The sequence below is a fragment of the Nitrospira sp. T9 genome (assembly GCF_052156535.1).
Classification (GTDB): domain Bacteria; phylum Nitrospirota; class Nitrospiria; order Nitrospirales; family UBA8639; genus Nitrospira_E.
The window spans coordinates 57672-115342 of the sequence record NZ_JBQKUP010000029.1 but is presented as its reverse complement, the minus strand read 5'-3'; the positions used below and the strand labels follow the sequence as shown (position 1 = coordinate 115342).

General features: G+C 50.2%; 57 protein-coding genes, 1 tRNA gene and 1 pseudogene (1 of these 59 only partly in view). 14 read left to right on the top strand and 45 right to left on the bottom strand.

Going from position 1 to position 57671, the window contains the following annotated elements; all coding sequences use genetic code 11:
• Nucleotides 1-39: 39 nt before the first annotated feature.
• The 3 genes from tnpA to ACTRXD_RS05625 all read right to left on the bottom strand — a co-directional run bounded on the left by tnpA (nt 40) and on the right by ACTRXD_RS05625 (nt 3783).
• The gene (gene tnpA, locus ACTRXD_RS05635) at nt 40-483 is read right to left on the bottom strand and encodes an IS200/IS605 family transposase (RefSeq protein WP_442430862.1); all 444 of its coding nucleotides are present in this window, start codon (nt 481-483) and stop codon (nt 40-42) included.
• 96 nt (nt 484-579) lie between these two features.
• On the bottom strand, nt 580-2361 hold the full coding sequence (locus ACTRXD_RS05630) for a hypothetical protein (protein ID WP_442430861.1): 1782 nt from the start codon (nt 2359-2361) through the stop codon (nt 580-582).
• Between the two features lie 111 nt (nt 2362-2472).
• Entirely contained in the window at nt 2473-3783 is a 1311-nt protein-coding gene (locus ACTRXD_RS05625) for a glutamate-5-semialdehyde dehydrogenase (protein ID WP_442430860.1), read from the bottom strand.
• A 936-nt stretch (nt 3784-4719) separates the two neighbouring features.
• Between ACTRXD_RS05625 and ACTRXD_RS05620 the strand changes: the two genes are divergently transcribed.
• Complete coding sequence (locus tag ACTRXD_RS05620) at nt 4720-4866, top strand: hypothetical protein (protein WP_442430859.1); 147 nt, start codon at nt 4720-4722, stop codon at nt 4864-4866.
• 171 nt (nt 4867-5037) lie between these two features.
• Here ACTRXD_RS05620 and ACTRXD_RS05615 read toward each other — a convergent pair.
• Nucleotides 5038-6083, bottom strand: a pseudogene (locus tag ACTRXD_RS05615) (IS5 family transposase).
• A gap of 224 nt (nt 6084-6307) precedes the next feature.
• Between ACTRXD_RS05615 and ACTRXD_RS05610 the strand changes: the two are divergent.
• Both ACTRXD_RS05610 and ACTRXD_RS05605 read left to right on the top strand, forming a co-directional pair.
• Nucleotides 6308-6383, top strand: a tRNA-Phe gene (locus ACTRXD_RS05610).
• An 18-nt stretch (nt 6384-6401) separates the two neighbouring features.
• Nucleotides 6402-7445 (top strand): hypothetical protein, encoded by a 1044-nt coding sequence (locus tag ACTRXD_RS05605; protein WP_442430858.1) that lies wholly within the window; start codon nt 6402-6404, stop codon nt 7443-7445.
• A 233-nt stretch (nt 7446-7678) separates the two neighbouring features.
• Here the strand turns inward: ACTRXD_RS05605 and ACTRXD_RS05600 are convergent, their stop codons facing one another.
• The 3 genes from ACTRXD_RS05600 to proC form a co-directional block, all read right to left on the bottom strand.
• Nucleotides 7679-8413: a transglycosylase SLT domain-containing protein gene (locus ACTRXD_RS05600; protein ID WP_442430857.1), complete on the bottom strand. Its 735-nt coding sequence runs from the start codon at nt 8411-8413 to the stop codon at nt 7679-7681.
• A gap of 344 nt (nt 8414-8757) precedes the next feature.
• Entirely contained in the window at nt 8758-8943 is a 186-nt protein-coding gene (locus tag ACTRXD_RS05595) for a hypothetical protein (protein WP_442430856.1), read from the bottom strand.
• A gap of 64 nt (nt 8944-9007) precedes the next feature.
• Entirely contained in the window at nt 9008-9820 is an 813-nt protein-coding gene (proC, locus tag ACTRXD_RS05590; RefSeq protein ID WP_442431017.1) for a pyrroline-5-carboxylate reductase, read from the bottom strand.
• A gap of 350 nt (nt 9821-10170) precedes the next feature.
• On the opposite strand from proC, the gene ACTRXD_RS05585 reads away from it, so the two are divergent.
• From ACTRXD_RS05585 to ACTRXD_RS05570, 4 genes are all read left to right on the top strand, one after another.
• Nucleotides 10171-11280: a HEAT repeat domain-containing protein gene (locus ACTRXD_RS05585; RefSeq protein ID WP_442430855.1), complete on the top strand. Its 1110-nt coding sequence runs from the start codon at nt 10171-10173 to the stop codon at nt 11278-11280.
• Nucleotides 11281-11387: 107 nt separating this feature from the next.
• Complete coding sequence (locus ACTRXD_RS05580; RefSeq protein WP_442430854.1) at nt 11388-12482, top strand: HEAT repeat domain-containing protein; 1095 nt, start codon at nt 11388-11390, stop codon at nt 12480-12482.
• A 33-nt stretch (nt 12483-12515) separates the two neighbouring features.
• Complete coding sequence (locus tag ACTRXD_RS05575; RefSeq protein ID WP_442430853.1) at nt 12516-13619, top strand: HEAT repeat domain-containing protein; 1104 nt, start codon at nt 12516-12518, stop codon at nt 13617-13619.
• Nucleotides 13620-13779: 160 nt separating this feature from the next.
• On the top strand, nt 13780-14211 hold the full coding sequence (locus tag ACTRXD_RS05570; protein ID WP_442430852.1) for a hypothetical protein: 432 nt from the start codon (nt 13780-13782) through the stop codon (nt 14209-14211).
• A 285-nt stretch (nt 14212-14496) separates the two neighbouring features.
• Here the strand turns inward: ACTRXD_RS05570 and ACTRXD_RS05565 are convergent, their stop codons facing one another.
• The 4 genes from ACTRXD_RS05565 to ACTRXD_RS05550 form a co-directional block, all read right to left on the bottom strand.
• The gene (locus ACTRXD_RS05565) at nt 14497-15585 is read right to left on the bottom strand and encodes an LPP20 family lipoprotein (RefSeq protein ID WP_442430851.1); all 1089 of its coding nucleotides are present in this window, start codon (nt 15583-15585) and stop codon (nt 14497-14499) included.
• 6 nt (nt 15586-15591) lie between these two features.
• Nucleotides 15592-17034, bottom strand: a complete 1443-nt coding sequence (locus ACTRXD_RS05560) for a COG3014 family protein (protein ID WP_442430850.1) — start codon at nt 17032-17034, stop codon at nt 15592-15594.
• Between the two features lie 124 nt (nt 17035-17158).
• The gene (locus ACTRXD_RS05555) at nt 17159-17782 is read right to left on the bottom strand and encodes a penicillin-binding protein activator LpoB (RefSeq protein WP_442430849.1); all 624 of its coding nucleotides are present in this window, start codon (nt 17780-17782) and stop codon (nt 17159-17161) included.
• A gap of 59 nt (nt 17783-17841) precedes the next feature.
• Nucleotides 17842-18414, bottom strand: a complete 573-nt coding sequence (locus tag ACTRXD_RS05550) for a hypothetical protein (RefSeq protein ID WP_442430848.1) — start codon at nt 18412-18414, stop codon at nt 17842-17844.
• A gap of 183 nt (nt 18415-18597) precedes the next feature.
• Here ACTRXD_RS05550 and ACTRXD_RS05545 point away from each other — a divergent pair, with 183 nt between their 5' ends.
• A complete protein-coding gene (locus tag ACTRXD_RS05545) occupies nt 18598-18768 on the top strand; it encodes a hypothetical protein (protein ID WP_312641440.1) in 171 nt (56 codons plus the stop codon).
• A 100-nt stretch (nt 18769-18868) separates the two neighbouring features.
• Here the strand turns inward: ACTRXD_RS05545 and ACTRXD_RS05540 are convergent, their stop codons facing one another.
• Entirely contained in the window at nt 18869-19306 is a 438-nt protein-coding gene (locus ACTRXD_RS05540; RefSeq protein WP_442430847.1) for a DUF3015 family protein, read from the bottom strand.
• Between the two features lie 172 nt (nt 19307-19478).
• On the opposite strand from ACTRXD_RS05540, the gene ACTRXD_RS05535 reads away from it, so the two are divergent.
• From ACTRXD_RS05535 to acs, 3 genes are all read left to right on the top strand, one after another.
• On the top strand, nt 19479-21035 hold the full coding sequence (locus ACTRXD_RS05535) for a DUF4301 family protein (RefSeq protein WP_442430846.1): 1557 nt from the start codon (nt 19479-19481) through the stop codon (nt 21033-21035).
• 172 nt (nt 21036-21207) lie between these two features.
• A complete protein-coding gene (locus tag ACTRXD_RS05530; RefSeq protein ID WP_442430845.1) occupies nt 21208-21897 on the top strand; it encodes an inorganic pyrophosphatase in 690 nt (229 codons plus the stop codon).
• Between the two features lie 258 nt (nt 21898-22155).
• A complete protein-coding gene (gene acs / locus ACTRXD_RS05525; protein ID WP_442430844.1) occupies nt 22156-24042 on the top strand; it encodes an acetate--CoA ligase in 1887 nt (628 codons plus the stop codon).
• Between the two features lie 644 nt (nt 24043-24686).
• Here acs and ACTRXD_RS05520 read toward each other — a convergent pair.
• Nucleotides 24687-24881: a hypothetical protein gene (locus tag ACTRXD_RS05520; RefSeq protein ID WP_442430843.1), complete on the bottom strand. Its 195-nt coding sequence runs from the start codon at nt 24879-24881 to the stop codon at nt 24687-24689.
• 157 nt (nt 24882-25038) lie between these two features.
• On the opposite strand from ACTRXD_RS05520, the gene ACTRXD_RS05515 reads away from it, so the two are divergent.
• Nucleotides 25039-25473: an AMP-binding enzyme gene (locus ACTRXD_RS05515; RefSeq protein ID WP_442430842.1), complete on the top strand. Its 435-nt coding sequence runs from the start codon at nt 25039-25041 to the stop codon at nt 25471-25473.
• 50 nt (nt 25474-25523) lie between these two features.
• Here the strand turns inward: ACTRXD_RS05515 and ACTRXD_RS05510 are convergent, their stop codons facing one another.
• From ACTRXD_RS05510 to ACTRXD_RS05395, 24 genes are all read right to left on the bottom strand, one after another.
• Nucleotides 25524-25997 (bottom strand): hypothetical protein, encoded by a 474-nt coding sequence (locus ACTRXD_RS05510; RefSeq protein WP_442430841.1) that lies wholly within the window; start codon nt 25995-25997, stop codon nt 25524-25526.
• 110 nt (nt 25998-26107) lie between these two features.
• On the bottom strand, nt 26108-26230 hold the full coding sequence (locus ACTRXD_RS05505; RefSeq protein WP_442430840.1) for a hypothetical protein: 123 nt from the start codon (nt 26228-26230) through the stop codon (nt 26108-26110).
• Nucleotides 26230-27084, bottom strand: a complete 855-nt coding sequence (hypB, locus tag ACTRXD_RS05500) for a hydrogenase nickel incorporation protein HypB (protein ID WP_442430839.1) — start codon at nt 27082-27084, stop codon at nt 26230-26232. The genes ACTRXD_RS05505 and hypB overlap by 1 nt, the downstream gene beginning before the upstream one ends.
• A complete protein-coding gene (locus ACTRXD_RS05495; RefSeq protein ID WP_442430838.1) occupies nt 27084-27413 on the bottom strand; it encodes a hydrogenase maturation nickel metallochaperone HypA/HybF in 330 nt (109 codons plus the stop codon). Before ACTRXD_RS05495 ends, hypB begins: the two co-directional genes overlap by 1 nt.
• A complete protein-coding gene (locus tag ACTRXD_RS05490) occupies nt 27401-27967 on the bottom strand; it encodes a hypothetical protein (RefSeq protein WP_442430837.1) in 567 nt (188 codons plus the stop codon). Before ACTRXD_RS05490 ends, ACTRXD_RS05495 begins: the two co-directional genes overlap by 13 nt.
• A 12-nt stretch (nt 27968-27979) precedes the next feature.
• The gene (hypE, locus tag ACTRXD_RS05485) at nt 27980-29020 is read right to left on the bottom strand and encodes a hydrogenase expression/formation protein HypE (RefSeq protein WP_442431016.1); all 1041 of its coding nucleotides are present in this window, start codon (nt 29018-29020) and stop codon (nt 27980-27982) included.
• A gap of 91 nt (nt 29021-29111) precedes the next feature.
• Entirely contained in the window at nt 29112-30257 is a 1146-nt protein-coding gene (hypD, locus tag ACTRXD_RS05480) for a hydrogenase formation protein HypD (protein WP_442430836.1), read from the bottom strand.
• On the bottom strand, nt 30254-30946 hold the full coding sequence (locus ACTRXD_RS05475; RefSeq protein WP_442430835.1) for a D-sedoheptulose-7-phosphate isomerase: 693 nt from the start codon (nt 30944-30946) through the stop codon (nt 30254-30256). Before ACTRXD_RS05475 ends, hypD begins: the two co-directional genes overlap by 4 nt.
• Nucleotides 30947-30957: 11 nt before the next feature.
• Nucleotides 30958-31239: a HypC/HybG/HupF family hydrogenase formation chaperone gene (locus ACTRXD_RS05470; RefSeq protein WP_442430834.1), complete on the bottom strand. Its 282-nt coding sequence runs from the start codon at nt 31237-31239 to the stop codon at nt 30958-30960.
• The gene (gene hypF / locus ACTRXD_RS05465; RefSeq protein ID WP_442430833.1) at nt 31230-33656 is read right to left on the bottom strand and encodes a carbamoyltransferase HypF; all 2427 of its coding nucleotides are present in this window, start codon (nt 33654-33656) and stop codon (nt 31230-31232) included. Before hypF ends, ACTRXD_RS05470 begins: the two co-directional genes overlap by 10 nt.
• Nucleotides 33653-34864 (bottom strand): hypothetical protein, encoded by a 1212-nt coding sequence (locus ACTRXD_RS05460; protein WP_442430832.1) that lies wholly within the window; start codon nt 34862-34864, stop codon nt 33653-33655. The genes hypF and ACTRXD_RS05460 overlap by 4 nt, the downstream gene beginning before the upstream one ends.
• 13 nt (nt 34865-34877) lie before the next feature.
• Entirely contained in the window at nt 34878-35783 is a 906-nt protein-coding gene (locus ACTRXD_RS05455) for a NifU family protein (RefSeq protein WP_442430831.1), read from the bottom strand.
• Nucleotides 35784-35790: 7 nt separating this feature from the next.
• Entirely contained in the window at nt 35791-36015 is a 225-nt protein-coding gene (locus ACTRXD_RS05450) for a hypothetical protein (protein ID WP_442430830.1), read from the bottom strand.
• Between the two features lie 28 nt (nt 36016-36043).
• Nucleotides 36044-36277 (bottom strand): hypothetical protein, encoded by a 234-nt coding sequence (locus ACTRXD_RS05445; RefSeq protein ID WP_442430829.1) that lies wholly within the window; start codon nt 36275-36277, stop codon nt 36044-36046.
• Between the two features lie 28 nt (nt 36278-36305).
• The gene (locus ACTRXD_RS05440; protein ID WP_442430828.1) at nt 36306-37346 is read right to left on the bottom strand and encodes a hypothetical protein; all 1041 of its coding nucleotides are present in this window, start codon (nt 37344-37346) and stop codon (nt 36306-36308) included.
• 227 nt (nt 37347-37573) lie between these two features.
• Nucleotides 37574-37954 (bottom strand): hypothetical protein, encoded by a 381-nt coding sequence (locus ACTRXD_RS05435; protein WP_442430827.1) that lies wholly within the window; start codon nt 37952-37954, stop codon nt 37574-37576.
• Nucleotides 37935-38426, bottom strand: coding sequence for a hydrogenase maturation protease (locus tag ACTRXD_RS05430; RefSeq protein ID WP_442430826.1), 492 nt, complete (start codon nt 38424-38426; stop codon nt 37935-37937). Before ACTRXD_RS05430 ends, ACTRXD_RS05435 begins: the two co-directional genes overlap by 20 nt.
• 26 nt (nt 38427-38452) lie before the next feature.
• The gene (locus ACTRXD_RS05425) at nt 38453-38788 is read right to left on the bottom strand and encodes a hypothetical protein (protein WP_442430825.1); all 336 of its coding nucleotides are present in this window, start codon (nt 38786-38788) and stop codon (nt 38453-38455) included.
• 68 nt (nt 38789-38856) lie between these two features.
• Nucleotides 38857-39171, bottom strand: a complete 315-nt coding sequence (locus ACTRXD_RS05420) for a hypothetical protein (RefSeq protein ID WP_442430824.1) — start codon at nt 39169-39171, stop codon at nt 38857-38859.
• A gap of 116 nt (nt 39172-39287) precedes the next feature.
• Entirely contained in the window at nt 39288-40883 is a 1596-nt protein-coding gene (locus ACTRXD_RS05415; protein ID WP_442430823.1) for a nickel-dependent hydrogenase large subunit, read from the bottom strand.
• A gap of 44 nt (nt 40884-40927) precedes the next feature.
• Nucleotides 40928-41890 carry a hydrogenase gene (locus ACTRXD_RS05410; RefSeq protein ID WP_442430822.1) on the bottom strand — a complete coding sequence of 321 codons (963 nt, stop codon included), beginning with the start codon at nt 41888-41890 and terminating at the stop codon, nt 40928-40930.
• A 414-nt stretch (nt 41891-42304) separates the two neighbouring features.
• Nucleotides 42305-42574, bottom strand: a complete 270-nt coding sequence (locus ACTRXD_RS05405) for a hypothetical protein (RefSeq protein ID WP_442430821.1) — start codon at nt 42572-42574, stop codon at nt 42305-42307.
• A 4-nt stretch (nt 42575-42578) separates the two neighbouring features.
• Nucleotides 42579-44024 carry a sigma-54-dependent transcriptional regulator gene (locus ACTRXD_RS05400; protein ID WP_442430820.1) on the bottom strand — a complete coding sequence of 482 codons (1446 nt, stop codon included), beginning with the start codon at nt 44022-44024 and terminating at the stop codon, nt 42579-42581.
• Between the two features lie 1707 nt (nt 44025-45731).
• Nucleotides 45732-46070, bottom strand: a complete 339-nt coding sequence (locus ACTRXD_RS05395) for a hypothetical protein (RefSeq protein WP_442430819.1) — start codon at nt 46068-46070, stop codon at nt 45732-45734.
• Between the two features lie 512 nt (nt 46071-46582).
• Here ACTRXD_RS05395 and ACTRXD_RS05390 point away from each other — a divergent pair.
• Nucleotides 46583-47140, top strand: coding sequence for a lipocalin family protein (locus tag ACTRXD_RS05390; RefSeq protein WP_442430818.1), 558 nt, complete (start codon nt 46583-46585; stop codon nt 47138-47140).
• A gap of 181 nt (nt 47141-47321) precedes the next feature.
• On the opposite strand, the gene ACTRXD_RS05385 is transcribed toward ACTRXD_RS05390, so the two are convergent.
• The 3 genes from ACTRXD_RS05385 to ACTRXD_RS05375 form a co-directional block, all read right to left on the bottom strand.
• Nucleotides 47322-48338, bottom strand: coding sequence for a M48 family metalloprotease (locus ACTRXD_RS05385; RefSeq protein WP_442430817.1), 1017 nt, complete (start codon nt 48336-48338; stop codon nt 47322-47324).
• Nucleotides 48339-48342: 4 nt separating this feature from the next.
• Entirely contained in the window at nt 48343-48858 is a 516-nt protein-coding gene (locus tag ACTRXD_RS05380; protein ID WP_442430816.1) for an SH3 domain-containing protein, read from the bottom strand.
• Between the two features lie 81 nt (nt 48859-48939).
• A complete protein-coding gene (locus ACTRXD_RS05375) occupies nt 48940-50637 on the bottom strand; it encodes a CHASE2 domain-containing protein (RefSeq protein ID WP_442430815.1) in 1698 nt (565 codons plus the stop codon).
• A gap of 618 nt (nt 50638-51255) precedes the next feature.
• On the opposite strand from ACTRXD_RS05375, the gene ACTRXD_RS05370 reads away from it, so the two are divergent.
• On the top strand, nt 51256-52542 hold the full coding sequence (locus tag ACTRXD_RS05370) for a TrkH family potassium uptake protein (RefSeq protein ID WP_442430814.1): 1287 nt from the start codon (nt 51256-51258) through the stop codon (nt 52540-52542).
• A 193-nt stretch (nt 52543-52735) separates the two neighbouring features.
• Here the strand turns inward: ACTRXD_RS05370 and ACTRXD_RS05365 are convergent, their stop codons facing one another.
• From ACTRXD_RS05365 to ACTRXD_RS05345, 5 genes are all read right to left on the bottom strand, one after another.
• On the bottom strand, nt 52736-54406 hold the full coding sequence (locus ACTRXD_RS05365) for a SulP family inorganic anion transporter (protein WP_442430813.1): 1671 nt from the start codon (nt 54404-54406) through the stop codon (nt 52736-52738).
• A gap of 320 nt (nt 54407-54726) precedes the next feature.
• On the bottom strand, nt 54727-55398 hold the full coding sequence (locus ACTRXD_RS05360) for a LuxR C-terminal-related transcriptional regulator (RefSeq protein ID WP_442430812.1): 672 nt from the start codon (nt 55396-55398) through the stop codon (nt 54727-54729).
• On the bottom strand, nt 55395-57296 hold the full coding sequence (locus ACTRXD_RS05355) for a PAS domain S-box protein (RefSeq protein ID WP_442430811.1): 1902 nt from the start codon (nt 57294-57296) through the stop codon (nt 55395-55397). The genes ACTRXD_RS05360 and ACTRXD_RS05355 overlap by 4 nt, the downstream gene beginning before the upstream one ends.
• Before the next feature lie 60 nt (nt 57297-57356).
• Entirely contained in the window at nt 57357-57530 is a 174-nt protein-coding gene (locus ACTRXD_RS05350; protein ID WP_442430810.1) for a hypothetical protein, read from the bottom strand.
• Nucleotides 57531-57545: 15 nt separating this feature from the next.
• On the bottom strand, nt 57546-57671 hold the 3' portion of the coding sequence (locus tag ACTRXD_RS05345; protein ID WP_442430809.1) for a riboflavin synthase. It continues 531 nt past the right edge of the window; the window shows 126 of its 657 coding nt (coding positions 532-657); its start codon lies off the right edge, out of view; it ends in the stop codon at nt 57546-57548.

Below are 57671 nucleotides of genomic sequence, written 5' to 3'. Positions count from 1 at the left end.
GCAGGTTCAATAAAGAACCCCGCCGCAAGCAACGGGGTATTAGAAGAGTGCTAATTGATGATTTGTGTATAACTTCTGGTATGCCTCCCCTTGTTGCTTGACATACTTTCCTATCATCGTTTCATGGCCATGCTTCCCCACGGTGCTGGCGTAATACCCGTCAGTCCACAATTCTCCACCCCATAATTGCTCCTTCACCTGAGGGACACGACGGAAAATCTCTTTGGCAGACAGACTCTTGATGAGAGTCACCACCTTCGTCGCACTGTACCCCGACACCGCTTGGACCAGAAAATGGACATGATTCTTATCCGTGCCAATCTCCAGAAATTTCAACTGATAGCGTTGCTCGATCTCGAGACATACATCTTTCAATACTTTATCGACGGTCGCATCAAAGATCGCCCGACGATACTTGGCAGGAAAAACCAAGTGATACAGTAAGACCGTAACATTATGACTCTTATGAATGTACTCGCTCACGCGAGTAGTTTACGCCGCAAGCAGCGGGGAATATACCCGCAAGGGATTCAACGGGACCAACCAACATTTGCGATTTTACGGCAGGGCCCCTTGAAATTAATACCGAACAGGATTTTGAATAATCCAGACCGTCAATTCAGGATTTACCCATCCATTGGGAAGTATCGTTTGGTGAATCCGGAAGGGAGGCAAAGAATCGCCTGCGGCAGAATGGAGAATTTGAAGGCCTAGCTTCTGGAGATTCTCTTTCAGAACGGAAGGCCCGGCCACACAACCGACACTCCCCTCAGCAAGATAGGTCCGTAAAAATTTTACCCAACAGTCGAGCATATTGGAATTTGAATAATCTGAAAAGGGAATCCAGAGATAAATCCAATCATACCTTGTCGGCAATGTTTTCAACATGAGCCGCTCAAAGGGGAAAAATTGAAAATTTGAAAACCATGACAACCGGTCCATCCTAGAAAGCCTATTCCAAATAGATTGGGCATGTTTTTGAGCAAATTGTGGCCAGATGTACCAAATGGTATAAATTTGAGTTTCCTGGAACTGGAGGCATGAACCCAATCCCGCTTCGCAATGGGAAAGCAAGACGCGTTTGGCGTGAGATCGTAAGTGAAAGAGATCCTGGTTTTCTTCAAAAAGATCATCCCAAAAATCCAAAACGAAAGGTTGACTTTCCTTTTCCCCGATCATTTCAGATTTATCAGGATACAGTAAAACCGAAGAGAAGGCTTCCTGGGGAGTCAGCAGAGGGGGTTTTATGGGAAAACCGTCCCGCCAAGTGCAGGCGAGCGGTTTCCAGGAAACCGAATGGTTCGGTTTGGACAGCTGCCAGGATGGTCGAATGGTCAATTCCTTTTGCTCAGGGCCATCAAATAACCACAGGCCGTCCGCCGTAACTCCCGTTCCCCGATTGTCCGACACCGGTAGACCTGACTCGGGTATTCGGTTAAACGATAGGCCGGAAGGATCATCCCACCATGTGACTTTTTGAATCATCTGGTTTCTGACCGTCACGCAAACATGCTGTTCTTCATCCATATAGCGAACGGGGAAACCGGAAGCGGGAAGCCAGTGAACTTCATGCGATCGTTCAATATCCAAAAATACTTCCAGCGGGGATTGCCTGGTAGAAACGGAAGGGGTAAAAAACAGGCTGAAGAGCCGGAACGCCGCCTCGGAGGGATATGCCGGAATACCACGGTATTGCAGGGCACGGCCCCCATTACTATTTTGATCGTCGTAGAGACCTCGGATGAATTCAAAGGTCGCACTACCGGTTCCCGGCAAAAGGGATAAAAACAATTCTACCACTGGGAGATAGTCAATCCGACTCCACTCCATCCGACTCATACATGACATGAACCTGGCGTCTTCAAAAGATCCATTGGGTAACACATAAAAAGCGTCTTTAACCTGGTGAATCGTGGCGTGCCCGTTACCATGAAGGACGACATCCTCATCCCGATAGAAAAATCGGACCATTGCCAAGTCGGAATGCAAGGACCGGGCTGCCATCTGACGCAGGTCATCCTGGGTGATCTGTTCCCAGCCTGGCCGCCGAGATAAATCTAGGGAAATGGTATTGACCAACCCTTCTGGTTTAATCCCGACCCATTGACCCCAATCCAATCGAAGACGGGCAGAGACAAGGGATAGCGCCCCCGTTGGCTTTTGCTCCCACAAACATTCATGGAGAGGATTTCCCTCTGGATCTGCCAAAAGAATCCGTTGCCCATGCTTGCCATACAACACACAATGACCAGTGGGCTGTTCGAAGATCCGCCCACCCGCGGACTCCCATTCCTGTCTATAGACCTGATTGGCAGGAAAACGTAAGGCTTGGGGATGGTTCAATACGCATTGAATGTTCATGGTGAGGCATGGAAAAGCTTAGAAGGCAGATTGCCTCTGAAAACAAAAACCGGAGACGGGACTGGTGTGAGAAACAAATGGAGGGAACACTGCATCGAACCGATCGGGGCCTTACTCCCGGACTTGACCGGAACCGTATACAACATATTTCGAACAGGTTAAATCTTCTAACCCCATGGGACCACGAGCATGGATCCGGGTTGTGCTAATCCCAATTTCGGCACCCAACCCAAACTCGTAGCCGTCGTTCAAGCGGGTCGAGGCATTGACCATCACGGTACTGGAATCCACCTCTCGCAAAAATCGCAGAGCCCGATCATAGTCATTGGTCAAAATAGAGTCCGTATGACGGGAACCGTATTGGTGAATATGGTCCATGGCGCTCTCCATATCCTTCACCACTTTGATCGCCACAATGAGCGATAAAAATTCTTTACCGAAATCGTCTTCTTGGGCAGGTTTGGCCTGAGAAAGGATCTGGCAGGTTTTCAAACATCCCCGCATTTCCACTCCTGCCTCAATAAATTCTTCGGCTAAGGGCGGCAAGAATTTTTTGGCTACTTTCTCATGCACCAGAAGAGTTTCCATGCTGTTACAGGTCGAGCAACGCTGAGCTTTCGCGTTGAAACTGATTCGTTGGGCCATGGCCAGATCCACATCTGAATCCACATAAATATGGCATACGCCTTTGTCGTGCTTGATCACCGGGATGGTCGCGTGCTGAGTGACCGTGTCCATCAGCGCCTCGCCACCACGAGGAATGATGAGATCAACAAACCGGTGACTTTTGAGCAGAGCAAGAACGACCTCGCGGTCAGTCTTGCCGATAAAGGTAATTGCTCCTTCGGGAATTCCAGCCTTTTGGGCCGCCTCCCCAAGAATCGTCGCAAGAGCCAAATTGGAATGGTGTGCCTCGGACCCCCCTCGCAGCACACACACATTGCCGGATTTGAGACAGAGGGCTGCCGCATCAGCGGTCACATTGGGGCGGGATTCATAAATGATTCCGATCACCCCAATCGGCACACGCACTCGACCGACTCTCATTCCATTGGGTCGTTGCCAGAACCCCATCGATTCGCCAACTGGATCCCGTAACTGGGCAATCTCGCGAATGTGCGCCGCCATATCGGCAATTCTGGCTGGAGTTAAGCGAAGTCGATCAGCCATAGCCGTCCGTGAGGGATTCCCTTCGAATGCTGAAAGATCTTCTTCATTGGCCTTAAGGATCGCTTCTTCTCCAGCCTCCAGCCCATCAGCCATAGCCATTAACGCGGCATTCTTTTTCATGGCATTCAAAGCACTCAATGGGCGGGCAGCCTGTTTGGCTCGTTGAAGCAAGGGTTTCAGGTATTCCTCAGGGGAAAGCTCTTCCTCTTCTCCTGAAACTTCAAGTTCATCCTGAGATTTATTGGTTTGCATAGCCTTATGTTTTCCTGAGGTAAATATATTTCATGGACGGAATAGTGTTGAGAATACCTGGCAGTCACAAAAACCGTCAAGGAAGCGAGGATTGGACTGAGCGGACAATGACTTCCTGCTGTAAAAAATGCGCAGGACCCGATCGAGCATGTATCACATTAAGGAAGGGGTAACTCTGTTCAAAAAAGCACAGGAGTGGAGTTGATCCATAGGTTCCTCCTATCGCATACAGTGAGGCATACATCCTACATATAACCATCCGTCTTAAACGGTTTGTTTTGACTCGGTCATACGTGCAACTCATAACGCATCTCACCCCTTTTGAAACTAACTACCACGGTTGCCATCAAATTTTGTCTCACTCCTGGCGAGTAAAACTGGATCATTTTTTTTCGAATCGGTTCGCAAACCATTCATAAAGAGTCGAAACCTTCTGAATCCGAGCATTTAGGTATACGAAAAGGGTTTCTGAAAAACCTGCCTGGGGCGAAAGCACAATTAAGGATAGGAGCGCCTTCATAAACCCCCAAGCAAAAAGCGGTTCCGACCACTATAGCCTTCATTTTATGGTAGAATAGTTGGTGCATCGAAGAGATTGGGAGTTCCATTATGGAAAAAGAAAAAATACCTAAACTTTCGTTTCTAGCAATCACATTCGTTTTATTTACTTCATGGCTTACCCTCTTTCCAGTGGAAGATTTAACGGTTAAGGCAGCCCTGAATTCCGAAGAAGAATTGACCGCTAGTGACCAGGTTCCAGTGGACAATTCGACTAGCAAAAGGTCCATTAACTTGCGAAAGACGCAAGGTTGGGAGAAAAGGTTATTGGGGAAAACATTTTCTCAGAACCATTTCCAAAAGAAACAATCGCAAGAAAGCTCTCTGTTTCACCTGAAATCACCAGGGAAACTGCCAGGCATCGAATTCGGAATCGAAATGCATAGCATTCAGGCTTTTCAATCGGTCGTTCCTTCAGAGAATTTACCAAAAGCCCTGGACCTCAAGCGGGAACAACCTCTTCTTTTTCCTCCCTCAATCAATGCCCCGGATTACGATGGAGGATTTCTCCGGTTCACCTGGTAACAAAAATCGCGTCACACCTCACAAACATAAGGGCACCTCTAAAAACTCTTGGTTTTGTCCCAGCTCCTTGCTCTCGCTTGGAGTGCCAGTTTCCGAAAGTCCTGGCCATGAGGATGAGTGGAGTACTCAGCGGGTCCTTGAGGGATTCACTTTGCCTGATTCTCCTTCATCTTAAGCCACCTGAGTCTTTCGGGGAACAGTGAGGAGGAGAAACCGGTGGAAATTATAGGTGAGATTCTTCATCCCAATCTTGAGCCGAGCCCGCACGAGCCCAACCGTTCGAATCCATTTGCCACTCATCGCGGTGACCTGATGGCCGAAGACATGCTCGACACGCGCGCGAATGCGTGAGCGGCACCGGTTGTGGGACTTCTGTTGCGCGGTCAGGGGTTTGTGGCGATACCCTTTCCGGTGAATCGTGGAGCGCAGCCCGGTGGCTTTGAGGTGGGCGTCGATCTCGGTGGATCGGTAGGCCGAGTCGGCCCAGACATCCCGTCCGGCCTCCGGGGGCATCAGCACCTCTTCCAAAACCTGACTGTCATGCACTGCTGCATCGGTGACGGTATACTGCCGAATCAGCTTATGCGTCTTATCCACGTTCACATGGTTCTTGTAGCCATAATGATTCTCACCATGCTTCACGGTCCAACGGGCTTCTGTGTCTTTCTGCCGTCGTTTGGCGGGTTGACCGTCCCACTCCGGCGGACACTCCCCGGCTTGGATCGTCGCGTTTTCGTCGCGCGAGTTCCGTTGCTTGGGCACCGGGACCAGTGACGCATCAATCAGTTGGCCTCCACGGGGTTGTAAGCCCTGCTCGGCCAGATAGGCTGCAAATTGTGCAAAGAGGCTCTCCACGACCTGGGCTTGGGCGAGGGTTTCGCGAAACAACCAGATGGTCTTGGCATCGGGGATACGTTGATCCAAATCGAGGCCCAAGAACCGCATGAAGGACAGGCGATCGCGAATCTGATATTCGGTTTGCTCATCAGACAAATTATAAAGGGCTTGCAGGACGAGGATTTTGAACATCAGCACGGCATCAAAGGGGGGTCGACTGCCTTGCTTGCGCTTGGAGCCGCGGAGAACTTTTTCCAAGGCCGGCCGAAACTCCACCAAGGCACATGGGAGGCAAGCGATTCTAAGGGATCCCCGTGATGACTCAGGGCGTCGTAGCGGGTGGCGAGATCAAAAAAACTGAGTTGGCTGGGTGGCGACATGAGCAATCCTCCGTGGGTTGGAAGTATCGCAAATGATGCTCAGATTGTCAGGGGTTTTTAGAGATGCCCATAAGACTTTGAGCCCTCGCCACCGAGGGCGTAATGTTTAAAAAACTTTTCCAATTCCAAATCCTCAAAACAGGAAAAAGTTTATATAATTAATTGGAAAATGAAGAAGCCTTTATGTTATAAAATTAGGTCGAAGTCAATGGTTCTAGGAGTGTGCCGAGGTAGCTCAGTTGGTAGAGCACAGCCCTGAAAAGGCTGGTGTCCGCAGTTCGATTCTGCGCCTCGGCACCACGAAAACAAAAACTTCACATGTCCTTCTTCCCCACCAGCATGAAGCATTTGAACCTTCTGACAATCAGGCCTCTTCGCACTGTTGTTGAATTGATATTGATTCTTGTCGTCTTTTTTGTATTACTAGGTGGTCCTCAATCTATTTTTGCCACTGAAGGTGATGGTGTAGAATTGGCTCAAGTCTCTTCTCAACCATCCCCTCCCCCAAAAACCAGAACCGTTGTTGCGGACCTCCTAATGGTCGATGGCGGGTTTTATGTGGTGCGCGGGGAACGTGGAGAAATTCGTATCGAAGTCACTCCGGAAACTCAACTGGCGGAGTCATTCACCTTTGGCGATCGTATCAAAGCAGTGCTTTTACCAGACGACAAGGCCATTACCATCACAAGAGCACAACCAGGGGAACCGATAGGGACAACAAGCAAATCTCCCGTCACCCCGGCTCCTCCATCCACTCCATCTCCAGGTGCTAAATCGAAACCATCAACTCCCCCGACAAAAGTATCGCCGAATGTGCGGATTATCGTTGCTGACATCTTAATGGTTGATAGAAATTTTTATATCATCAGAAGCGACTATGGAGAAATTCGAATTGAAGTCACACCCCAGACCAAGTTATCCGAATCCTTCAAGTTTGGGGATCGGATCAAAGCACGGGTCAATCCACAAGATAAAGCATTATCAATTGTTCGCGCGAGTCCAGATGATTCTCCTGGGATTCGCTTGGAGGAAGGCCCTTTGGCCTCGACTCCGACAGCGCCTCCGGTTGGAATTGCCCCCGAAACAGAACCCACACCTCCTAAAAATGACCCAGCAACGACTGCTCCAAAGGTGGCCCCAAAAGTTCGTACGATTGTGGCCGAGATCCTAATGATTGATGGAAATCTTTATGTTGTCAGGGGGGATCGAGGAGAAATTCGTATCGAGGTTACTGCTGAAACAGACCTCTCTGAATCCTTCGAATTTGGGGATAGGATTAAGGCCAAAATTTTGCCAAATGATACCGCACTATCCATTGAACGTGCCCGGCCAGATGAACCACTTGGGGCCCAGACGCCCTAGAGCCCAGATTTTCTTTTCCCCGAATAATCCACCGTTTCATTTTTCAAGATCTCGAAATCTAGGGTTTTTTGTTCTTACAAAACCGATTACGCCGAATGGCTTCACTTATGAATCTCTGGATGGGCGAACCAACTGGGGAAAAGTGAATTGAAAAAAACTAAAACGAGGGGAAGAGACCAATGAAGAAGGCCACAGGAGTAAGGCCAAATATCAAACGTTGAATATAAAAAAAGTTAAATATCCACTTGCGAGCTTTTTGCCTCTCGTTTCACAACCTGTTGAAGGATGTTCCGATAGGCTCGAATCCGCTTGACATATCTTACAGGCTCCCATCCACGGGCATAACGATGAGGCAGGTCCTGATAATATTCCTTGTGAGCTAAGAGGGGAAGAATGCTTTTAATGTCTTCCCACTGATTGGAGTTTTTACCTAAACGCTCAGCAAGCAATCGAGCATCGTTAATATGTCCCATACCGACATTGTAGGCCGCAAGAGCAATAAACATGCGATCCGGCATGCGAATGTGGTCAGGAACCCGCTTTTGTAAATAGGACAGATAGCGAGCCCCACCGGCAATGCTTTTTGACGGGTCAAGCCGGTTTTTGATTCCCAGATCCGAGGCCGTGGAACGTGTGAGCATCATAATTCCTCGAACCCCTGTGGGGCTGACGGCCTTGTTATTCCATTGCGACTCCTGATAGGCCATGGCGGCCAACAACATCCATGAAATACCTGATTTTTTTTCAGCTTCCTGAAATTCTTCACGGTAAGAAGGCAGCCTAGTCTCAATATGTCGCAAAAAGGTCTTTACCTCATACGCGGGCAGGTTTGTTCCTAATTGCGCAGTCCGCTCCTGATGGGAGAGGTAATTTCGATCGTGATGGGGAAGCTCCCAAAGGACCAACAGTACTCCCAATAAGGCCATGACCAGACCGATTTGTTTACCGACCTTTTTAATTGTTCTCATGACCATCATCATTCCTTCCGCATCTATAACGAATCGTCATACTAAACAATTGTACTGGGTGTATTTATGGAAGAAGATTCACGTCGGATTACGGGATAAGATTATGGTGGCATAAAGAGGGGAATTAGGCAAGGAGAATTTCCCCGATATCCCTTATAGAAAAAACAATACCTTCCGGTTTTCTGTTGTCGAATCAATATCTTAAATATTGACGACATTATCATTTAAATAAGAAATTTGATCATGTAACGAATAGGATCATACCCTTTCTTCACCAATCTTTCTTTTCGGATAATCCAATCAGAATATTTAGAGACTCCTAATCCCATCGAACGGCCTCTACCTTATGACTTGTTAAAGACACTAGCGTCACAAGAAAAATACTTAATTTGCTTCAAGGGGATGATGGTGACTTCTTGGGGAGTATCGACTTCAAGAATTTCCATATCATCGCTGATAGTATGGCGAATAGCGTCCTTGAATTCTAATTCTTTATTATCAACAAAGGTAACCTTGACCCAATACTGCACCGTATACTCTCCTTTCAATAAAACATTATGAAATGTATGCGGAAAATGTCAGCTGCCCAGATCATTATTGACCCAACTCACAGGACCGAGCCGTAGCAGCTTTGACGGCTTTCATTAAGGTCGCCCGTAACTTCCCTGTTTCTAGTTTTTGAAGACCCGCAATCGTTGTCCCACCCGGTGACGTCACCCGATCTTTAAGTACGGCAGGATGTTCGCCACTTTCAATCACCATCCTGGCCGCCCCTAATACCGTTTGTGCCGCAAGGACACTGGCTACTGTTCGTGGAAGACCGACCAGGACCCCACCGTCTGTGAGTGCTTCAATCACCAGATAGATATACGCAGGTCCACTTCCGCTCAAGCCCGTCACGGCATCCATTAAGGATTCCTCCACCATGACGACTTTGCCAACCGATTCAAAGATTGATTGAGCCAGATGAAGGTGGTCCTGGGAGATCCCTGAACTTCCGGCCAATGCCGTGACACCTTCCTGGATGACCGCAGGAGTATTGGGCATCGCACGAATAAGGGAAATGTTTCTCCCGACATGCTGTTGAATGCGTGCCAAAGGATACCCCGCTGCGACGGAAATCAATAAGTGCTCCTGAGAAATCTGCTCTTTGATCTCTGCGAGCACGGTATCCATAACCTGAGGCTTCACACAAAGAACAATGATATCGGCTGCTTTCACTTCATCAGCATTATCAGATCCCACATGAACTTGAAAGGTCTTCTGAAAATGCTCTAGGCGGATTGAGGAAATATCGGTAACAGAAATATTGGCGGGAGACGCAAGGTGGGCTTTCAAAATTCCGGTCACCAACGCATCAGCCATGTTGCCGGCCCCTAAAAATACAAACTTTGGTGACTGCCCCATCCACCGAGTATAGCCGGAGACTGAAGGGGGTTCAACTTCACTCCAGGGAATATTGAACACAATCTCTCAACAATATTTCACACAATTCAATGCCATTAGGAACTGCTTCTAAAAAAATATTCCATTGAACAACAACCCTTTTCAAATACGGTCCCCTGCTTGAGGGAAAGCATTAGTCGCATGCCCGGGCTACCCGGTTGATAGTTTTCCGGACCGCATTGAGTTGCCCCCCCCTTTGTGTGAAGAGTATATTAGAAAACCCTAAAAATTCGTTTAGAACCGTTTGTTCCGTTGCCTTTGCTTACGTTGCAGTCCACAATGATTAAAAAATCAGAAGCAAGGAGGAAGGTATGAAAGCCTGGCCTGTTTTCTTCATTTTCGTGATATTGGGTATCGGAGGCATGGCAGCCGAAGCCCGCCAAATTCCTCTCACGCCAGGGCAAAAAGCTCAATTAGAAACGGCCCAGACGGTATTGGTGGAAGTCCTTGCCTTAACGGAAAAAGGGACGTATGACCCTAGTCCACTGGTGGCCACGGTCAAGGCGCGCTTGGAAGACATTGGGTATACGGTCACCACGGACCGCTCCCAGCCGCACGATGTATCAGTGAAAGTTAAATGTGAAGAAGCTAAAACGTCGACCCGCACCTCTCCCTCCGGCGGAGATGTGGACCTGGCTGATGCACCCAACCGCCTCTGGAAGGGGCCGGCCTGTCTGTTGACGTATTTCCTCCAACAGAACAATTTTCAATGGAAAAAAGAAGTGCGCACGACCTTTCCTGATGCCAGGCAGGCGGCCCAGCAGGCCCAGGTTGACGATGCCGGAGCCTATGCCATGGACCAGCTCAACCAACGGCTCGCGGAATATGACTTCCCCGTCCTGCTCTCGGCCGAATGGGGTCAAATCGACCGCCTGCTCAAACTGTTGGATAACCCCAAGACGCCCAAACTCCGGAAGGTGAAAATTCTTTCCGTCCTCAGCGATGTGCATGCGGAAGACGCCCTCCCCCAACTGACTAAACTTCTCGAGTCCACCGACTTGCAGCAAGAAACCATCAATGCGCTTTCAGGCGCAGGAGCCGATTCCATACCGGTCCTCATCGATTTATTCCAAACCAGTCCTCAATCCAACATGCGGGCGGAAGCGGCAAAAGCCTTAGGGGATATTGCAGCCAGGACGGGAGATCCCCGCACGATTCCCCCATTGGTGGAATATGTTTCCGAAGTCTTACCCCAATTGAAAACCTCTGAAGATATTGATTTTCCTCTGCTCACTGAAGTGGTCTGGGCGATTGGGAAATTACGATGGGCCCACTCTATGAAGCCAATTTCAGAACTACAGGATAAAGTGTGGCTGATTCATGACAATTCAGAAGAAATGGCTGAGTTGCGAGAGGCCACTAATTGGACCTATAAAGCAATAGAATTGCAAGATGCTGCCATGTTGCCGTCGTATTGTTAATATACGGTACGATTGAAGAAATTCCGTTCAACTTCCTGTTAACCAAGTCATACCCCCATGGGACTCATGAGGGGGTTGGACTTGGCGATAATGTAAGGAGGTTACTCATGACACGCTGGTCTATTTTTTTCATTTTCGCAATATTGTGTGTCGTAACCATTGAATCCGAGGCCCGCCGAATTCACCTCACACCAGAGCAAAAAACGCAATTAGAGAAAGCCCAGACCGTGTTGGTGGAGGTCCTCGCCCTAACAGAAAAAGGGACCTATGATCCCAGTCCACTGGTTGCCACAGTCAAGGCACGCTTGGAAGACATAGGGTATACGGTCACCACGGACCGCTCCCAGCCGCACGATGTGGCAGTGAAAGTTAAATGTGAAGAAGCTAAAACCTCGACCGGCACCTCCCCCACCGGAGGAGACGTAGATCTGGCTGATGCCCCTGACCGACTCTGGAAAGGGCCGGCCTGTCTCTTGACGTATTTCCTCCAAAACAATGATTTGCAATGGAAAAAAGAGGTACGCACGACATTTGCCGATGCCAGGCAAGCTGCTCAAAAGGCTCAGGCTGAGGATGCCGGAGCCTATGCCATGGACCAGCTCAACCAACGGCTCGCGGAATATGACTTCCCGGTTTTGCTCTCGGCCGAATGGGGTCAAATCGATCGTCTGCTCAAACTGTTGGATAACCCCAAGACGCCCAAACTCCGGAAGGTGAAAATTCTTTCCGTCCTTAGCGATGTGCATGCCGAGGAGGCACTGCCGCAACTGACCAAACTTCTCGAGTCCACCGACTTGCAGCAAGAAACCATCAATGCGCTTTCAGGGGCTGGAGGACATTCCATACCCTTGCTCATCGACCTATTCCAAACCAGCAGGCAGTCAAGCATACGAGCCGAAGCGGCAAAAGCCTTGGGGGATATTGCGGCCAAGACGGGGGACCCCCGTCCGATTCCCCCTTTGGTGCGATACGTGTCTGCGCTATTACCGCAATTGAAAACCTCGGAAAATATTGATTTTCCTGTACTCACTGAAGTGGTCTGGGCAATTGGCAAGCAGCGATGGGAGGGGTCACTTAAACCCATGAGAGAGCTTCAGCAGAAGATTTGGGTGATTTTTGACAATTCGAAGGAAATGGCCGATTTACGGGAGGCTACGAGTTGGACCTATAAACAAATAGACTTGGATGGTCATCTCAGTTAAAACCTCACAATATTGGATATCGGGAGATCAGGCATGAGGACATGGGCGGCATTTGGATTCATCTCCATAGTATTGCTCGTTGGGTTATTTGGTTCAGAGAGTTTTGCCCGACGGACGTATCTCAACCAAGAACAAAAGGCGCAACTCGAGGCCATTCAAACAATTATGATTCACGTCTTGGCGTTGACAGAACGGGGCAAAGTCGATGGAACAGTCATTGAAAATGTGGTGAGACAACGTTTAGAAGAATTGGGCTATACCGTGGTAACCAATCGCGATGCTCCATTCGATGTAAGGGTAAACGTCAAATGCGAAGAAGTAAAAAAATGGTCGGGAACCACTCGCGGGGGCGGTGATGCGGACCATTCCGGCGCCCCATCCCGTCTCTGGAAAGGCCCGGCCTGCCTCTTTTCCTATCAATTGGATGGACGAGACTTAGGGTGGTACAAAGAAGCCCGCACCAGTTTTGAAGATCCGGGCGAAGCCGCTAAGGTCGCTCACGCTCCACAATCCGGTCTTTATGCGATTCAACAATTAGCCGAACGGATTCAAGAATTTGATTTTCCCGTTATGCTCGCTACGGAATGGGGGCATGATGCCCGCTTGTTCAAGTTACTCAATAACCCCCAGACGCCCAATAAACGCAAGCTAAGAATTTTATCCCTGCTGCCTCAAGTGGAATCACACGATACCCTGCCTTTACTAAAAGAACTCATTCAAGATCCTGAACTAGCAGAAGAGGCCATCGTCGCGCTTTCCAGCACGGGGAGCGAAGGCATTCCCCTCTTAACGGATATTTTTCAAACCCAGAAAGACTCGAAGATTCGAGCGGCCGCAGCTAAAGGATTAGGGGAAATTGGTGCCCATACCGGAGACCCTTCAGTCACCCCACCAATGCTTGATTATGTGGTTGAAAATCTACCTCACCTGAAATCCTCTTCGGACATCGATTTCCCGGTTCTGACAGAGGTCGTGTGGAGTTTGGGCAAACTGCGTAATGAAAAGTCTATCGCCCCGATTAATGAGCTACAAAGCAAAATCTGGGTGATTTTTGACAATTCGAAGGAAATGGCCGAACTGCGGGAGGCCACGAGCTGGACCTATAAACAAATCGATATGGATTGGCAGGTTCAGTAGGCAAAGCTATTTTGAATCTCAACCAATGTCCCATCAGCCAGATTCATCTTGACGGCCATCAGCTGACGTCATGAGATTGGTTCCCACCCAGCTTACCTGCATTGGTCTTTTCTTTATGGTACTACTTATGGTTGCTTATGCGGAAAGAGGCTCCACACAAATGGTCGGAGAGCTCGGAGAAATGGACCGCCTGGAGCAACATGCCGAAGACGCGATTGCGAATGGAGACCCCGAGGGCGCCGCACTTTCCATTGGGAAGGCCGCTCTCATGGCAAAAATTCTCGCTCAAAAGGAAGAGCACCAACAGACTGGCTCTCTGTATCAAGCAGCAGAAACCCTATTTAGAGGCCAAGAACAGGGCTATCGTGCCTTCGCACTTTTTGAACGAGCGGGAGGACAGCCTCCGGCCTCCAGGGGTGTATGCCAATACCTCGCAGATGCTGATGAAAAGGTGAAACAATCACAGAAGGACCTGAGGGCCTTGCCCGATTTCACCAATGAATCGTTGAGGGACCGCCGGCACCGGCACATCGAAAAGACCCAAGAATGGGAAAGACTTCTCCAGGGGCTGGAGCAAGACTTGTCATGTTAGCCTGTTCTTAATTTGTCTGACCCGCCAGATCTATCTCCGTCGTCACAAAGAAAAAAGAGACGTCTTAAAAAGACCAAGAATACCGTGTGTTAGTGGGAGGGTTGAATAATAAAGATTTTCAAGGGCAAATTTGCCCAGGATTAGATTACTCATCAAAGGCTCCAGGTCGGTTCAAAAAAGTCCGTCCAGCAAGGCCGCAGCCGTTTTTACGCACGGAGCGTACGCGTAGTACGTGAGTACGGAAAAATGGCGAGAACGCCGCTGGCGGCTTTTTTCAACAGACCCTTAGTGAGAACAGGCGTTAGGAACTCTCTGACTCAGTGACGGATCCGGTTCGACACTAAACACGGACCGAGTGAGCAGACGGGCGATTTCTTTGGAGATGACCTCCTGCATGACTTTGCTGGCACGAATCCGTGCTTCCTTTTCGGTTACATGCCCTTCCCGTCCCGTCTCCGAAATCACCCCGATAAGTCGATGAGAAGGATTTTCATAGATATCGATATCGCCACACCATCGCACATATTTGAACAAGGGATCCGGTAAATTTACTGTCCAAAATTGTCCTTGCCCAACAATAGCCAGGTCCGCAACCTCAGAGGACTTTGAATCGGCGGGACGGCCTAATAAGCCTTCCTGCTTGAGCCCCTCCAAAATCGCACGTTCAATATCCTCATGGTATTCTCCTTCAATCGCCACCGAGATAACCAAGTTTTGGGCGACAAAATCCATAAATTCACGTTGGATCTGTGGGATACGATAGGACGGGGGCAGACTGTCTCCACTGGTGCGGATCACCCGAAGATCTGTATTGAGGGTATCCCGATCAGCTAATAAAATCATGGCTTCTTTGTAGCCTCGGATGCGTTGAATTTTCTGAGGATGTGTTCGGCCTTGATGAATCATGTTCTTGATCTTCGTATCCCATTCCTGTAATCGTTCCAGAATAGCTTTCTCAGCCTGTTGCCGGTCGAGGCCCGCCAAAGCCCAAAAATGTCTGGTAGACGGCTGATACCAGAGATCTAATATCTGCACATTTTCCAGTGCTTTGCTGGTCGTCACCTGTGTCCGTTGGTCCAGTTGTAACTCCCGTCGTGTTTGGCTCCCCACCCCGGACTCTTGAATGGAATACGTTTCATGGTCCATCGATTGGGTGTTTACCTGCGCAGTAAACACTCTGGCAATCGCGGCATACGCCCTTTTTTCAGCTTGGTCCCGGGATTCGGCTTCTCCAATGCCGGTGAGATATCGTTCAGCAGGGTATGATTGGTGAGGCGACATGATCCATTCGGGTGGGGTCTTCCCTCCAAACCAGGCACAGCCTCCGGCTAGGATGCTTACTCCACTCCATATCACTATTCTCAGGATATTCATGATTGCTTATTGGAAACTCTGGTGAATGACAAGCGTTGTTTCGCCTTTCATAAGTTGAAGCCGATGATGTTGAGACTCTCCAGCCTTCCGTCCCTGGTAATCCATGGACTGGATAGCCACGGAATAGTCACCCGGTTCAACCCAGAGTCGTGTCAACTGAAGCTCACCCGGAAGAGTTCGCCACGACCGAATATCGGCTTCTTCTGTGGCCAGGGCAAAAATTCTAGCAATCGCGCCCACCAACAGGCCGACCCAATCCTGATTGTTTCGGCCCACGGCCGCTCTGGCCCCAATGGCGATGCCTTCAGCCGCCGCCATTTTCATGGCGGATCGAGCTACTGCCCGGAGCACGAGTTCATTATAATCATCGTCCAGATTTTTTTCGGCTACGGCGGCAATATCATACACCCGCTCCGATTGGGTTTTAAAACTGGCAGTCTGATTTGTGCCTTCGATCACCTCATGGGCTAACGAGGTTTTTTTCTCCGTAAACCGGGGCAAGGCAATTCGCGCGATTTGTCCGTGAATGCCATACAGCAGAGACTCGCCGCCTCTGGTGTCCCGAGTACTCCGGCCAAACCAGGGCTTGGTAAGGGCCACCAGGTACAATGCATCTAAACTCACGGGAACATCAATAATGACATCTTCTTTCTTAGGTCCCTGGCCGTGGTAACTGATCACAATGAGTTGGGCCTGAGGGGATAGGCCATCAGAGACTGAAGAAATACTGACTTCCGGATATTTTTCACGGTACTGTCGGACTTCATCAGACAACCCCAATCGTTCTGCCGTTCGAATCAGATCAGCTTTCAGGATATCCGGAAAAACAACACGGGACCACGCCAGACTGTCCTCATAGACTTGTTCAGCCTTTCGATATCCGACATAGGCATTATTGAGATCACCGGTAATGTCATAGAGCAGCCCCACCAAATACCGAGCAAACGGATCTTCTTGGTAGGTCTCTTTTCCCTCTTGTTTATCATGAAGTACATTGAGACGGTGATCAATCCTTCGTCCCTCTACCAACGCCTCATTCCACTGTTGGAGGGCCGCATAGTTCAGCGCCTTCACCACGTTAATCATGACATGTTCATAAGGAGCCCCTTCAAAGGGCCGTTGAGCCTCATTCACGAGCAGGGCTGAGGCCTCGTCTCGAAGGTGCCTCGTATACAGGTCTTCAACAAGAGTATACGCCTCCTCCAGAACCTTATTACTTTCAACGTATTGTTCGGCCAAATGGAGCACCATGCCCTGATCCAGTAAATAGAGCAAGCGATTGTTGTCTCCATAGTCTGCCTTTGCCGATTGAATAATCGTCACAGCCTGGTCTGAGTTCCCTGCCAACAGACTATGCTCTACCTTGGCATAGTGGGACATAGGGCCACTACACCCGACAAACAAGGTGGCTCCGAGGGCAAGTAGGAGGATTCTCGGTTCAACTCTCATGGAGAAGAGGGCACGTTGGCCAAGGTGGGCTGGTGAAAAACAAGGCTCCTGACGATTAAAGCCAAGGAGAGAGAAGGACCGAACAACCGACCGCACGTCACGGAAGGGATTTGATGACCCTGCGTTAAAAGAGGAGACGTTTACGCTCGACGACTTTTTTGATTTTTTTCTGTCCGTACCAGGATTTCACATTCGTCTCAACATTGATGAGATCTAAATCAACCTGATAATAAATTCCTTTGACCCCATCAGATTCATCCACGATCGTACTAATCGTGCCCTTCATCATAAAATCCGCCCCCAATTCCTGGCCAGGGCGTTTCTGAGTATCTTCCCTGGCATGAACCGCTTGCTCTTGTCGCTCCTGACGAATTTCATCGCGATCCCGTTGACTTGCCACAAATAGCACTCTTTGAGAATTGGTCATTTCCCGTTCCAAGTCCGTCACAAAGGTGCCCACATCGATATGTTCATGGCTTTTATTGAGGATCGTCCCAACAATCACCGTCGGGACTCGATTGTGTTGATTCGTAAAGTTTTCCAACCAAGGCCTGCTCACCATTTCCTTCATCATGGCTTCGGCCACTAACTTTGAGTCCGTGTCATTCCACCGACCACTAAAATCGGTCACGACTCCGGGGTCTACTCTGGTCACCTTTTTTTCTTTTCCGCATCCGCCCAATAAGAGTAGGCAGAGACAGGGGACAACAACCGCGCAAGATTTGATCAGTCGAGTAATGGGGAGCAAGATGATTCCTTTGTGATGATGAACCAAGAAGGCAAAAGGCCGCCAATTAAAAACATGGGTCAAAGCCCGCCCGGGCGCTTGGCTTCTTCCTGCTCCAATTTTTTAAAGGCCTTTTCAGCGTTTTTGCGGACAAAGTCCCGAACCTCTTCGTCCAGTTCCTGCGCTTGTTGCAGCGCTTCCTTCATTTCCGCAAAGGACAGCTTGGTCAACACATAATAGGTGGAGGTCTCTTCGTCCTTGTAACGGTCAATGGGACGAACTCCATTTAAGGTCACAGCCGAAAAGGTCTTGACCGCCCGTTCTACGTTTTGCTCTTCCGTTGATTTGGTGAAATTCCCCGCAGAGGTTGAAGCGGCATAGTCCTGCATCAGATAGGCCGAATAGGTGCGAAAAGTTTTTGCCAACTCGGCGCGTGCCCGATTTTCAGCAGTTTCCCAAGCAAGCGGTTCATTTTTCACTCCGACGACCGCTCCAACACCATAAATGGACTTGGAGTCATCGGCATTCATCACACCCGATCCTTCCTCGACCCACTTAGGAGGACCTCCACATGCCACAAGCATGAAAGCGAGAAGAGCACACCCTCCGATGCGGAGAACCATTCGACGCATATCATGGCCTTGTTCAATCATTAGGGTACCCTAACCTTTTTAAGAAAATTTTTATTAGAGTTTCCTGTCAGACGGGCTAAGAAAATGCTAGCATTGGACCTACAACCTGTCAAGAAAATTGAACTTTTCACTAACTCACCCTGCCTCACACCGAATTTCATTCATCATCATTCGAGACATGCAGGAAACCAAGGAGGATGTATTGTGGCTGATGTAACAATTGAGGACGGCATTATCCGGGTGAAAGAACTCGACATTCAGGATGGAAAAGCCGCCAAGGCTTTGGCTGAATATCCGGAAGCCAAATGGGCGGAAATTACCAGGCGTGCGGTAAAGATTGGCCTGGGCTTTTTAAAAGGAGGGGCAGAGCCTTGACCATGTCCTCCAAACTTTTAATAGCCTAAGTGCTTTTTAGATAATGATGAATGTCTCAAATGGGAAACACCACGTGACCGGGACATTAACCCAAGCCGGGTTATAGATTTGAGGACGCAGAATCAATTCCGGCCTGCTGGGCATGACCGATAAATCTGTTTAATTGATCATCTCCAAGCAAAATGGGTATCTCAACCAGGACAGGATACTCGTTCTGAAGTAATGCCTGAAAGTGAGCCTGGTGAAGAGATGGGACACCTAGAATCGTCCCGAAGGCCTGGACATATTCCCCGTGCCCTTGGGCGATTTCTTGAAGGAGGACGTCATGGTTGGTCACCACAAAGGCTCTGGCATGTTCGCCATGTTTGACAAGCCCATCTTCCGTCCACCAGGATTTGCCGGAGGTGGAGGACAAAAAATTGGTGGTGGTATCCGAAGTGGTATCGAGTGTGGCCTTGAAAGTACAACCGGAAGAAATTCCCAACAAAAAGACTCCTAATACCGCGAGCCCTTGAAACGTTTTAAGGCTTTGTATCATGATAGTTCTCCTTGCCTGAGTTCATAAACATGACAGAGATGTCATAACGCTTTACAATTGGATTTTTGTCGGATCGAGTGCATCAAAACTTTGACATTTTTCATCATGAAATACAACTTCTATCTGATGTGATCTCCGATCAATCTCGGTTAAACTGGAATACACAAACGCCATGCTGACGCCTGAGGATCATCTTGAGTTAATACGCCGCGGGATTTCCACGTTTCAGGTGGAATCACAACTTCAGCGACTGCGTCATGGAGTCCCTCCGATCACCATCATTCGTCCATGCCGGTTGAACGATGGGATTGTCCAACTCCGTCCAGAACACTTCTCCAAGTACCAACAACAGTTTGAAGCGGCCCGTCAGGCGGACCGAGTCAGTAAATTTATTCCTGCATCCGGAGCCGCCACTCGTATGTTCAATGACCTCCTCAAATTTTTGTCCCAGGAGGCCTCACCCGAATCCTCTTCAAATCAGGCCCCATCTCTTCCCCACGCTGTCGATCAGGCCTGGACGCGCTTACAGGATTTCCCGTTTATTCCTGATTTAGAACAGTATCTCCATGGGCAGGGACAACTCCCTCCAACGGATCAGCATACACATGATATCAATACGATTCTTCAAGCGGTCCTCAAGACGCCCGGACTTGGCTATGCCGAATTGCCCAAGGCCCTCCTCTCCTTCCATCGCTACCAAGAGGGACCCCGCACCGCACTCGAGGAACATATTCACGAAGCCATCAGATATCATCCCAATCAACTCAATTCAATAAAGATTCATTTGACCGTTTCTCCTCAATTTGAACAAGCCATTAAAACCCATTTGCATACCATCCAACAGACTTTGGGAAGACAGGGGTGGAAACTTGATTGCACGGTCTCCTTCCAAAAACCATCGACCGACACCGTCGCGCTAGACTCTGCCAACCAGCCATTTCGTGGCGAAGATGGCACTCTGGTTTTTCGACCGGGAGGGCATGGGGCGCTATTGGAAAATTTAAATGACTACCAGGGAGACATCATTTTCATTTCCAATATCGACAACGTCGTCCCTGATCATTTGAAAGATCCGATTGTCGCATGGAGAAAGGCATTGGGAGGCTACCTGATGGAGCTTCAACAACATGCGTTTCACCATATAGCACAACTCAGCTCGCTCCCCGCAGATGCGAAAAATGTCCATCAGGCGGAAACCTGTATCCTGCAAGAACTCCTTCTTCCACTTCCCCAATCGTATCGAGAATTGGCGCTTCCCGATCAAGCCACATTATTAAAGCAGTATCTAGATCGGCCCATCCGTGTCTGTGGGGTTGTCCCCAATACCGGCGATCCGGGCGGAGGACCATTTTGGGTTGCGCACCCCGAGGACGCCCCGTCCAGGCAAATCGTCGAGCAATCCCAAGTCAATCCCGATTCTGAAGCTCAACAAAAGCTCTTTACCTCTGGAACTCATTTCAATCCGGTTGATCTGGTCTGCGGAGTCCGTGATTTTCAAGGTAATCCCTTTAACCTCCTGGAGTACGTCGATCCCGGAACCGGCTTCATCGGCATGAAATCCTACCAGGGTCGTCCCCTCAAAGCCTTGGAATGGCCAGGCCTGTGGAATGGAGGAATGGCACATTGGATTACCATTTTCGTGGAAATTCCCCGCGCCAACTTTAATCCCGTCAAAACCTTCCTTGATTGGCTTCACCCCGCCCATCAACCTCAGACAAGACAGTCGTAACTCTGCTCCCGGTTTGGTACTCATCTGTTTCGTTTTTCTTCGTTCCTGTTCAATAATTACCAGCATCCCAGGCACGCGTGGCCGGTTAAGATGAAGAAGATTCAGACCGAAACCTACTGGAGGTCATTGCGCCTTAACCGGGCTCACTCATCCCACACCTGGAAAAATTTTTATGAACGAACAAGAATTTTTCTCACTTTGGCAAAATTTTGGATTTCCCTGTAAATCCCATCCGTGGCACGGTGTCGAAATAGGAGAAGAGGCACCACTCACCGTCACGGTCTATGTGGAAATAGTGCCCACGGACACGGTTAAATATGAATTGGATAAAAAGTCCGGCCATTTACGAGTGGACCGGCCCCAGCGCTATTCCAATGTGTGCCCCACGCTGTATGGATTAATACCTCAAACTTACTGCGGGCAATCTGTCGCAGCATTCAGTGCCGAATGTACCCATCGGCCTGGCCTCGTCGGTGACCTGGATCCATTAGACATTTGTGTTTTGACTGAGAAAAGCATTATCCATGGAGATGTTTTGCTCCAAGCCATTCCGATTGGTGGCTTACGTATGATCGATGGGGATGAAGCCGATGATAAAATTGTGGCCGTCCTTAAGGGTGATGCGCTCCATGAACAATGGACCGATATCAAGGCCTGTCCCGTCCACTTTGTGGAACGTCTCATGCATTACTTCCTGACTTACAAAGATGCTCCCGGCTCCCAAAAAAAGAATTGCGAAATTACACATGTGTATGGCCGCGAGGAAGCCCATGAGGTCATTCGCCGCAGTCAACAGGATTACGCCGCGAAATATGGACGCCTCCAAGCCCAACTTGCCAAACCCCGCCATGCACTAAATTAAAAACACAGCCCCTCTGAACTTCTCTCATCCATCTCAATGCCATTTTAAATAAAAGTCCCAAGGGCTTGCGGTCAGCGACGGGTCTTTCGTTCATAGCCTCCAAACCCTTTTCAATGCTCACCTCTTTTTCACAGTCTTTAATCCCTGCCCTCTTGAAGCAACGAGCCAAGGACAGCATAATGGGCTTAACAGCCTTCTCGCTGAGAAAACATGTTCTTGGTGGTGTCCCAAATGCGTAACTAAGGAGGAACAAACCTGATGAGTGAAAATATTGAAACACTGCAACGATCAACCCGGGTCATTCCTCCCTCACCCGACGTCACCGCCAACGCCCATATTCAAGATTATGAAAGCGCTTACAAACAGTCCATTGCGAATCCTGAAAAATTCTGGGACGGCATTGCCAAGGAACTCCACTGGTTTTCTCCCTGGAATAAGGTCTTGGACTGGAACTATCCCTGGGCCAAATGGTTCGTGGGAGGTACCTGCAACATTGCTTACAACTGTCTCGATCGCCATGTCCAAACCTGGCGAAAAAACAAAGTGGCCGTCATCTGGGTCGGAGAAGAAGGCCAGGAACGAATCCTGACTTATGGCGAGTTATACCGGCAGGTCAACAAGTGCGCCAATGCCCTCAAAAGCCTGGGCCTCAACCAGGGCGACCGGGTGACCATCTATCTCCCGAAAATCCCCGAGCAAATTGTGGCCATGTTGGCCTGTGCTCGCATCGGAGTGATCCATACGGTGGTGTATTCCGGTTTTAGTGCCACAGCGTTAGCGGCACGCATAGAGGCATGCCAAGCGCGGGTGGTCATCACCGCGGATGTGGGGTATGACCGCAGTCGGAAAATCCCCCTCAAGCCGGTCGTCGATGAAGCCGTTGCCAAATGCCAGACCGTGGAAAAAGTCATCGTGGTCCAACGGGAACAATCATCCTCCCCTCTTCAGGCCCCGAAGGAATTGGATTGGGAAGCCTGGCTCAAAGACCAATCTCCAAAGTGTGAAGCCGAACAGCTTGATTCCGAAACTCCGCTCTACATCCTCTATACTTCAGGAACCACGGGAAAACCTAAAGGTGTCGTTCATGTTCATGGCGGCTATATGGTGGGCACCTACATCACAACCAAATATGTCTTCGACCTTAAAGACGAAGATGTCTATTTTTGTGTGGCGGATCCGGGGTGGGTCACCGGTCATAGTTATATCGTCTATGGACCACTCTTAAACGGAGCCACGATTTTAACGGCAGAAGGCAAACCCGACTATCCCAATCCAGGGCGCTGGTGGGATCTCATTGAACGCTATGGCGTCTCGATTTTTTATACCACTCCGACGGCCATTCGGCTGCTCATGAAATTTGGAGAAGACTGGCCGAAAAAATACGATCTCTCCTCCCTCAAGGTTTTAGGATCGGTGGGTGAACCGATCAATCCAGAAGCCTGGGAATGGTTTCATCGGGTGACCGGTGGCACCAAACCCATCATGGATACCTGGTGGCAGACGGAAACCGGCATGATCATGGTCACACCCCTCCCCTGCGTCCCGCTCAAACCAGGCTCTGCCACCCGTGGTTTTTTAGGCATCGAAGCGGATGTCATGGACCGGGAAGGCAAGACGGTGGAGCATGGCGGCGGTTTTGCCGTCATTAAAAAACCCTGGCCATCGATGATGCGCACCATCTATAACGAGCCGGATCGCTATCTCCTGTATTGGAATACCATCCCCGGTGTATACACCGCCGGCGATGTCTGCCATAAAGATGAAGACGGCTACTTATGGTTTATGGGCCGGGCGGATGATGTCGTAAAAGTGGCCGGCAACCGGATTGGTACCGCAGAAGTCGAAAGTGCTCTCGTCAGCCATGAGGCGGTGGTGGAAGCCGCCGTTATCGGCAAACCACATCCGACCGCCGGAGAACAAATCAAAGCCTTTGTCATTCTTAAACAAGGGCAGCAGGAAACGCCCGATCTCATTAAAAGTTTGCAGGATCATGTCTTAGGGGAATTAGGCAAGATCGCCGTCCCCCGGGAAATTGAAATTGTCCCGTCGCTTCCCAAAACCCGTTCAGGCAAAATCATGCGGCGGGTATTGAAGGCCAAGGAGCTGGGACAGGACCCAGGAGACATTTCAACTCTTGAAGAATAGGAAAAAATGTATAGAGAAAAAGAAGTCCGCTTGATGGGATAAAATCAGGAATGCTATTGACCTAAACGCTCTTTAAGCTGACGAACATCAAGTTTATCTTTTTCCCGCCCGGTGGCTTCTTTATTTTGGATAAGGTACCCTTTAGATAAAAAGGGAATCATGAGGCCTTCCAAATCGACCTGTCCTTGTCTTTATAGGCTTCAACAAAGTCAACTCCGTCAATACTGGGAGTGTTGAATAATAAGGATGTTCAAGGGCAAATTTGCCCAGGATTAGATTACTCATTAAAGGCTTCGGGTCGGTTCAAAAAAGTCCGTCCAGCAAGGCCGCAGCCGTTTTTACGCGCGGAGCGTACGCGTAGTACGTGAGCACGGAAAAATGGCGAGAACGCCGCTGGCGGCTTTTTTCAACAGACCCATACTGGTGAGAAAGTCTATCAGCTAGGGGCGACTCCAATCTGAAAAACAATACCAGGTTCCATAAAGGTTTGAGGAGTCAAGGGGGAAATGGTTGCCCCGAATGCTATCAAAGAATCGTAAATTCGCTTTGAATTCTCTTTTGAACATTCAACCCAGATATCGACGTCTCCCGTCGCTCGGGGATATCTATGAACCCCAAAAGCATAAGCCCCAACCACCAGGAATTTATCCCTGTTGACGAGTAAGAGAGACAACATTTCTTTGTAGTCTTCGTTGAGCATGCTCAGGATCCAACAGGCTCCAAATTTCCGACGTCAAATCCCAGATCATAAGAAATCGTTCCGCGGGCAATGCCTGAACGAAATCATCATCAGGATCGGATAACTGTTTTAGCACCACATGCCGCCGATTCATTTTCATTAGAAAAATTATACCCGATAGCAAAAATTAACCATAGAGAAACCCGAAAAGATTTAGGATTTTCAAAAATGGTTCTCTCTTGTGTTGAATTACCGTCCCCGCTGTATACACCACCGGCGACGTCTGCCTTAAAGATGAAGACCGCTACTTATGGTGTATGGGCCGGGCGGATGATGTCGTGAAAGTCGCCGGCAACCGGGTCGGTACCGCAGAAGTCGAAAGTGCCCTAGTCAGCCATGAGGCGGTGGTGGAAACCGCCGTTATCGGCAAACCGCATCCGACCGCCGGAGAACAAATCAAAGCCTTTGTCATCCTGAAGCAAAGGCAGCAGGAAACGCCCGATCTCATTAAAAGTTTGCCGGATCATGTCTTAGCGGAATTAAGCAAGATCGCCGTCCTCCGGGAAATTGAAATTGTCCCGTCGCTTCCAAAAACCCGTTCAGGAAAAATCATGCGCCGCGTCCTAAAGGCCAAAGAGTTCGGCCAGGATCCCGGAGACATCTCAACACTCGAGGAGTATATTTTGATTGCGGATTGCGGATTCTTAGTTCAATTCATTTTACCTGAGCCCGCTGAAACTCAAGAATATTGAAACTACGGTCAAGAGAGAACAATGTCCGATTTTTTGGAAGGAACGAAAGGTTAACTCAAGAGGCTGGAGCCTGTCGTGTAAATCAGCATGAGCCCAAGGACAATCGTGATCGCGCCGATGGAGACCTGCAGACCGTTGTGAAGCCAACGTATTGAACGGGATGAATAGCGGAGGGGAATGGCGATGACCATCGAGAGGGTGGCCCTTCCCAGCATTGCTCCAAGACCGAATGTCGCAATGTAGATAATCCCTTGCAGCGTAGAAACGATTTGTTGGAATGTCAGCAGGATGAGCGCAGCGGATCCCGCCATCCCGTGCATCAAGCCAACGAAAATGGCCCGGTAAAGAAATGTGGTTGAATGTGAATGATGATGGTCCATCGTTTGGTGATTGATTTCTCCCCGATGGGAATGCGCATGCGCATGAGGAGGTTGATGAGGGTGTTTGTGAACATGAACATGAATACGACCTTGTATAATTTTCCGTAACACATCGCTTCCCATTCCTACCAGCATGACCCCCACGGCCAATTCCAGCCAGTTGGCGAGTCGTTCCGGAACCGCAGCTTCCAGAAGGATACCATCGAGCCAAACAACAGAAGCGTGATCGTGATCCCCAGCCCCCAGCTCAATTCCTACTTGAGCGTATTGGCTTCCGAATGGTTTTTGGTCGCGAATGTGGCGACCGCCGCCGCGTGGTCAGCCTCGATCGCATACCTTATTCCCACCAGAAACTCGAGCCCCAATAAACTGACCATTAGCGAACACCCTGCCGATTTGAAGCATTGATCTGTGCAGTCACCCAGTCATACCAGTGTTGAAGGCCTTCGCCAGTCGTGGCCGAAACCTGAAACACCTGAAGATTGGGATTCACCCTATGAGCAAATTCCAGGCACTTTGTAACATCAAACGTAAGATGAGGCAGAAGATCGATTTTATTCAGGATCAAGACGCTGGCATGTTGAAACATGTGCGGATACTTTAACGGCTTGTCTTCCCCTTCCGTGACAGAAAGAACCACGACTTTCGCCTGTTCCCCTAAATCAAATAACGCAGGACAGACCAGATTGCCGACATTTTCAATCAACACCAATGAATTGGATGGAGGCTGGAGTGTTTCCAAACCTCGTGCCAACATGTCGGCTTCTAAATGGCACCCGGCTCCGGTATTAATTTGTACGACCGGGCCCCCCGCTTTTCGTATGCGCTCGGCATCAAATACGGTTTCCTGATCCCCCTCGATCACCGAAATGGGTATGTCATCTTTCAAATCATGAATCGTGCGTTCGAGTAGCGTCGTTTTACCTGAGCCCGGCGAACTCACGAGATTGAGGGCCACAATATTTCTGCCGAGAAACCATCCACGATTTCGTTCAGCCAGGCGATCATTTTTCGCTAAAATGGCTTGTTCCAGGTGAACAGTGGTTTCGTGTTCATGCCGATGGTCATGGTGAGTTTCAAGTTCATGCTCGTGATGGTGGTGCCCATGATCATGGGTATCATGGGAATGAGAGTGATCGGCATGCGAATGGACGGTTTTATCGGCATGCCCGGTTTGCAAGTTCGTCACTCTCGGATTGGCTGTATCAGAGCACCCGCAAGTTATACACATCAGGCTGTCACCATGTGTTTCACAAGCAGTTCCTCTCCCGTGAGCCGCGTGATGTCGACGGAACCACACGGACATCGGCCGTAGAGTTGCTCGAGTTCAAAATGCGTTCCACAGGATCGGCATTCAGCTGTTCCCGGAATCTCAAGGATCTCCAAGTCAGCGCCTTCCACCACGGTTCCTTGACTGACAATGTCGAAACAAAACCGGATCGCTTCCGGCAATACCGCCGTGAGTTTACCGATGGCGATCGTCACACGCTTCACCGGCTCTCCACCGGCCTTTTCTGTGACAATGGACACAATATTTCGAGTGATCCCTAATTCGTGCATGCGAACCGCTCCAGAACAATGGATCCCCAGCCTGCGGTGACGTCAAAAAGAGCCGTTAAGGGTTCATTCCACAGCCGCTCGGTGAGATCGGCTTTCAGTTTTTCGAGATTGAGAGAGTCAAAAGGTGTTTCCCGGTCCGATCCTATCCGCCCCAGGAGTTCGAAAAATTGTGCAGGTACAAATCCCTTTTTGAGTTCCACGTCTACCGTTCGATCATGATGGGTTACCCACCAACGGATTTGCATGTGCTGATTGCATACAGCAGGCTGGTGGGAATCGAGTAGTTGAAACCGCCTTTGACTCACACACCGTGTCACAAACTCGATGGCATCCCGGACACCAGGACCCGGATGGGCGCTGACGACGAATAAACCCTTTCGATCCCATAACCGCTCATGAGACAGAGCCCATCCCGCCGCCTGCATGGCGCGATACCCGACGCTGGCTCCCCACACCGCGTTGTCCCGATGAAAGGCAAGAAGTCCCCCATAGGTCAACCGTTGGAGTTGCCCGTCTTCCAGGATTTCCAGTATTTCAGAATTCAATAATTTCATGACTATTCCAAACTAGCAGATTCGTGGCAATTGATCCCCCACCAGCGTATCCACGATTCGTGTTCCTCCGAAGGTGGTGGCAAGCATCACCGTTCCTGCCGGCGAGGCTTTAACTCTCCCGATGATGGCGCTGTCTTTGCCTAGGGGATGGTCCCGCATGGCCTCAACAAGTTCATGAGCGTTCTCAGAAGGGACCACCGCCACAATTTTTCCCTCATTGGCCAGGTACAGGGGGTCGAGTCCGAGAATTTCACAGGCCCCTCGAACGGATTCCCGAATAGGCACATGGGGTTCATTAATCTGAATCGACACGTTCGAGGCCGAGGCGAATTCATTGAGGACGGTGGCCAATCCGCCGCGCGTGGCATCCCGCAAACAATGGATCTGGGAACAGACATCCAGCATATGGGAAATCAGATCGTGGACTGGTTGAGTGTCGCTCTGAACATCGGCTTCCAGGGCCAATTCGTTTCGAGCCAGAAGAATGGCCACGCCGTGGTCACCGATAAAACCGTTCGTAATGATGGAATCCCCCGCCTGAGCCTTAGTTGCCGCAATGGCAACCCCTTCTCGAATCACACCGATACCCGCCGTGTTAATAAAGAGCTTATCTGCGGAACCTTTTTCAACAACCTTGGTATCTCCTGTGACTATAGAGACCCCTGCCCGATCAGCAGCCTGTTTCATGGCCGAGGCAATGAGGGCGAGGGTTTCCAAGGGGAAACCCTCTTCAATCACCAGCCCGCATGACAAAAATAGCGGGCGTGCCCCGCTGACCGCCAGGTCATTGACCGTCCCATTCACGGCCAACTCGCCAATGTTGCCTCCCGGAAAAAACAACGGATCCACCACATAGCTATCCGTCGTAAATGCCAGCCGGTCACCATGTTGGAGCAATTGCCCCAACGGAATCGTGGCCTGATCTTCTAATGTGTCAAGGATGGGATTATTAAAGGTTGGGACCAACAGATTCTGGATGAGATCTCGCATGGCTTTGCCGCCACTTCCATGAGCCAGGGTAATCCGTTGATCGTTAGTGGTTGAGTTCAGCATAGGCTTGGCCCTGACGAAAGCCGGTTGAGAGGAAGTAAGCGATTCAGGATTTAACATATTCACCCGATTCTTTACATTTTCTTATTATGACTTACACCGAGCTTCTGGCAGGATACAGATCTTCTTCAGGAATCCAGCCGTAGTTGTAGTAGGCCGCACAGGCGCCTTCCGTCGAAACCATCAACGCTCCCAAGGGATTTTGAGGGGTGCAGGCCGTGCCAAATACCTTACATTGACTCGGCTTAATCACCCCCTTCAACACTTCTCCGCATTGGCAGGACGTGGGATCGGCAATTTTCAGATTGGGAAGAGGAAATTTTCGTTCAGCGTCGAACGCAGAAAATTCCTCACGGACTCGGACCCCGGAGTGATCGATGGATCCCAACCCCCGCCATTCAAAAAATTCCCGGAGTTCAAATACGGTTTGAATGGCCTGTAACGCTTGCGTGTTCCCATCAGGAGGAACAATCCGGGTATATTGATTTTCGACTTCACAGCGTCCCTCCGCCAATTGTTTCAGAACCATCCACACGGACTGCAAAATGTCCAGTGGTTCAAAACCGGCGATAGTGATGGGCTTTCGATAATACCGGGCAATGAAGGAGTAAGGCTCGGTTCCGATCACCATGCTCACATGGCCCGGGCCTAAAAACCCGTCAAGCTGAAGATCAGGAGAATCCAGGATGGCCTTGATCGTGGGAATGATCGTGATGTGATTACAGAAAATCGAGAAATTGTTGATCCCTTCTTGCTTTGCCTGGAGAAGGGTCAACGCCGTGCTTGGCATGGTGGTCTCAAAACCAAGCCCGAAAAACACCACTTCTTTGTCAGGTTTCATTCGCGCGAGATTCAAGGCGTCCAATGGTGAATAGACCATGCGCACATCGGCTCCCTCGGCTTTGGCCTGGAGAAGATTTTTCTTGGAGCCGGTCACCCGCATGGCATCCCCGAAGGTGGTCATCATCACCCCGTCTCGCTCAGCCAGGGCGATACAATCATCCACGCGACCACGGGGAAGGACACAAACCGGACAGCCAGGGCCATGAATAAATTCCACTTCTTTCGGAAGCATTTTATTGAGGCCATAGCGAAAAATCGTGTGAGTATGCCCACCGCAGACCTCCATGATCCAGATGGGCCGATCGCGGCAGACGGGTATCCGTTTCACCAGTCCCTCAATTTCCTGGAGAAGGATCCGGGCCTTTTGGGGATCCCGAAATTCATCGACAAATTTCATGGGGTGTCCTTTTTCGTGGCCGACGCGCCGCGATGATCAGCAAGAAGGGTGTGCACGAGATCCCAAAGAATGTGATAGATCAGAACATGGCACTCTTGAATCCGGTGAATACTCTCAGTCGGCACAATCAGACAATGATCAAGAGAAGAAGATGTGGCCATGGCCCCGCCGGCTCCCCCCGTCAGGCCAATGGTGGTCAATCCCATCTCCTTGGCCTTCACAAAAGTCCGCATAATATTTTCGGAGTGACCGCTGGTTGACACTCCGATCACTCCGTCCCCGGCCTTTCCCTGAGCGATCAACTGGCGCACAAAAATGTGATCAAACCCCACATCATTTCCCACAGCGGTCATCATGGCCTGATCTGCCGCAAAATTGACGGCGGGAAGCGCAGGGCGTCCGGTGGTGACTGGATGCAAAAATTCCACGGCAATATGGGCCGCATCACAGCTCGATCCGCCATTGCCCATGGTAAACAGTCGCCCGTCTCGTTGATAAATATCCGCGACGGCCATGGCAGCGGCCACGACTTTTTCTCCCTGTGCGTCGAAAAAGGTTTGGATGACCTGCCGGCTGTCTTGTGATTTCATCCGCACCGATTCGAGCAATCCGAGTTTGACTTGTGCCGAATCTTTCGAAGACGGCTGCAGAAAGGGATAGAGGGAGGCTAATGGTTTGTGATTAGACACGCGGCCATCCTTTAGGAGGTATTCGACTGACGCATCGCCTGGATTTCTGTTTGCACTTCTCCCATTTCAGTCAGCAACTCTATGGTCCGCTTAGCTTCCTTTTCGTCAATCCGACTCATGGCAAATCCCACGTGAATCAGCACCCAATCCCCGACACATGACACAGGGGAATGCTCCTCATCGACAATGCAGGCGATATTCACTTCCCGTCGAACACCACCCACGTTTACGATCGCGAGCTTATGTTCCACATTGCTGATTTCAACGATTTGGCCGGGTATGCCTAAACACATCTGGATTCACCTCCACGGCTCGATGCCAGACAACGAGCTGCGGCAATCGTCGCCTGCCCCAACGCGAGGCCCCCATCATTCATCGGAACCTGTGTGTGAGACAGGACCATAAAACCTTCTGTCTCCAATGTCGTTTTCACCAGTTCAAACAACACCTGATTCTGAAACACGCCCCCGGACAGGACCACGGTCTGCAGCCGTCTTGGTCCATCAGAAGATTGCACACATTGGTTGACCATACGGCAAATCACGTGAGCCAACCCTTTATGAAACCGTGCCGCCATAACGGGAACCGGCGTCTTGAGAACGAGGTCCCCCAACAACGCTTGCCACATTCCGAGCGGTTCCACATAGGGTAGCCCGGAATGATTCAATCGCGGAATGGAAAACGGGTACGCCAGGGCCTCATCTTCATGCAACAGGGTCTCCTCGTCAACCAGGGCTTCCATCTCCATCGGTGCTTGTCCCTCATGAAGGACCCGCTCGGGACATATGCCCATTGCGGCGGCGGCGGCATCAAACAAGCGACCGCAGGAACTGGCAAGCGGGCTGTTAATTCGATTGTGCAGCATGCGGTCCAACATCGTGCGGGGTTTTTTCTCAAGAAGTTCGTACACCGGCAATCCGGAATAGTTCATTGCAAATTCCGGCCAACCCATCTCGGCCATGAGATGCGCATAGGTGTTACGCCATGGTTCCTTAATCGCTTGAGTTCCTCCGAGCATGGGAACGGGCTTAAAGGTGCCCACCCGTGTAAAGCCGGCATAATCCGCCAGCAAAAACTCTCCACCCCAAATCGTTTGATCGTCTCCATACCCCAATCCATCTAAAATAACCCCGAGGACCGGTTCCGTCGTGACAGGCACACCGTTTTCCGCCAGACATGCGGCGAGATGCGCATGGTGATGTTGAATTTCAACAATCGGAAGGTGCCCGGCGTTGGCTTTGGCCCGTCCAAGCTTGCTCGACAGGTATTCCGGGTGCAGATCAACGGCGATAATTTCAGGGCTCTGCTCAAACAGCAGTTGGTATTGTGTGATGGCCCGTTGATAATCCGCATAGGCCAAAGAGTCTTCCAAATCCCCAATATGATGGGAGAGCAACGCTTGTCCACCTTGCAGGAAACAGAAGGTATTTTTGAGTTCACCGCCCATAGCAAGAATAGCAGGACTGTGCTCGAAGCCCGAGGGAAGCCATATGGGTATGGGCGCAAACCCTCGACTCCGTCGCAGCACTCGTGGAACCTGATCCATGATTTTGACCACCGAATCGTCAACACGTTGGGCAATCCCCCGATCATGCAGGACCACAAACTCGGCAATGTTGTTCAAATGTACTTTGGCCTGGTCATTGTCAATCCACTGGGGTTCGCCGGCATGATTCCCGCTGGTTAACACCATCGGGTGAGCCATGCGATGGAGGATCAGGTGGTGCAGCGGTGAGTTGGGTAACATACACCCATATGTCGACATGCCGGGAGCGACACTTGGCGCCAGGGCCCTCTCCGGATGGCGCTTAAGGATGACAATGGGGGCCGCCTGGCTTTGTAAGAGTTCGGCTTCCCTCTCCCCTACCACACAATACCGGCGAATCACTTCCAGGTCGCGCGCCATTAATGCGAGAGGTTTTCCCTCCCTGTGTTTCAAGGCACGAAGCCGGCTGACCGCGTCCTCCCGGGTGGCATCGCAGGCAAGTTGAAAACCGCCTAATCCTTTGATGGCCAGAATGTGCCCTTTCTGAAGGAGACTGCAGACCGCATCTGCCTCATCCAGCATCGTATAGGAATGCACCGTCAAGGGTTTTCCATCCATACGTTCAATCCACACCTTCGGTCCGCATGCGTGGCACGCGATCGGCTGGGCATGAAACCGCCGGTCCTGGGGATCGTGATATTCCTTCAGACAGGCCTCGCACAGAGGAAAATCCTTCAGTGTGGTGGAAGGCCGGTCATAGGGAATCCCTTCCTGAATCGTCAGGCGGGGTCCGCAATGCGTGCAGTTGGTAAAGGGATAGCGGTACCGGCGGGCAAAGGGATCAAAGATCTCTTTTACGCACTCCGTACAAGGGGCCGCATCCGGAACAATGCCCGTCTCCACAAGACTGTGTTCGCTATCGGCGATGACAAATGTGGTTTCGGGAACGTCATCCAAGGAAATGGAGCAGGTGAAAACGTCGGCAATCTTTGCAAGGGGTGGAGGATGCTGCGTCAGATCAGCCATGAATTTCCGGACATGCTCCTTCTCCCCGGCCACGCGAATCTGAAGCCCTTTTCCATTATTCGACACCTGGCCCCGGATATCATAGCGTTGGGCCAGGTTCCAGACCATCGGACGAAAGCCGACACCCTGGACCAGCCCTGACACCTGGATTTTGAAGGCCAGTCCGTGGGAGTGGCTCACCGTCGCGGTTTCCATCATGAAAGCAACGCTCCGTTCATGGCCCACAACTGAACCCGATTGTTGCCTGAGTCCGACACCACTACCCATTTCCCCGATGCATGCACCTGATACGGCCAGCACAGGCTCCCTCTCACGGGAAATCGCCACTGGTTGTCGCCTTTCGCGTGGTACGTGGGTTGGCCAGCTAACGCCCGGGCTTTGGCTCCTGTCTGCAAACCGGATGCATGCCAGCCCAGTATCCGGCAATTGGCAGTATCTGCCGTGATTAACCAGGAGTGCATGGCCGTGATCCCGTAAGGCATGTTCAGTGTTTCTGCCCGTGGCCAGTACAAACTGGCATTATGATCGACTAAAGCCGGCGACTGTTGGCCAAGGATCCACCGGCATGGTTCTCCATGTTCGGTCGGAAGTCCTTCCCAAATCATGATCCGGTTGTTTCCGGCATCGGTGACACACAGGTGGCCATGCCAGATGGCCATGGCATGAGGCCATCGCATACTCATGGCGTCCGGTTCCCTGCCCGCGTTTTCATCACGACAATCAAACCGCTGTTGTCCCAGGACGAGGTCCGCGGCTTGCCCATTCCGTATGGGAGGAGTCTGCCATAAGAGCACACGACGGTTGCCGGTATCCGCCACACATAAAGTATCCCCTTTTGCGTACACCCCATAAGGCCAATTCAGAGTGCAGGCAGAGGGGACGGTTCGCCCTTGATTACAGGATGTGGAATAAACATCTTCCTGTCCCAGGACGATATCGGCCGGGACATGGCTGCCCCGGGGAACCCGATGCCACAGTAACACCCGATGATTCCACGCATCGGCCACGGCTAACCCGTCACGGAATCGAGTCATGCCCGTCGGAACGTTGAAAGTCCCGGCGTTGGCGAACCCTTTGGCATTCCGCCCTTCCGACAAAAAGTCGGGCTGCCCGATCACCCAATCAGCAGGGGTATCATCCTGAGTGGGAACCCGCTCCCAACCCAACAAACGGTGGTGTCCGGTATCCGCAACCCACAAGGGGCCTTCCTGAGAAATCACACAGGCTCCCCGTGGACCGAAGAGCGTGGACGCGGAGGGCTGAATGGGCAAAGGGAATCCAACGGAATCGCGACATTCGCCAAGAACCACGGAAGGTTCCTCTCCTTGAAACAAGGCTGTCGGAACAGACGACTCCTCCGATGGTTGGAGGGCTGGAACAGGAACGATGCGAAGGGCCGTTTTCATTTCGATGGATCGTTTACTTGGAAATGTGTATCTCAACGTTGGAGCCGGTGACTCGAATGTCATGGGAGAGTAACTGCACCTCGGGAGCCGTGACGCATTCGCCGGTGGCCAAGGCATACTGAAAGCCATGGTAAGGGCAGGTGAGAATCCCATCCTGGACTTCCCCCATTTCCAAAGACATGCCCATATGCGCGCAGGCGTTTTCGAAACAGGAAATTCGTGAGCCTTGGCGACTAAAGAGCAAAGAATGTCCGTCAAGCTCTTTCACCAGGATCCCTCCGTCGGGGATCTCCTCCAGTTGGAGAGCGACCTCCCAGTTCGAATCCCGGGATTTGGCAAAGGGACTGACCATATGCAGGGGAACACCATTACCGGTCTGCGCCTGAGCCAGCCCTTTGACCTTGTGGATGGTGCGAATTTCCGGGCACTGTTCTCTGATGGCTTTTTCCACACCTTCAGTCAACGTCAAATTGGAAGAGGGGCAACCGTCGCAGGCTCCAAGAAGACGGATTTCTACGGTGTCGGGCAGCTGGAGACGGACGAGTTCCACATTCCCGCCGTGTGACTGAAGAAGAGGACGAACGCTACCCAGAGCGGCTTCCACCCGCTCATTCAATGAAGGCTTGACTAATCCCAGATGCCGGAGGACGGCATAGACCACTTCATCTGAGGCCGCCTGGTGTAGCAGTTCCTGCGTTGTTGGATCGGCTTTAAAAATGAGGATGATACGGGATAAGGCTTCCCGGTGTAGTTGATCGATCGACTCACGCAAGGCGAGGACCGTCTGCCGATGCGGGTCCTCCCACTGGGAAACAATCGTCTCCAACCGTTCGATTGTGCCAAGGAAAGAGGCTAAATCAGGTTTGGTTCCTTGCACGAATTCCTCCTTCGCAACGATCGCAGGTGGCTTGACGCTCATCCCCTGCTCACCGGTATTTCAAATCTCGAAACAGTCGGGGTTGAAGGGCACCAACGAACAAACTGCTCAGGGCCACCGAAAACCACAGGGCGAATCCGATTTTCACAAAGACCACAAACAACACCGCTCCTATCCCGACTCCCAATCCGGCCAACATCATGACCTTGAAAGGGTCTTGAAATAACTTCCCATTGCAAAACAACACGACCGAATTCCAAAACATGTCGAACATGAAGATTCCCTCTTCGTCAGAACGATCATCAGAGGAGCGCTGCTAAAATAAGCAGGCCAATCAGCACACCCGGAACGGACGCAATCGGTCCAAAGAACGAACCCATCAAGGCCGCCAGCTCATAGCCAAGCGCATTTCCACCCACGAGAATGCCACCGATGGCCCCACCAAGCGCGCCAAACACTAGAGCGATCGCAAGAAAAAATAACCCTGAACCGAATGTCACTTGCGGGTCGGCAGCCGAAAAAATGGACAGATCCATCTTGCTCACCCCCTTTCCAGGATTCCGGTTAGGTCCGGGTCAACATCCCATTGCCGGATGTGCCATGAGGGGAAGGCAGGGAAGGATCATTCCTCTGCAATTCCTCCTCAAGTTCCGCCAACATGTCATGAGTGATCGTCACTTTGTCTGATTCCCCATATTGTTCAAAGATCGCACAGGCCTGTTGATAATACGTCCGGGCCAGCGCCAGATTATGCTGCTTGCCCAGCTCAGGATGTTCAGTATCATCGGGAAGGTTTCGCAGCGCATTGGCTTTGTTTGAAATCGTATTCGCATACCCGAGAGGCGTATCCTTCGGGTTCCGCACTTTTAAGGCTTCATCATAGGCCGCCACGGCCCGGAGATTATTGCCCACGGAATGGCTGCTTGAAGCATATTGCAAGGCATTTCCAAGATTATTTTGCAGCATGGCATATTCCGTCGGATGATCCACGAGCGTAATAACTTTCAGGGCTTCTTCAAAGGATTGCACCGCCAGAGCCTCCCGTATTTTTCCATTCTGGTCCGTCACAGGAATGGAGAGATACGCCGTGGCCAAATTATTGTGCAGGATGGTGAATTCCGTGGGGTAGCGTTCACGGGTAAATGTCCGGAGTGCCCGTAAATAGAGATTGATGGCATCGGAAATTTTGCCGCGTCCTAACCCGGCCAGGGTCTGCAATGTCAGCCCGAGATTGAGTTCCGCTTCCGCCAGTTCTTCGGGTGAACCATGGTGTTTCAAGACCGCAATTGCATCCTCAAATGCGGCTTGAGCTTTCTCCAAATTGTCCGGGACATTTTGCGGCATACTATTCAAGGCGGTTCCCATGCGAGCCTGAACCCGTGCGTTCAACAACGGTTCATCGGTTGGACACAGGGAGAGAGCTTTAGCATACAGCGAAGCGGCATGATGGAGGTCTTGAGAAGATTTGGGTTTTTGCTGGAGGCCCATGGCAATTTCCATGAGCATCTCCACTTTTTCAACAGGGGTGGCATCAGGAGATTCGCTAGCAGCTAGAGCTGCTTTGACGCGATGATCGGAAAGGCCAGAAAAGGTTTCCTGATTCATGCTGAATCGCTCCTTGTTTTATTATTTGACGGCCAATCATGGATGTCAACTAATATTTCAAAGTGAAAACTTAGTTTGCAGTAAGCAATGAAAGAACCATCATCCTCTTAGCCGCCGACAAGGTTCGCATCGGAAAAATCCCTTCAGTCAAAAATATTGCTTGCCTTCGAAAAACCCAAATGAAATTCGGCGTTGACCGGATGTGAAGGTAAAAAATCACAGAGCAATCACACGTGAGCCTTTTCCTCGAGATAGGCCGATGACGGCATCTGAATCATCAGCCCTGCTGATTTCTCGTCCCAGGACACTGAAACCAATTGATCAAAGTGTTCATCAATGCCATGCACGCGACAGAATTCCTGTGCATGAATGACCCGGTCTCCCTGGGCATTACGAATTTTCAACAGTAAGCCGCCTGCACCGGTATTGACCACCGGAAGGATCAAGAGGGTACGATCCTTTTTCATTAACATTAAAATGACACTGTGAAGCTGCGGAAAATATTGCTCATACAGTGAGGCATTGAGATAGAAATTACCGTTCCGGATATGTAGGCTGGCCTCCGGCCCTTGGGAGTGGAGAGTGGGCTTACCCTCTTGTTGATTCATGGCGCAGAACATGGCGTCTCACCTCATCCCTGATATGACCAAATACCTTTTCGACCCCCTGCTTGACGGGCGCGGTAAGCTCCAGACCAAACGAGGTGTCCTCTGCCTCGACTAAATACACCGTCACGTCTTTGGGAAAGGAACTCCCAAAAATCTGTTGCCCCGCATAGAGCGCATGGTCCCACCGGAAATTATGCAGACTGTAGCCTGAAGGTGGTCGATTGATGACTTCACTACCGGGAACCTTAAAGATGGTTCCAGAGGCGGATCCCGTCACTGCCGCATCAATGATGATGATTCTGCTGGCATCACGTGCCTGGAACATGACTTCCATGCCTCCGGTCCCGGCATCATACACCTGAACAGCGGCATGGGGATGGTCTCTGAAATAGTCTTGAAGCCGTTGGGCCACCACGATTCCCACTCCGTCGTCTCTTCGGTTCAGATTGCCGCAACCGATAATCACTAGCATCTCTGAACCTTCTGGAAGTTTTTCCCTCAAATTCGCCACAGACGACACGACCAATCCTTTTCTACTGGAATCGCCAATTCGGGCAATTCGCAGTATTGTTGATGCACAACATAATACATGCACGTCTCACAAGATTGGACGATTTCCTCGTCCATCTCCTCCTGAGGTCGATAGGGATCTAACTGAAAACCGGCGATCTGTAACTTTCTCTCATAGTCATCAGGCCTAAGGGACTTCAGGCGATGAACTAGATGGTTGATGTCCTCACTCGTGTAGGCACGGGGTTCCAATTCGGTCTGAAGCCCTTGCTCCAAAAGAGTTCTCAAATGTTTTCTCAGGGCATCTTGTTCAATTTGAACCATGAATTCCCTCACTCAACTTGGAAAAGCCTTCCACAGTCAGCTCGGCGTTCTCCTGGAATCCCATGAAATTAGATGCGCCAGAGACGGCAATACCAGTCTGGTTCGACTGGAAGATCTAATTCAGGCAAGTCACACCATTTCCGGTGGACAAGATAATACATACACTCCAAACATCTCATTTGGTCCGGCCCGTATGGTTTATCGGCAAAACCAGCCAGGATAAGTTTCCCCTTCAAATCATGTGGATCAAGCTTGCGAACATCGGAAAGCAGCTGTGCGAATTCCACCTGAGTTTCGGGGAAGGGCTCGGTTTGGGTTTTTAAACCGGATGCCAGGAGTTCGCCGATTTCCTGGCGGAGTTTTTCTTCTTCCTCATTACGCATGGAAGGACGGACCCCCATTCAAATGTGTTTCGACCCTATGCTACTCCCCTATCCTCACTTTCACAAAATGAAATGGGCATAAGGTTAGACAACTCCTCCGGCCTTTTCCGGCCGCCTTACCCGATTCGGAATCTGGCCAATTCCTTGCCGGTCTTCCGATCATGGGCATGAACCGTGCACACCAGACAGGAATCAAATGATCTCGCGACATGGCCAACTTCCACCGGATCTGTGGGATCGGCGATCGGCGCACCAAGGAGGGCTTCCTCGATTGGACCTGGGTTACCTTCGGCATCCCGCGGGCCGACGTTCCAGGTTGTGGGCGCCACAATCTGATAATTTTTTATCTTCCCTCCCTTAATATCGATCCAGTGGCACAAAGCCCCCCGGATGGCTTCCGTCGCTCCCCAACCCCGTCCATCTTCTTCTTGCGGCTTCATATACCAAGGACCGGCAAGCTTAAATTCACGGAGGCACCGTTCGGCTTGCCGATACAACTTCACCGTCTCATGCATGCGGGCCAGTTGCCGCAAATGAAGGCTGGGGCCTCCCATTCTCTTATACACATCCAAAATAAATCCGTCGTAATGCTGCCAGTCCTCACCATGTCTTCCTCCAGCGACCATTTGCCGGGCGAAGGGACCGGCTTCGAGCCGTCCCAGGTCAAGATGGCGGACCGCCGTGCACCAGGAGTAGGTTCCTGCGAAATCCGTGTCATTGTTCTGAACGGCCTTGGTTGTCCGATCGTAGGGATGCACATCGCTTCCCCCTTCGTCATACCAGGAGTGGGTGGTGTTCTCACGGACCACATCCTGACTGACCTCTCGATGGGTGTCCGTTGCGCCATCATAGACTCCGCCTTTCATAATGACGGAAGACTGGCGGGTTTCAATCGTCGGCTTCTGATATTTATCTTCATGTGGCAGATAGCCCCAGGAGAAGTATTTCCCGACCCCACCGCCATACTTGCCTAACCCGATATCCAGTCCCATACGCCAATAGAACCCGAGATCCGAATTGGCGTGAGCAGGGTTTTCATCCAACCAGGCCATAAAATCGTTATACGTCTTGATTTGCTCGTACCGTTCCAGTGAACACCCTAACCAGACCGGCTCCAGCCAATTGGTTTTGTAGTATTCCAGGATGGACCAGGCCCGGGTGATATCCGAGAGGGTTGGCGCGCACATCACCCCTCCGGGAACCATGTAGGAGGAATGCGGCCATTGCCCTCCCATAATGGCGTAAATTTCCACTGGCTTCCCGGAAATGGTGACCCCGATTTCGTACGACTTGCCGGTGAAGGGCGCAAACCGTTTGCAAGCCTCTTCATAATATTGATTCTTCCGGTATTTTTTGTTGGTGAGATCAATCGCATAGAGGCCATAAAAATACCGGGGTTGGCTTTGCAGGCTTTCAACAATTTGCCCCAGGTTCCTGGCCAGAATGGCATTACGCGGAACAGTGGTTTTCCACGCGGTATCCAACGCCCAGGCCGCGCACGTCAAATGGGATGCGCCGCAAATGCCACAGGCCCTTGGGGTCACTACGAGTCCCGCCTGAGGATCCTTGTCGCGCAGAATGATCTCAAACCCGCGGAACAACTCGGCTTGTGTCCACGCATTGGTGACCACCCCATCATCCACCTCAACCCTCACATCCAGATCACCCTCCACCCGCCCAACCGGGGAAATATCTAATGTTTGGACAGCCATGGCTCATCTCCTTCTGTTATCGAGTGATAAAACGGATTCAACGGCTAGACCACGAAGATATCCTGTTCCGCCCACGCCGGTGCGGCATTTTTCGCGGCGCCGGTGAGCGCGATGTACCCCTTCTTATCAACCCCCAAGGGCAGATCTTTGGGTACGCCCATGACCGTTTGGGTTTTAAAAACGGTGCCCGGAGCCAGATCAAAGAACGGAAATTCCGGTTCAGTGCAACCGAGACACGGCATACCGGAACGCGTTTTAGAAGACTGCCGATTCCAGAGAATCCGGTTACACGGAGAGTGGGTCATCGGTCCGCGGCAACCCAGGTCATAGTACAAACATCCTTTGCGTTGGCCGAATTCCGTGGCCGAAACCTTGTAGGCGAAGTGCATATTCCGCGTGCATCCGGTCTGGGTAAAGCTCTGGAAAAAAGTCTTGGGCCGTTGAAAATCATCCAAGGCCACTTCCGCGCCTCGTCCCGTGGCCACCGCTACGACAATCTGGGTGATCCAGTCAGGATGGGCGGGACATCCGGGAATATTGATCACCGGCAACCCTGCCTTCGACCGGAATTCTTTTCCTAAAAATCCTCCATGACTCCTCTTCAAAAATTGCAATCCTTGGGAGTCACTGGGATTCGGGGCGGTTGCCGGAATTCCCCCCCATGTGGCGCAATCACCAATCGCCACCACATATTGAGCCGCATCAGATAATTCCCGCACCCATTCCTTCATGGGCCTGGCGGCAAAGCGATTCCATTGCCCTGTTCCGTTCGGAGCATTCACGACGGTCCCTTCGAAGACAAAAATGTCCAACGGGATAGCCCCGGAAATGCAGTCACGGAGGATCTTCTGAAGATTATCTCCCAACTCGACTCCCAAAGAAGGGTGCCATAAGACATTGATTCCAAAATCTGTCACCAGATCACACGCACTCGGTTCTTCCGCATTCAAAAATGACATGGTATTTCCGGAACATGCCCCACCTTGCAGCCAGAGTAGATTCGCCATGGTCGTACTCCTCAAAAAGGGTTGTCAGAACGCGACAATATTTCAAGACATAACAACGTGCAGTCATCCATGAGAATGAGCAACAACCAGACCAAACAGTGTGGAAAAAGACGAGCAGGACAGTTTGGGAATATCTCTGCTATTCCATGAGGTTGAGGTAGGAGTGGGATTTCAGCCGAACCCAACCCGGCTCTATCCTATGAAAAGAAGGTTTGCAGTTATTGGGAAAGTGCAAAGAAGGTTGCCATATTTGTCATGGGATTCGATTCAACGAAACAGACCGGTTTTGTGAAGGTTCAAAGGAGAGAAGTTTGAGAAGATTCAGGATGCGAAGGGCGGATCCGTATGGCAAGAGGTTGGACCTGGAGAAGAAACCCTACCGCCCAGAAAGTCGGCCAAAAGAGAGGACTGCAATTATCCACGGCGGTTCCCGCACGCCGGGCATTGGGTTTCGAGTGTATAACCGTACCAAATGCCCTGACAACGACTGCACCAATGTCCGTTCGTCTGCTCTTCAGTCAACTCAAGATGGCGAGCGAGTGGAGTGATCCCGAGTTCCTTCATCTGTGGGGCTGGGCGTTCAGGAAGCATCCCTGAACGATCCTTGGTATGTCGCAGCGTCTCACCCTGAGGAGAAGAAGGGTATTCCCCTTCGGGTGAACGATCAGCATCGGATTTCACCATGGGCTTAGTGCGTCGCGTGATACAGGTTGTAACGTTTGATTTTATTGGCTAACCCCACGCGTGACAATCCCAGTTCCTTGGCCACCTTACTTTGGTTCCAGCGATGCCGGATAAGGGATTGAGAAACAATCCGAGCTTCAAGCCGTTCCACCTTCTCCTTTAAGGTTCGTCCGCCGTTGACGTGCCCGCGACCCTTTAAGCGATCGTCAGAAGGGAGGGCCCGGGTTAGTTCCGGTGAAAGATGCTCAATGGTCAGGAATTCGCCATCACCGGCCAGGGAAACCATCCGATGGATTTCGGTTTCCAGCTCCCGGATATTTCCTGGAAATGGATAGGCCTGGAGATGGTGCATCACTTCGACGGAAATGCCGGCTATTTTCCGATTCAGACTTTCGGAATATTTACGAGACAGGTATTCGGCCAGGACGGGAATATCTTCCGGCCTGTCGCGAAGCGGAGGAATAAGGATTTCAAATCCGCGCAGACGAAAATACAGATCTTGCCGGAATTTCCCTTCTTTGACGGCTTCCTTAATGGGCTGGTTGGAGGCAGCAAGAATCCGGACATTCGCATGCTTGGTTTGTTCCGTCCCCAAGGGCTTGATTTCCCCTTCCTGTAAGAATCGAAGCAGACTCACCTGGAAGGTCGGAGAGACTTCTGAGATTTCATCCAGGAACACCGTGCCTCCGTCCGCAGCAGAAAATAATCCTAATCGATCGCTCACGGCGCCGGTGAATGCCCCGCGTTTATGGCCGAAAAGCTCGGAGTAGAGTAATTCGTCAGGTAAGGCCCCACAATTTTGCGTCAAAAAGGGATACCCCTTTCGATCGCTGAATCCATGAATGGCTTGAGCCATAAGTTCTTTGCCCGTTCCCGTTTCACCTTCGATGAGCACAGGCAGATCGGTCGGTGCCGCCCTTTTGGCCAGATTACAGACCGCCAACATACTGTCGCTGGCGAACACGAGTTTGCCGAATTCATAACTTTCCCGAATGAGTTTCATGAGGCCATCCTTTGGACTGCGAAACGCACTATCGGAAATTTTCAATTCACGACTTAGGAACCGATGGCGTCGACTCAATTCTCGACTTTCCAACGCACGATTGACCAACAGCAACAAATGCCAGGGAGGAATAGATTTGGGCACCACCTGATAGACCGCTTCCCGTTTCATGATATCCGAGATAGCCTGTTCATCTCCTGAGTCACTTAGTAACACCCGGACCACATTAGGGTAGAGCACCCGGATTTCTTGAAAGAATTCGACGCTCGAAACATCGGCAATCCCGTCATCGAATAAGATGACGCCTATGGTGGGAATCTGGTCTAACACCTGCCGGGCTTGTTTTCCTGTCGTCGCGGTCAAGACCTGGTAATCTTTGGACAAGCAGGAAAGGAGGGCCTTACGCTTCTCAGGCTCACTTTCAATGAGGAGGATGGTTTCTTCCACGTCTTCCCTCTTCAAGTAAGCTTTCAAAGTGTTAATTTAGTTTCCATCAACAAAAAACGCAACCGTGAGGGCATTTTATAAGGATATTACGTATAAGAAATTTGCCGGATTGGTTCCATGTTAAAATCTTCCGTCTACGGCTTCCTTTCATGACACAGCTCCTGTGGCGATTCTCGCTCTTTTCAAGGTGTCCATCTCACCTGGACCACAGCAAGCTTCCCTTTATTCTGTTCCTCTTGTCTTTCCAAAAAAATGCGGATTTTATTATTTCTCACATAGAGAGCGGACTTCCTAAAGGCCTCGGGGTAGCTCTCCTTACTCTGACGACACCAAGACCATAACGTGTATAATTAGATGAGACATTTTCCAAGACCATTTTGGAACAGGGTTCCCCCAAAGGCTTTCTAGGAACTAATTGAGAGGTATAACGAAAAAAGTGGTTACACAGAATTCAGTCAAAAACGAGAAAATGATGACGACACTATTTGCGGTGTGTGGACAACTGAAAAGAAAAATGCTTATTTTTCTGATGGTAAGTCTTTTTTTGATAGCACCTTTCGCATCAGCAGGCCCATCTTCCTTTAGAATTATCCTCGGCACATTCTCTCCGTATTATTCCCCGAACATCGCCCACATTAGAACAGGCACTCTTATTTCCTGGGAAAACCCGACCGCCGACCTTCATTCCATTACTCACGATGGGTGTAAGAACGGTGAACGATGTGCCTTTGATTCCGGCCCTCTTGGCCCCAACCGCACATTCACGCTTCGTCATTTACCGCCCGGCCACTATCCTTACCATTGTTCATTTCATCCCATCATGCAAGGAACCCTGGTGGTGATCGGGCCTGACACTTCAGGTGAGACATAAAATGTTCAGATGAGGACCATCAATAAATCTCAATGAATACCCGATAAGTACACAATCGGTGTCAGGACGGCCAACAAGATCACTATAACCTCATATGAGCAGCCCGATAAGCTACACATACACACGAAAGGATAAGTCCAAACATCGGATAACTACATCTCATGACTGCATTTATTGCCCATTAAAAAAACCGGTCTTCTGGCCATTGCTATTTCTACTTTTTCTGTTCAGTCCTTTCATATTTTCTTCCGAAATCTCGAAAACATCTCCTACCGTTAAAATTGCAGACCTCCCTCATGCCATGAGTCAAGACATACCCCAGGATGCCATTGACAGCAAACCACTTCCCTCAAGGGGTCCGTTCCAAGACCCAACTTCTCAAAAATAATACAAGGTATTTTGGGAAGGAATGTGGACAGGTACACACAACGAAACCGTTGTGGCCATTACATCAGTAACCATTCTGGACGGAGAGGCTTTACTTACTGAGGACCCCTTCCACCCAGGGATTCCAGGTCATCTCAAACGGATACCTACGTTCTGGGTTTCTCTCGAAAGGAGCCGAGAAATACATTCGCACAGAGGATAAAGGCTCCCAGCAATAGACCACCCACCCCGGTATAAGCAAAAAACTCTGTCAGAATATGCGCGTGAGCCGGTCCCCGACCAATGGACGGCGCCAACCAAAACATGGTGTACCAGGAGAGTGGATAGAAACTGCTCAGTCCCAGAAGGATCGCGGAGGCTTTCTAGGTGGGTTTAAGTGTGGAAAATATGACAAGGATGACCAAGCCAAGCGAAAACGCCGCAATGCCTGTGGCATGGAAATGAGCCCGTTAAGCGTAATGCCAAATTTTGTCAGCACTTTTGGAATCATGCACATCCGGATTAGCCGTGACCCCTTGCCCAATATAATCCTTGAACACATCTTCATTGACCCCAATCACAATACCCATTCTCAGGCCAAACAATAGCTTTAACAGTACAAGTGCCAGGCCGATCGTAACGATGGTCAACTCTTTTTCCATGCTCTTTGAATTGTTCATTAAAATGGTTTTTCCTTTTAATTGCATACCGAAACGACGGACGTGTGTCTTCGCATGAGGTTCACACATCGGGAGTGTTGAATAATAAGGATGTTCAAGGGCAAATTTGCCCAGGATTAAATTTCTCATCAAAGGCTCCGGGTCGGTTCAAAAAGGTCCATCCAGCAAGGCCGCACCCGTTTTTTCGCGCTGAGCGTACGCTTAGTACGTGAGCACGGGAAAATGGCGAGAACGCCGCTGGCGGCTTTTTTCAACAGACCTACATCAGAATATGATACGCAAATGAACGTACCATGAATGCCCCCTGATTTTTTTTCATGAACGGCATCCAAAGATAGTATTTCTGTTAGGGATTCTCAAGGAAGGATAAGCCGGAATTGAACCGCTCTCATCGCTTCGCCTTAGCATGATGAGTTGCTCCCAGGGTCCTTGGGCATCGGGTTATACCCTTCTTCCTCAGTTATCTGAAGCCGGCAGGAGATCTTCACGGGTAACGGGTGATTGTGTATACCACGTTCTGACCAAGTCACTCCATGAAGTGGGAATCATCGGCCTGAAGATGCACCCGCCGGGCAGGCATGATAAAGTAATGAAATTTTAAAGGGTCCCATAAAGGTTTCCCTGCTTTCAGGATTGTTGACATGTTGAAAACTCTGACAATGGGAGTCTTCTGCTTGATGTTTGGTGCCTGTTCGAGCGTTGAACCGGCAGGAAAGTTACCCACGGCGTTGTCAGTTGACCTCTCCCGATATAGCGGAATGTGGCATGAAATTGCACGACTGCCGATGTGGGGGCAACGAAATTGTCTAAGATCTACAGCCGAGTACCGGTTCCTGGAATCGGGGAAGGTTGCCGTGCGAAACGCATGTACCACCTCAACCGGTGAGGAGATCAGCATTGAGGGAGTGGCCACGGTGGTGGACCCTGAACATCGGGCAAAGTTGAATGTGGTCTTCGACCAGTGGGCAGCTAAGCTTGTGGCGTGGTTTACTTCGTCAGAGCAGGGGAATTACTGGATCCTTCGGGTCGACCCCGACTACCGGCTTGCGATCGTCGGTACCCCTGATCGTGACTACCCCTGGCTCCTGGCACGAACCCCCTCGATCAATGAAGCAAGTTATCAGGACATGGTCTCGTTTAGTCACCGACTTGGCTTTCAAACAGAGCATTTAATCCGTGCCCCGGTCAGCGCCGATTAAGTTCTTGCCTTCCCCAATGAAATATCAAAATATTCCGAAAGTGGAATTAATAAGCCGAAGAATTTTCCTAACGCGGACTTTTTGCCGTTCTCTAATGCACGGAAGCATACTGCCGGTCCTCGCGGTTTATGGTATTTCTAAGCACAGCGAATCCACTAAGGATCGCTTGGACTCATGCTTGCTATTTTGACAGTGTGTAAAATCGGTCTTTCACAATTTTGCCGTTAGAATATTTATCAAAGCTCTCTCCCATGGAATCACCGAGTTCTGCCAATCTCGTGTCGGGATGAGGGTGAGTTTTAAACAGTAAGGCGACGCTGCTGTCATTGAGACCCGCATGGCCAATTTCCTGCAACACCATTGGCAGGCCATAGGCGTCATAGCCGGCCCTGGTGGCCAACACCACTCCAATTCTGTCGGCCTGATATTCGGCATCTTTATCCAATCCGCGAGCCATCACTTCTGCTCCACTCCCAATAAGATTATTCACGGCCTGCTTTGCTTGTTCATTCTTCATTTTGCCGAGTTTTTGGGAAAACACGCTGCTTCCCATATCAATCGCCTGGCTTTGTTTAATAATGGTTAAATGATGCTGTTTGATGACATGACCAATTTCATGTCCCAGGACTCCAGCCAATTCCGCTTCAGAATGAAGTTGGTGATACAAACCTTTCGTGAGAAAAATAAATCCACCCGGCGCAGCAAAGGCATTGATATCCTCGGAATCAATCACCCCAAAATACCAATCAATGTCGGTTCTTCCGCTCTGCAGACTTAGCCATTTTCCAACGTGATTGACGTACCGTTGCAGGCGTTCATCCTTGACCAGGGGCGCAGCCCCAAGCAATCGTCCGGCGATCTCTTGACCGATGGCTATTTCCTCTTCTGTGGAAGTCCCTTTGGCCAGGTCGGTCAGGTCTGTCAGCGAAGGAGTTTTCTTACCCGTCTTTTTTTGTGGAGTACCTTCTTGTGTTGTTCCGGTGGTGGTTTCATCCGGCTGCCCAAATTGTTTGAGGGCATCACCCAAATCAAATGCATGAGTGATGGTTGCCAACCCGAAGATTACCAATGTCAGAGTCAATGCACGCAGAAGAAATTCTTTCAAATCCGCACTTGCCTGTTGATTGAGGAACACCAGAGGAACAGGGCGTAAAAATCGAGAGAGTATATTTTTCTTCATATTATGCTGATTGCTCATGTGTCTAATTCCCGTCTGTCGTTTGTAAGAACGGAACTTTTTGTACTTGTAACCCTGCCTGATTGGCAAAATTTTGTGCTTGTTTCTTTGAAGTCCGATAGGTTTTCAATGTCTGAAATTCCTGTTCATCAAATTCGGCCTCTTTTAAATCCTCTTCATCTAATCCGCGAACTCCCGTAGCGGCCACAACATTTCCACTACCAGCCCTCCCAGTGGCCAAGCCCAATACTCCTGAGGCTTCCGTCGCCGCGGAAACCTTTTCCGCAGAGGCCCCCCGTCGAATATAGAGCATTCTCACCCATCCGGTTTTATCTTTACGGGACACCTCTAACCATCCACCTTTTCTTCTCAGAATCTCCACGGTGTCGCCTTCCTTTAACGATAGCACTTCTCGAGCATCCTTAAAGGGTTCGCTCATGACCTGGCACGCTCTAACGGCTACACCAGGATCCGAAGCTTTTCCCTCTGCGGGAAAGACTCCAATCATGACTATTGTCAGGAAGGCAAACCATTTCCTCATCACAGTCCTCCTTCTAGCGTTATACAGACACGGCGGTTCCGGGTGCAAAACTGAATGGGTTTTGGATTTTCGGGTAAAGGATCAATATGTTATCTCAATCGGCTGCTCTTTGAGATTGACCATGGCTTTAATCACTAAATGTTGCCAAGCCTCCATTCTCGATTTCTCATCGCCATAGGTCAGAGGTCCTTGGCACCATCCAAGCTTACATCCTATTCTATCGTTTTCACAGATGCTGCGAGCAACTTCTCGAACCAGAGATACCGTTTGTTCCCCAGATTTTCCCACCTCCCATGGCTTTGTTTCCACATGATTTTCCACCCAATAAATGAGAAACATATTCTGAAAGGCTTTTTCAATGCCGGCAGGTTTTCGGGAGAAGGCTTCTATCGTAAACCCAACCTTCTTGTCATACAGGCCACGCTTCAGCAGGGTCAAGAATCTCCCTTCCGGGATTTCCTCCAAGCTCTCCGGTTGAACCACCACCACCACGGTATATTGCCATCCGGCCACACCCTCTTCCACATTGAGCCAAACATATTTTTCCATGATCGTGGCTTCGGCATAGGCATACACCCGCGCGAGAGAAAAATAGATCAAGCCGGCGGTGATGGGTGCCGTCAAATCAAGGTAGTAGGTGGTAAGATTCAAGCTCGCGAAAGTAAACGCCATCAAACCCACTTGCGAACCGGCAAACACCATATCTATGGCTTTGCGTTTAACCCCAGTCAAAAAGGCCAAGGCTGTGATCCAGATGAGTCCAAGGGCGAGTGCGGTAAAGAGCCAGGGGTTTTTGGCCTGGGTAATCCAATCTCCGTTCTTGATATTTCCAATCGCCGTGGCCAGAATTTCCACACCGGGATGAATCTTCTCCATGGGAGTGGGCTTGGTGTCGAACAGGGCCGAGGCTGTAGACCCGATGATCACAATTTTTCCAGTGAATTCATCCGAAGCCCGTTGCTTATCTCTCCTCAAAAAATCGTCAAAGACGTCACTAAAGCGAACCGATCCGAAGGACCCGAATTTTCCACGCCAGTTTAAAAACACATCTGAATCATTCGGTAATCTCCACCCCAGCGTTTCCCCGATTTTGGCCGGCAGGGAAGGTATACGCCATCCAAAATGATCACGATAGATGGGGTATTGCCGAACAATGCCATCCCGATCCGGATAGACATTGTTGGTTCCCACTCTTTCACTCTGAATAATGCCGGTGAATGCGGGCAAGACCAGGGCAATCCCTTTCTCATCCTGTGACTCCCCATGAACGGGTTCTATGCCGGGAATCATGGAAGGCGTCACTTTGCTGAGTTTATCGTTCGTTGGTGATAACCGCATCATGGGGAAAAATGTATTTTCTGAATCACTGACGACGTCATTGAAGTACGAATCTGATTCTTTATTGAACACATCAGGATCACTAAATAAAATATCAAATACCACGGCAGAGGGCCGTTGCTCCTGTAGCATTTCCAGAAATTCCGCAAAGACCTGACGGGGCCAGGGCCACCGGCCATATTCTTGAGCCATGGCCTCCAAACTGGCTTCGTCAATATCCACAATCACAATGTCGGGGTCGGCTTTGTGAAACAGGACCCGGTTTTTCATGATCACATCAAATGTCTTCAGTTTCATTCCGCGAATCAGTTCGAACGAGCCGGCATCCAATACCACGAGGACGCTACAAAAAATCGCCAAATAGAGATAAAATCGACCTTGCGATTTCGTCACATAGCGATATCCCAGCTGAATGAGTTTTTCAACAGAAAGATTCTTCATATGATGAACAAGGCCATGCACCGGGGCCCATTCCGAACGGATTTCCTGCCCGGCATCAAAAGGTGAAAAAACGAATGGAAGACATGGCTAAAAAAAGTCCGCACAAAATCCGCAGAAGATATCGTGGAGGTAGAAGGGTCAATTCTCAAGTGAAAATAGTAGCCAACACCTGGTAAAAAGTACAGGCTCTCTATCAGGCAAGTTTTTCAACGGTCTTTCTCTCACCTCTTTGTCATAACTTTTCCGTTGTTTCGGTGACCTTCATAAGGCCTCTTCCAAACATCCTGGTTCGACTTCTTTCTCATTCCAGACTAAGGGAACACCTCAGCTACGGAGGGGAAATCATCAATGTTTGGCAGGATTCTTCCGTCTTTATTTCGATGTATTTCTTTTACATTTGGCATATAATGCTCCATGCTCAACGCGGTCTCGCCATCTTCTTGGTCAAAACCAATGGCTCGGATCTTTTAACGCATTTTTTATCACGTGAAGACTGTCTCGGACCGCTTACGTTCGTCTCTGCGAGCCCCTGTAACTCGATATTCTCCCCCTTGGTTTCTCAAACTCCATCGACTATCACCAGGTACGATTGTGGTAGTGGGAGGAGCCGCTGCCATTATGATAGGCACGATCCTCTTACTGCTTCCGTGGGCAACACCGGCGTCAAAACCATTGTCAATCATTGACGCATTATTTACAGCCACATCAGCCGTCTGCGTCACTGGCCTGATCGTAACCGACACCGCTACGGACTTTACGGTGTTTGGCCAAACGATTGTTCTCATTCTTATTCAGATCGGTGGACTGGGGTATGCGACGCTTGTCACCATGCTTCTTCTGACTATGGGGCGCCAAATAGGGCTTAGGGATCGGCTGATGATGGCTGAAGCCTTAAGTTCACTCAATTTGCAAGGATTAATTCCATTTATCAAGACCATTGTCCTGTGGACTTTTATGCTCGAACTGTCAGGTGCCATCTTTTTAAGTATTCGTTTTTTTCAAGACTACCCGCTTGGTCAGGCCCTTTACCATGGAACCTTTCAAGCAATATCCGCTTTCAATAACGCCGGATTTTCTTCATTTTCAACAAATTTAATCGCCTATCAGACCGATCTCACAGTAAATCTAATCGTGCCAATTTTGATTGTGTTGGGAGGTTTGGGATTTATTGTCCTACTTGACCTGGCGCAAATTTTTCGGGGAGAACGTCACCGCCCTCAGGCTCATTCCAAGCTGGTGCTTGTCATTACCGGATTCCTGATTATCGGAGGAGCTTTGAGTCTCTTGCTTCTGGAATGGAATAACCCCAAAACCCTGGGAGATTTACCGATGATCGATAAAGTCCTGGTGGGGACCTTTCATGCAATTTCGGCCAGGACGGCAGGCTTCAATACTCTAGATTTGAGTCAATTGGGGAATGCCTCTCTCTACCTCATTGTTATTTTCATGTTCATCGGCGGGTCACCTGGGGGGACCGCTGGTGGAATCAAGACGACCACGTTCGGGATTATTGGGATGTTTGTGTGGACAACCTTGCGGCATCGTGAAGACGTGAATTTTTTTTGGCGCCGAGTACCCACGATCGTCGTTCACCGAGCCCTGGCATTAGCTATTCTCGCCATGCTTCTCTTAACCGTGTTCACGCACCTCTTGTCCATGGTTGAAACTCATCCATTTCTCTCTCTCCTGTTTGAAGTCGCGTCGGCCTTGGGAACGACTGGGTACTCTGTGGGCAATGGCGGCGTACTAAGCCTCTCTGCATCCCTGACAAGCTTTGGTAAATTCGTTATTATTTTCTGCATGTTCATCGGGCGATTTGGTCCGTTGCTGCTCGGACTCGGATCTTTTCAGGAAAAAGGAAGAAGACTGTTTCGATTTCCTGAGTCAAAAATTTCTATTTGCTAGCATTGCATTCGTCGCTACGTATTTAGGTCACTCCGAAAGGGACCCCCTCCAACATTCAGACAGGGAAGCAGACGACCGGCCAGGGGTAATTACAAACCTTCATGACCCTGAGCAAAACCATTCGTCAAGAGTTCTGGCGATCGCATCCGTGCCCAAGCCGTTTCAAGACAATTGGGAACACAGCATATTTTGGTCATGCACGTTGGACACCGGAGAGTTCATCTGTGGGTGAAAAATTATGTCCTTGATCGGCATGACGCAAGGCATCCAATCGAAGGTCGTACCGTTGTTCAGGTCCAATGTGATCCAAAACCCCCAATCCTTCCAGAACTTTGAGGACTCCCGGTTTAATTCCAACAAAGTATAGATTCTGGCGATGCGCCTGAACCATGCGAAGCATATCCTCAACCGCAAGGGCGGCAGTTCCGTCAATGGCCGAAACATCGGACAAATCGAGAACGACATGGGTAAAGGTGTTGAAGCCTTTGAGCGACTCCAATCGTCTCACCATAGTTTTTGCCGAACCGAAACTCATCGGGCCATCGACATGAATCAGGACAATTCGACCGGCGTTGCGTTCAAGAATGGCTTTTTCTTCTGGATGAAACGGAATCTCCTGTGTCGGCTCACTAATGACCCGTAAATTGGCTAATTCAAGTTCGGCCATGCGCTTTACAAATAACAGACTCGCCAGGACGATTCCCACGCCAACAGCCGAGATTAAATCCACAAGAACCGTAATGATCAGCACCACCCCCATAATCAGCACATCGGTTCGTGGGGCCTTAACCAGGTGTCGGAGTAATCTCCAATCAATAATATCCAACCCCACTTTGAATAAAATCCCGGCTAACACGGCCAAAGGGATCTGTTCCGCTAACGGTCCCAGTCCCAGCAATGTGGCCAATAACACCAATGACATGAGGATTCCCGATAGGGGCGTTCGGCCGCCACTCCGAATATTGGCCACAGACCGCATGGTCGCGCCTGCTCCCGGAAGGCCCCCAAAGAGACCGGCCACCATATTACCAACTCCCTGACCAATCAATTCCTGATTCGAATCATGTTGGGTACGGGTCATGTTGTCACAGACCAACGAGGTGAGCAGACTATCGATACTTCCAAGGAGAGCCAACACCACCGCCCCCTCTACCATCAGGAGCATTACACTGGTCTCCATGTCAGGGATGATAAAAGACGGAAAGCCTTCCGGAACATTTCCAATCACTGGTGCATGAGGGAAAAAGAAATAGGCCCCCAGGGTGCCTGCACATAGGGCCAGAAGTTGGGGAGGAATCAATTGACTCATTCGTACCGGTGTCAGATACATGATCGCAATAGTCAGGAGCCCCAGAATGGTCGCTTGGGGGAAAGGATTTGACAAAAACTCCGGGATGGCCAACAGATTTGCATAAATTCCTTCCGGTTTGGCCTCGAATCCCACAAGCGGTCCAACCTGCAAAATAAGAATAATGCATCCAATCCCGCTCATGAATCCTGAAATCACCGGATAGGGAACAAGAGCAATATAATGTCCGAATCCGAGCAATCCGAACAGAATTTGTAACCCTCCACCCATAATCACCACTGTAAATGCGAGGGCGGGATTGTCAGAGAATTGAACCAGAATTCCAGCCATCACAACCGTCATGGGACCGGTGGGGCCGGAACATTGCGCAGGGGTCCCCCCGAATACGGATGCGAACAATCCGACAAAGATAGCGCCATAGAGCCCGGCAATCGCACCGGCCCCTGAGGCCACTCCAAAAGCGAGGGCCAATGGTAGTGCGACCACAGCCGCCACCACACCACCGTAAATATCCCCTCGAAGATTATTGAAATGCAGTCCATGAATCATGGGCATCGTCTCTCTTACTCCTCTATGGATGAAATCCCTCGACACTATGATTTTTGGCAAATCAGGCGTCCTGCCTGCTTCCGTGTTTTATTTATGGGGTGCGTCGGAGAAGAACATGACCTTTGTCTTTACTGTAGATTAGCCTTCATCGTGTTTGTTGCAAAAAGAAATATCGGCAATAATAGAAGAAAAGGATTCTGAGATTGAGTTTTTTGCTCCTACCGCATAAATTAACGGGAATACGAATGAAATGGCAGAGGGGAAAACCTGACAAGACCATACGAGGCTGATTGGAATATTACTCAATCGGGGAAAAAGGTGGGAGTTTAGAGAGGATTTCCGGACGTCAGCACACCACAGCTCAGAGCAAACTGCACAAGGTCGGCACGACTACGAAGACCGAGTTTTTCCATAACTCTTGCACGATACGTTTCAACCGATTTGATACTAATCCCCAATTGTTCAGCAATGTGCTGATTAGTAAACCCTTGTGCGACCAGACCGAAAATCTCACGCTCTCTCGGACTGAGTTCTCCCAGCAATCCAGGGGTCCTGTCGGCTAGCCTTTTCTTGGGGGCACCGGAGAGATCCTGCCCCACCCCTTTCCCTACAGTCCAATCCACAAAGGTCTTTCCTTGGGCAACGGTACGGATCGCTGTCAATAATTCGGTGTCGGCCGCACTCTTGACGACATACCCCGATGCGCCGGCAGCTAATGACCCCCGAACGTAGCCGCTTTCAGTGTGCATGGTCAGAACAAGGATATTTCCGGAAGGACAACACTTTTTCAGTTCGCCGATTGTGTCAATATGCATATGACCCTGCATGGCCAGATCCATTAAGATGACATGTGGCAACAGCTCTTGAACGGCCTCAAGGGCGGAAGCGGCGCCTCCGGATTCACCAACGACTTCCATGTCCGGTTGCCCATTAATCAAGAGACGTAAGCCGGACCGGAGAACGGCATGATCATCGACGATAAAAATCCGAATTTTCATGCCCCCTCTCCTTTTAAGGGGATGTTGACATAGATGGTGGTTCCGGTTCCGGCAGATGATTCAATGGAAATCGAACCATTGAGCAACAGGGTTCGCTCCCGCATCCCGTGCAGGCCAAGATGCGCACCTGCCGCAGCCTTCTGAACAACCGCCTGAGCGTCAAATCCCTGACCGTTATCTTCCACAATAAGTCGAATCTGTGCCGGATTTTGCTGTAGAAGTATTGACACGGTGGTGGCCTTGGCATATTTGCCAACATTTGTCAGCGCTTCCTGAACAATTCGATACAACGCGGTCTCCACTGCGGGAGCAAGTCGGTCCTTACTTTGCCAATTTTGCGCCACATCCACCTCTATCCCATAGGTCGAACTAAATTCGGCCCCATAGCGGGCGATGGCTTCCTCTAATCCAAAATCATCCAGTACGCTTGGACGCAGACCTTTTGCCAGTCGCTGAACCTCCTGCAGTGTCGTACTCGTAATCTTTCGAAGATCATTCACCCGTGCTCCCATTCCATCTGAACGTGCCTCATCCTCAGCCGCACGAAGTCCAACCAGAAGAGAAGTCAAAGATTGGCCAATTTCATCATGTAATTCCCGACTGATTCGACGCCGCTCGTCTTCTTGGGCCGTCATGATTTTGTCCAACAGATGGCTATGAAGCGCCTCAGCGTCTTGAAGTTTTTGGTAAGCCAAGGCATTCTGAATGGCAATAGAGGCCACCTGCGAAACCCCAATCATGGTTTGCTGATCAACATGTGTGAAGCCACTGGCCTTCTCTTTGTTATGGACTTCAATACATCCCAAAAGAGTATCCTTGGCGTCGAGAATTGGAATGCTTAAGGCTGAGTGAATATCAAAGGCTTGACGAAAATCCTGCTCAATCTGTCTGTCCTCTTGCGCGTGATTCGTAAGGTAGGCAGTCTTATGCAGGAGCAGCCAGCCTGGTAGTCCCTGCCCCGCAGACCAGGAACGATGACAGAGTTTTATTGTCCGACCTTGAATATATTTTTCACATGTCAACGTTTCCCCCGAGGCCAACCCGGCAAACCCGGCATGGGCCTGGACCAGTTGAATGGCTTCTGTCACCAATTCGTCCAGGAGCGTTTCCAGCACGAAAGTGGAATTCAATTTTTCACTCAGACGAAGCAGGGCTCGAATAACATCTTCTTCCTGCTTTCGCTTGGTGAGATCCCCCATCACCGCGGCAAACCCATGAAGTTGATCATGTTCATCACGTAAGACGGTGATGCCCACATGCCCCCAAAACCTGGACCCGTTTTTGCGGACCAGCCATTCCTCCTTCATGACACTCCCCGAAACTCTAGCTTCAGTCAGAAAATTGGTTGGTTCGCCGGAGTCAATAGCTAATGATGCATATAACAGGCTATGAGGCCGCCCCAGAACCTCTCCCGTGGAATAGCCGAAAATATGTGCCGCACCGGCATTCCAACTGGCGACGTTCCCTTCCGGATCCAGCATCACAATTCCATAATCCTTGATGCTTTCGGCGACCAAACCAAATCGATCCTCACTCGTTCGAAGAGCTTCCATCGCCCGCCTTCGTTGGAGCGCCAAGAGGGTAATGCCCCAAATACCGGCGATACAAAAAGCCCTGTTGATGATGGGAAACCGGAATGGCCAGCTCAATGATGAAGGTGCCCCATCGGAGGTGAAAAATGTCAGGGCAAAGCCTATGATCGTGAGAGCGGTGCATCCAATGGCCACAACATATACCATCCTTCGTGGCAAACGTTGTGTCGCAAAGAACACCACCCCTGTATACAACATTTCTTCCGCAAATCCTCGCGGGAGCAGGAGATCAAACGTAAAAACCCCACCCGCCAGGATAAGGGTTAGGAAAAAATCTTTGGGGTTGTATAATTTGCTTGAATACATAAGGAGAAAATCCCGTTCTCCTCATTCATTGACGATTGCAGTAAATGCCTGAGTGGGAATCTACCTGGTTCGCGGACGATCGATGGCACTACAGCAACCACACCAGGCGCAAATGATTTCGTAGAGTTGAACGATACCCCATAACGTTGCGGGAATGATGATCACAAAGAGCGTGACGACCGCAAATAATCGCCATAGAGGATGTTTGGTTTTTGGTGGAAAATGTTGTGACATGGAATGTGCAAAAAATTATAGCAGGCCTCGTTTTTCAAGATAATCTCGATCGATCACTGTGGCGGGTTTTTGCGGGAGAGCTCCGCTTGATTGCAACAAGCGTTCAACATACTTTCCAATTAAGTCGGATTCCAAATTGAC

Excerpts from the sequence above, each read along its gene's own strand:
- ACTRXD_RS05630 (WP_442430861.1), bottom strand. The coding sequence starts at position 2,361 with ATGAACATTCAATGCGTATTGAACCATCCCCAAGCCTTACGTTTTCCT.
- ACTRXD_RS05625 (WP_442430860.1), bottom strand. The coding sequence starts at position 3,783 with ATGCAAACCAATAAATCTCAGGATGAACTTGAAGTTTCAGGAGAAGAG.
- ACTRXD_RS05620 (WP_442430859.1), top strand. The coding sequence starts at position 4,720 with ATGCATAGCATTCAGGCTTTTCAATCGGTCGTTCCTTCAGAGAATTTA.
- ACTRXD_RS05605 (WP_442430858.1), top strand. The coding sequence starts at position 6,402 with ATGTCCTTCTTCCCCACCAGCATGAAGCATTTGAACCTTCTGACAATC.
- ACTRXD_RS05600 (WP_442430857.1), bottom strand. The coding sequence starts at position 8,413 with ATGAGAACAATTAAAAAGGTCGGTAAACAAATCGGTCTGGTCATGGCC.
- proC (WP_442431017.1), bottom strand. The coding sequence starts at position 9,820 with ATGGGGCAGTCACCAAAGTTTGTATTTTTAGGGGCCGGCAACATGGCT.
- ACTRXD_RS05585 (WP_442430855.1), top strand. The coding sequence starts at position 10,171 with ATGAAAGCCTGGCCTGTTTTCTTCATTTTCGTGATATTGGGTATCGGA.
- ACTRXD_RS05580 (WP_442430854.1), top strand. The coding sequence starts at position 11,388 with ATGACACGCTGGTCTATTTTTTTCATTTTCGCAATATTGTGTGTCGTA.
- ACTRXD_RS05575 (WP_442430853.1), top strand. The coding sequence starts at position 12,516 with ATGAGGACATGGGCGGCATTTGGATTCATCTCCATAGTATTGCTCGTT.
- ACTRXD_RS05570 (WP_442430852.1), top strand. The coding sequence starts at position 13,780 with ATGGTCGGAGAGCTCGGAGAAATGGACCGCCTGGAGCAACATGCCGAA.
- ACTRXD_RS05565 (WP_442430851.1), bottom strand. The coding sequence starts at position 15,585 with ATGAATATCCTGAGAATAGTGATATGGAGTGGAGTAAGCATCCTAGCC.
- ACTRXD_RS05560 (WP_442430850.1), bottom strand. The coding sequence starts at position 17,034 with ATGAGAGTTGAACCGAGAATCCTCCTACTTGCCCTCGGAGCCACCTTG.
- ACTRXD_RS05550 (WP_442430848.1), bottom strand. The coding sequence starts at position 18,414 with ATGATTGAACAAGGCCATGATATGCGTCGAATGGTTCTCCGCATCGGA.
- ACTRXD_RS05540 (WP_442430847.1), bottom strand. The coding sequence starts at position 19,306 with ATGATACAAAGCCTTAAAACGTTTCAAGGGCTCGCGGTATTAGGAGTC.
- ACTRXD_RS05535 (WP_442430846.1), top strand. The coding sequence starts at position 19,479 with ATGCTGACGCCTGAGGATCATCTTGAGTTAATACGCCGCGGGATTTCC.
- ACTRXD_RS05530 (WP_442430845.1), top strand. The coding sequence starts at position 21,208 with ATGAACGAACAAGAATTTTTCTCACTTTGGCAAAATTTTGGATTTCCC.
- acs (WP_442430844.1), top strand. The coding sequence starts at position 22,156 with ATGAGTGAAAATATTGAAACACTGCAACGATCAACCCGGGTCATTCCT.
- ACTRXD_RS05520 (WP_442430843.1), bottom strand. The coding sequence starts at position 24,881 with ATGAAAATGAATCGGCGGCATGTGGTGCTAAAACAGTTATCCGATCCT.
- ACTRXD_RS05515 (WP_442430842.1), top strand. The coding sequence starts at position 25,039 with ATGGGCCGGGCGGATGATGTCGTGAAAGTCGCCGGCAACCGGGTCGGT.
- ACTRXD_RS05505 (WP_442430840.1), bottom strand. The coding sequence starts at position 26,230 with ATGGTCAGTTTATTGGGGCTCGAGTTTCTGGTGGGAATAAGGTATGCG.
- hypB (WP_442430839.1), bottom strand. The coding sequence starts at position 27,084 with ATGTGTATAACTTGCGGGTGCTCTGATACAGCCAATCCGAGAGTGACG.
- ACTRXD_RS05495 (WP_442430838.1), bottom strand. The coding sequence starts at position 27,413 with ATGCACGAATTAGGGATCACTCGAAATATTGTGTCCATTGTCACAGAA.
- ACTRXD_RS05490 (WP_442430837.1), bottom strand. The coding sequence starts at position 27,967 with ATGAAATTATTGAATTCTGAAATACTGGAAATCCTGGAAGACGGGCAA.
- hypE (WP_442431016.1), bottom strand. The coding sequence starts at position 29,020 with ATGCTGAACTCAACCACTAACGATCAACGGATTACCCTGGCTCATGGA.
- hypD (WP_442430836.1), bottom strand. The coding sequence starts at position 30,257 with ATGAAATTTGTCGATGAATTTCGGGATCCCCAAAAGGCCCGGATCCTT.
- ACTRXD_RS05470 (WP_442430834.1), bottom strand. The coding sequence starts at position 31,239 with ATGTGTTTAGGCATACCCGGCCAAATCGTTGAAATCAGCAATGTGGAA.
- hypF (WP_442430833.1), bottom strand. The coding sequence starts at position 33,656 with ATGATGGAAACCGCGACGGTGAGCCACTCCCACGGACTGGCCTTCAAA.
- ACTRXD_RS05460 (WP_442430832.1), bottom strand. The coding sequence starts at position 34,864 with ATGAAAACGGCCCTTCGCATCGTTCCTGTTCCAGCCCTCCAACCATCG.
- ACTRXD_RS05455 (WP_442430831.1), bottom strand. The coding sequence starts at position 35,783 with ATGAGCGTCAAGCCACCTGCGATCGTTGCGAAGGAGGAATTCGTGCAA.
- ACTRXD_RS05450 (WP_442430830.1), bottom strand. The coding sequence starts at position 36,015 with ATGTTCGACATGTTTTGGAATTCGGTCGTGTTGTTTTGCAATGGGAAG.
- ACTRXD_RS05445 (WP_442430829.1), bottom strand. The coding sequence starts at position 36,277 with ATGGATCTGTCCATTTTTTCGGCTGCCGACCCGCAAGTGACATTCGGT.
- ACTRXD_RS05440 (WP_442430828.1), bottom strand. The coding sequence starts at position 37,346 with ATGAATCAGGAAACCTTTTCTGGCCTTTCCGATCATCGCGTCAAAGCA.
- ACTRXD_RS05435 (WP_442430827.1), bottom strand. The coding sequence starts at position 37,954 with ATGAATCAACAAGAGGGTAAGCCCACTCTCCACTCCCAAGGGCCGGAG.
- ACTRXD_RS05430 (WP_442430826.1), bottom strand. The coding sequence starts at position 38,426 with ATGCTAGTGATTATCGGTTGCGGCAATCTGAACCGAAGAGACGACGGA.
- ACTRXD_RS05425 (WP_442430825.1), bottom strand. The coding sequence starts at position 38,788 with ATGGTTCAAATTGAACAAGATGCCCTGAGAAAACATTTGAGAACTCTT.
- ACTRXD_RS05420 (WP_442430824.1), bottom strand. The coding sequence starts at position 39,171 with ATGCGTAATGAGGAAGAAGAAAAACTCCGCCAGGAAATCGGCGAACTC.
- ACTRXD_RS05415 (WP_442430823.1), bottom strand. The coding sequence starts at position 40,883 with ATGGCTGTCCAAACATTAGATATTTCCCCGGTTGGGCGGGTGGAGGGT.
- ACTRXD_RS05410 (WP_442430822.1), bottom strand. The coding sequence starts at position 41,890 with ATGGCGAATCTACTCTGGCTGCAAGGTGGGGCATGTTCCGGAAATACC.
- ACTRXD_RS05405 (WP_442430821.1), bottom strand. The coding sequence starts at position 42,574 with ATGGTGAAATCCGATGCTGATCGTTCACCCGAAGGGGAATACCCTTCT.
- ACTRXD_RS05395 (WP_442430819.1), bottom strand. The coding sequence starts at position 46,070 with ATGAGAAATTTAATCCTGGGCAAATTTGCCCTTGAACATCCTTATTAT.
- ACTRXD_RS05390 (WP_442430818.1), top strand. The coding sequence starts at position 46,583 with ATGTTGAAAACTCTGACAATGGGAGTCTTCTGCTTGATGTTTGGTGCC.
- ACTRXD_RS05385 (WP_442430817.1), bottom strand. The coding sequence starts at position 48,338 with ATGAGCAATCAGCATAATATGAAGAAAAATATACTCTCTCGATTTTTA.
- ACTRXD_RS05380 (WP_442430816.1), bottom strand. The coding sequence starts at position 48,858 with ATGAGGAAATGGTTTGCCTTCCTGACAATAGTCATGATTGGAGTCTTT.
- ACTRXD_RS05375 (WP_442430815.1), bottom strand. The coding sequence starts at position 50,637 with ATGAAGAATCTTTCTGTTGAAAAACTCATTCAGCTGGGATATCGCTAT.
- ACTRXD_RS05370 (WP_442430814.1), top strand. The coding sequence starts at position 51,256 with ATGATAGGCACGATCCTCTTACTGCTTCCGTGGGCAACACCGGCGTCA.
- ACTRXD_RS05365 (WP_442430813.1), bottom strand. The coding sequence starts at position 54,406 with ATGCCCATGATTCATGGACTGCATTTCAATAATCTTCGAGGGGATATT.
- ACTRXD_RS05360 (WP_442430812.1), bottom strand. The coding sequence starts at position 55,398 with ATGAAAATTCGGATTTTTATCGTCGATGATCATGCCGTTCTCCGGTCC.
- ACTRXD_RS05355 (WP_442430811.1), bottom strand. The coding sequence starts at position 57,296 with ATGTATTCAAGCAAATTATACAACCCCAAAGATTTTTTCCTAACCCTT.
- ACTRXD_RS05350 (WP_442430810.1), bottom strand. The coding sequence starts at position 57,530 with ATGTCACAACATTTTCCACCAAAAACCAAACATCCTCTATGGCGATTA.